The sequence below is a fragment of the Cupriavidus sp. 10L43_2 genome (assembly GCF_056395265.1).
In genome coordinates this window covers 1-54,802 of sequence record NZ_JBFTJE010000026.1, presented here as the reverse complement: position 1 = coordinate 54,802, position 54,802 = coordinate 1, and the positions used below count along the sequence as shown (strand labels likewise).

At 66.7% G+C, this 54,802-nt stretch carries 55 protein-coding genes and 1 tRNA gene; 20 read left to right on the top strand and 36 right to left on the bottom strand.

Going from position 1 to position 54,802, the window contains the following annotated elements; translation table 11 throughout:
- Positions 1-41 precede the first annotated feature (41 nt).
- Together AC1DEL_RS26130 and mutM are read right to left on the bottom strand one after the other, a co-directional pair.
- Positions 42-1,985, bottom strand: a complete 1,944-nt coding sequence (locus tag AC1DEL_RS26130; RefSeq protein WP_441644599.1) for a dynamin family protein — start codon at positions 1,983-1,985, stop codon at positions 42-44.
- A 318-nt stretch (positions 1,986-2,303) separates the two neighbouring features.
- A complete protein-coding gene (mutM, locus tag AC1DEL_RS26125) occupies positions 2,304-3,239 on the bottom strand; it encodes a bifunctional DNA-formamidopyrimidine glycosylase/DNA-(apurinic or apyrimidinic site) lyase (protein ID WP_477125886.1) in 936 nt (311 codons plus the stop codon).
- A gap of 215 nt (positions 3,240-3,454) precedes the next feature.
- Here mutM and AC1DEL_RS26120 point away from each other — a divergent pair, with 215 nt between their 5' ends.
- The 7 genes from AC1DEL_RS26120 to pth all read left to right on the top strand — a co-directional run bounded on the left by AC1DEL_RS26120 (position 3,455) and on the right by pth (position 9,709).
- Positions 3,455-5,368, top strand: a complete 1,914-nt coding sequence (locus AC1DEL_RS26120; protein WP_092291676.1) for a tetratricopeptide repeat protein — start codon at positions 3,455-3,457, stop codon at positions 5,366-5,368.
- A gap of 137 nt (positions 5,369-5,505) precedes the next feature.
- Positions 5,506-6,126, top strand: coding sequence for an outer membrane lipoprotein LolB (locus tag AC1DEL_RS26115; RefSeq protein WP_304441450.1), 621 nt, complete (start codon positions 5,506-5,508; stop codon positions 6,124-6,126).
- 8 nt (positions 6,127-6,134) lie between these two features.
- Positions 6,135-7,013 (top strand): 4-(cytidine 5'-diphospho)-2-C-methyl-D-erythritol kinase, encoded by an 879-nt coding sequence (gene ispE, locus AC1DEL_RS26110; RefSeq protein ID WP_477125891.1) that lies wholly within the window; start codon positions 6,135-6,137, stop codon positions 7,011-7,013.
- Positions 7,014-7,073: 60 nt separating this feature from the next.
- Positions 7,074-7,150: transfer RNA gene (locus AC1DEL_RS26105), tRNA-Gln, on the top strand.
- Between the two features lie 98 nt (positions 7,151-7,248).
- Entirely contained in the window at positions 7,249-8,202 is a 954-nt protein-coding gene (locus tag AC1DEL_RS26100; protein WP_092291674.1) for a ribose-phosphate pyrophosphokinase, read from the top strand.
- 170 nt (positions 8,203-8,372) lie between these two features.
- Positions 8,373-8,990, top strand: a complete 618-nt coding sequence (locus tag AC1DEL_RS26095; protein ID WP_092291672.1) for a 50S ribosomal protein L25/general stress protein Ctc — start codon at positions 8,373-8,375, stop codon at positions 8,988-8,990.
- Positions 8,991-9,112: 122 nt separating this feature from the next.
- Entirely contained in the window at positions 9,113-9,709 is a 597-nt protein-coding gene (pth, locus tag AC1DEL_RS26090; RefSeq protein WP_477125885.1) for an aminoacyl-tRNA hydrolase, read from the top strand.
- Positions 9,710-9,817: 108 nt separating this feature from the next.
- Here the strand turns inward: pth and AC1DEL_RS26085 are convergent, their stop codons facing one another.
- The 5 genes from AC1DEL_RS26085 to AC1DEL_RS26065 form a co-directional block, all read right to left on the bottom strand.
- Positions 9,818-10,078 carry a YfhL family 4Fe-4S dicluster ferredoxin gene (locus tag AC1DEL_RS26085; RefSeq protein WP_092291669.1) on the bottom strand — a complete coding sequence of 87 codons (261 nt, stop codon included), beginning with the start codon at positions 10,076-10,078 and terminating at the stop codon, positions 9,818-9,820.
- Between the two features lie 65 nt (positions 10,079-10,143).
- Positions 10,144-10,629 (bottom strand): pantetheine-phosphate adenylyltransferase, encoded by a 486-nt coding sequence (coaD, locus tag AC1DEL_RS26080; RefSeq protein ID WP_092291667.1) that lies wholly within the window; start codon positions 10,627-10,629, stop codon positions 10,144-10,146.
- 192 nt (positions 10,630-10,821) lie between these two features.
- Complete coding sequence (rsmD, locus tag AC1DEL_RS26075) at positions 10,822-11,466, bottom strand: 16S rRNA (guanine(966)-N(2))-methyltransferase RsmD (protein ID WP_177219859.1); 645 nt, start codon at positions 11,464-11,466, stop codon at positions 10,822-10,824.
- 117 nt (positions 11,467-11,583) lie between these two features.
- The gene (locus AC1DEL_RS26070) at positions 11,584-12,951 is read right to left on the bottom strand and encodes a M16 family metallopeptidase (protein ID WP_092291665.1); all 1,368 of its coding nucleotides are present in this window, start codon (positions 12,949-12,951) and stop codon (positions 11,584-11,586) included.
- Positions 12,952-12,960: 9 nt separating this feature from the next.
- Positions 12,961-14,511 (bottom strand): M16 family metallopeptidase, encoded by a 1,551-nt coding sequence (locus tag AC1DEL_RS26065; protein ID WP_092291663.1) that lies wholly within the window; start codon positions 14,509-14,511, stop codon positions 12,961-12,963.
- 265 nt (positions 14,512-14,776) lie between these two features.
- Between AC1DEL_RS26065 and ftsY the strand changes: the two genes are divergently transcribed.
- On the top strand, positions 14,777-15,910 hold the full coding sequence (gene ftsY, locus AC1DEL_RS26060) for a signal recognition particle-docking protein FtsY (RefSeq protein WP_477125890.1): 1,134 nt from the start codon (positions 14,777-14,779) through the stop codon (positions 15,908-15,910).
- Positions 15,911-16,146: 236 nt separating this feature from the next.
- Positions 16,147-18,483 (top strand): carboxypeptidase-like regulatory domain-containing protein, encoded by a 2,337-nt coding sequence (locus AC1DEL_RS26055; protein WP_477125884.1) that lies wholly within the window; start codon positions 16,147-16,149, stop codon positions 18,481-18,483.
- 102 nt (positions 18,484-18,585) lie between these two features.
- On the opposite strand, the gene maiA is transcribed toward AC1DEL_RS26055, so the two are convergent.
- Both maiA and AC1DEL_RS26045 read right to left on the bottom strand, forming a co-directional pair.
- A complete protein-coding gene (maiA, locus tag AC1DEL_RS26050; RefSeq protein ID WP_177219867.1) occupies positions 18,586-19,230 on the bottom strand; it encodes a maleylacetoacetate isomerase in 645 nt (214 codons plus the stop codon).
- Between the two features lie 7 nt (positions 19,231-19,237).
- On the bottom strand, positions 19,238-19,939 hold the full coding sequence (locus AC1DEL_RS26045) for a fumarylacetoacetate hydrolase family protein (RefSeq protein ID WP_441593640.1): 702 nt from the start codon (positions 19,937-19,939) through the stop codon (positions 19,238-19,240).
- 530 nt (positions 19,940-20,469) lie between these two features.
- On the opposite strand from AC1DEL_RS26045, the gene AC1DEL_RS26040 reads away from it, so the two are divergent.
- The 4 genes from AC1DEL_RS26040 to ybiB all read left to right on the top strand — a co-directional run bounded on the left by AC1DEL_RS26040 (position 20,470) and on the right by ybiB (position 24,654).
- The gene (locus AC1DEL_RS26040; protein WP_092291654.1) at positions 20,470-21,777 is read left to right on the top strand and encodes a CmpA/NrtA family ABC transporter substrate-binding protein; all 1,308 of its coding nucleotides are present in this window, start codon (positions 20,470-20,472) and stop codon (positions 21,775-21,777) included.
- Between the two features lie 48 nt (positions 21,778-21,825).
- A complete protein-coding gene (gene ntrB / locus AC1DEL_RS26035; RefSeq protein ID WP_092291652.1) occupies positions 21,826-22,737 on the top strand; it encodes a nitrate ABC transporter permease in 912 nt (303 codons plus the stop codon).
- 24 nt (positions 22,738-22,761) lie between these two features.
- Positions 22,762-23,565 (top strand): ABC transporter ATP-binding protein, encoded by an 804-nt coding sequence (locus AC1DEL_RS26030; protein ID WP_092291650.1) that lies wholly within the window; start codon positions 22,762-22,764, stop codon positions 23,563-23,565.
- Positions 23,566-23,658: 93 nt separating this feature from the next.
- Positions 23,659-24,654: a DNA-binding protein YbiB gene (ybiB, locus tag AC1DEL_RS26025; RefSeq protein ID WP_477125883.1), complete on the top strand. Its 996-nt coding sequence runs from the start codon at positions 23,659-23,661 to the stop codon at positions 24,652-24,654.
- Between the two features lie 23 nt (positions 24,655-24,677).
- On the opposite strand, the gene AC1DEL_RS26020 is transcribed toward ybiB, so the two are convergent.
- Positions 24,678-25,553 carry a pirin family protein gene (locus AC1DEL_RS26020; RefSeq protein ID WP_477125882.1) on the bottom strand — a complete coding sequence of 292 codons (876 nt, stop codon included), beginning with the start codon at positions 25,551-25,553 and terminating at the stop codon, positions 24,678-24,680.
- Between the two features lie 417 nt (positions 25,554-25,970).
- Between AC1DEL_RS26020 and rpoH the strand changes: the two genes are divergently transcribed.
- Positions 25,971-26,855: an RNA polymerase sigma factor RpoH gene (gene rpoH / locus AC1DEL_RS26015; RefSeq protein ID WP_255370730.1), complete on the top strand. Its 885-nt coding sequence runs from the start codon at positions 25,971-25,973 to the stop codon at positions 26,853-26,855.
- A gap of 67 nt (positions 26,856-26,922) precedes the next feature.
- On the opposite strand, the gene AC1DEL_RS26010 is transcribed toward rpoH, so the two are convergent.
- From AC1DEL_RS26010 to AC1DEL_RS25990, 5 genes are all read right to left on the bottom strand, one after another.
- Complete coding sequence (locus tag AC1DEL_RS26010) at positions 26,923-27,540, bottom strand: SCO family protein (RefSeq protein ID WP_092291642.1); 618 nt, start codon at positions 27,538-27,540, stop codon at positions 26,923-26,925.
- Between the two features lie 93 nt (positions 27,541-27,633).
- Complete coding sequence (gene cyoE / locus AC1DEL_RS26005; protein WP_177219866.1) at positions 27,634-28,560, bottom strand: heme o synthase; 927 nt, start codon at positions 28,558-28,560, stop codon at positions 27,634-27,636.
- 8 nt (positions 28,561-28,568) lie between these two features.
- Positions 28,569-29,681 carry a COX15/CtaA family protein gene (locus tag AC1DEL_RS26000; protein WP_454756766.1) on the bottom strand — a complete coding sequence of 371 codons (1,113 nt, stop codon included), beginning with the start codon at positions 29,679-29,681 and terminating at the stop codon, positions 28,569-28,571.
- A gap of 6 nt (positions 29,682-29,687) precedes the next feature.
- Entirely contained in the window at positions 29,688-30,344 is a 657-nt protein-coding gene (locus AC1DEL_RS25995; protein WP_092291638.1) for an SCO family protein, read from the bottom strand.
- Positions 30,345-30,351: 7 nt separating this feature from the next.
- Entirely contained in the window at positions 30,352-31,119 is a 768-nt protein-coding gene (locus AC1DEL_RS25990; protein ID WP_092291636.1) for an SURF1 family protein, read from the bottom strand.
- 69 nt (positions 31,120-31,188) lie between these two features.
- On the opposite strand from AC1DEL_RS25990, the gene AC1DEL_RS25985 reads away from it, so the two are divergent.
- The gene (locus AC1DEL_RS25985) at positions 31,189-31,398 is read left to right on the top strand and encodes a twin transmembrane helix small protein (RefSeq protein ID WP_092291634.1); all 210 of its coding nucleotides are present in this window, start codon (positions 31,189-31,191) and stop codon (positions 31,396-31,398) included.
- A gap of 100 nt (positions 31,399-31,498) precedes the next feature.
- Here AC1DEL_RS25985 and AC1DEL_RS25980 read toward each other — a convergent pair whose 3' ends face one another.
- The 8 genes from AC1DEL_RS25980 to AC1DEL_RS25945 all read right to left on the bottom strand — a co-directional run bounded on the left by AC1DEL_RS25980 (position 31,499) and on the right by AC1DEL_RS25945 (position 38,201).
- Positions 31,499-32,359 carry a cytochrome c oxidase subunit 3 gene (locus tag AC1DEL_RS25980; protein ID WP_092291632.1) on the bottom strand — a complete coding sequence of 287 codons (861 nt, stop codon included), beginning with the start codon at positions 32,357-32,359 and terminating at the stop codon, positions 31,499-31,501.
- A gap of 107 nt (positions 32,360-32,466) precedes the next feature.
- Positions 32,467-32,688, bottom strand: coding sequence for a DUF2970 domain-containing protein (locus AC1DEL_RS25975; RefSeq protein WP_477106933.1), 222 nt, complete (start codon positions 32,686-32,688; stop codon positions 32,467-32,469).
- Position 32,689: 1 nt separating this feature from the next.
- Entirely contained in the window at positions 32,690-33,286 is a 597-nt protein-coding gene (locus AC1DEL_RS25970) for a cytochrome c oxidase assembly protein (protein WP_477125881.1), read from the bottom strand.
- A 12-nt stretch (positions 33,287-33,298) separates the two neighbouring features.
- Positions 33,299-33,448, bottom strand: a complete 150-nt coding sequence (locus AC1DEL_RS25965; protein WP_218158021.1) for a cytochrome oxidase small assembly protein — start codon at positions 33,446-33,448, stop codon at positions 33,299-33,301.
- A gap of 12 nt (positions 33,449-33,460) precedes the next feature.
- Positions 33,461-35,092 carry a cytochrome c oxidase subunit I gene (ctaD, locus tag AC1DEL_RS25960; protein ID WP_092291626.1) on the bottom strand — a complete coding sequence of 544 codons (1,632 nt, stop codon included), beginning with the start codon at positions 35,090-35,092 and terminating at the stop codon, positions 33,461-33,463.
- A 41-nt stretch (positions 35,093-35,133) separates the two neighbouring features.
- Positions 35,134-36,414, bottom strand: a complete 1,281-nt coding sequence (gene coxB, locus AC1DEL_RS25955; protein ID WP_092291624.1) for a cytochrome c oxidase subunit II — start codon at positions 36,412-36,414, stop codon at positions 35,134-35,136.
- A gap of 61 nt (positions 36,415-36,475) precedes the next feature.
- Positions 36,476-36,991 (bottom strand): DUF2244 domain-containing protein, encoded by a 516-nt coding sequence (locus tag AC1DEL_RS25950; protein WP_092291622.1) that lies wholly within the window; start codon positions 36,989-36,991, stop codon positions 36,476-36,478.
- Between the two features lie 271 nt (positions 36,992-37,262).
- A complete protein-coding gene (locus AC1DEL_RS25945; protein WP_477125880.1) occupies positions 37,263-38,201 on the bottom strand; it encodes a methyltransferase domain-containing protein in 939 nt (312 codons plus the stop codon).
- Between AC1DEL_RS25945 and AC1DEL_RS25940 the strand changes: the two genes are divergently transcribed.
- Positions 38,190-38,978, top strand: coding sequence for a phosphoribosyltransferase family protein (locus AC1DEL_RS25940; protein ID WP_477125879.1), 789 nt, complete (start codon positions 38,190-38,192; stop codon positions 38,976-38,978). The genes AC1DEL_RS25945 and AC1DEL_RS25940 overlap by 12 nt on opposite strands.
- A 68-nt stretch (positions 38,979-39,046) precedes the next feature.
- On the top strand, positions 39,047-39,517 hold the full coding sequence (trmL, locus tag AC1DEL_RS25935) for a tRNA (uridine(34)/cytosine(34)/5-carboxymethylaminomethyluridine(34)-2'-O)-methyltransferase TrmL (RefSeq protein WP_477125878.1): 471 nt from the start codon (positions 39,047-39,049) through the stop codon (positions 39,515-39,517).
- A gap of 33 nt (positions 39,518-39,550) precedes the next feature.
- On the opposite strand, the gene AC1DEL_RS25930 is transcribed toward trmL, so the two are convergent.
- From AC1DEL_RS25930 to AC1DEL_RS25910, 5 genes are all read right to left on the bottom strand, one after another.
- Positions 39,551-40,537, bottom strand: coding sequence for a Bug family tripartite tricarboxylate transporter substrate binding protein (locus tag AC1DEL_RS25930; protein ID WP_092291618.1), 987 nt, complete (start codon positions 40,535-40,537; stop codon positions 39,551-39,553).
- Between the two features lie 41 nt (positions 40,538-40,578).
- Positions 40,579-41,607, bottom strand: coding sequence for an NAD(P)H-dependent glycerol-3-phosphate dehydrogenase (locus tag AC1DEL_RS25925; RefSeq protein ID WP_441593647.1), 1,029 nt, complete (start codon positions 41,605-41,607; stop codon positions 40,579-40,581).
- Between the two features lie 208 nt (positions 41,608-41,815).
- Positions 41,816-42,334 carry a protein-export chaperone SecB gene (secB, locus tag AC1DEL_RS25920; protein ID WP_092291614.1) on the bottom strand — a complete coding sequence of 173 codons (519 nt, stop codon included), beginning with the start codon at positions 42,332-42,334 and terminating at the stop codon, positions 41,816-41,818.
- A gap of 174 nt (positions 42,335-42,508) precedes the next feature.
- Positions 42,509-42,766 carry a glutaredoxin 3 gene (grxC, locus tag AC1DEL_RS25915; protein ID WP_092291613.1) on the bottom strand — a complete coding sequence of 86 codons (258 nt, stop codon included), beginning with the start codon at positions 42,764-42,766 and terminating at the stop codon, positions 42,509-42,511.
- Positions 42,767-42,855: 89 nt separating this feature from the next.
- Positions 42,856-43,269 carry a rhodanese-like domain-containing protein gene (locus AC1DEL_RS25910; protein ID WP_092291611.1) on the bottom strand — a complete coding sequence of 138 codons (414 nt, stop codon included), beginning with the start codon at positions 43,267-43,269 and terminating at the stop codon, positions 42,856-42,858.
- Positions 43,270-43,378: 109 nt separating this feature from the next.
- Between AC1DEL_RS25910 and gpmA the strand changes: the two genes are divergently transcribed.
- The 3 genes from gpmA to AC1DEL_RS25895 all read left to right on the top strand — a co-directional run bounded on the left by gpmA (position 43,379) and on the right by AC1DEL_RS25895 (position 46,814).
- Positions 43,379-44,125: a 2,3-diphosphoglycerate-dependent phosphoglycerate mutase gene (gpmA, locus tag AC1DEL_RS25905; protein WP_092291609.1), complete on the top strand. Its 747-nt coding sequence runs from the start codon at positions 43,379-43,381 to the stop codon at positions 44,123-44,125.
- Positions 44,126-44,343: 218 nt separating this feature from the next.
- Positions 44,344-45,960, top strand: coding sequence for a S41 family peptidase (locus AC1DEL_RS25900; RefSeq protein WP_092291607.1), 1,617 nt, complete (start codon positions 44,344-44,346; stop codon positions 45,958-45,960).
- A gap of 101 nt (positions 45,961-46,061) precedes the next feature.
- Complete coding sequence (locus AC1DEL_RS25895) at positions 46,062-46,814, top strand: HesA/MoeB/ThiF family protein (RefSeq protein ID WP_092291605.1); 753 nt, start codon at positions 46,062-46,064, stop codon at positions 46,812-46,814.
- A gap of 187 nt (positions 46,815-47,001) precedes the next feature.
- Here AC1DEL_RS25895 and bfr read toward each other — a convergent pair whose 3' ends face one another.
- The 8 genes from bfr to AC1DEL_RS25855 all read right to left on the bottom strand — a co-directional run.
- A complete protein-coding gene (gene bfr / locus AC1DEL_RS25890; RefSeq protein WP_092291603.1) occupies positions 47,002-47,481 on the bottom strand; it encodes a bacterioferritin in 480 nt (159 codons plus the stop codon).
- A gap of 99 nt (positions 47,482-47,580) precedes the next feature.
- Complete coding sequence (locus AC1DEL_RS25885; RefSeq protein WP_092291601.1) at positions 47,581-47,886, bottom strand: (2Fe-2S)-binding protein; 306 nt, start codon at positions 47,884-47,886, stop codon at positions 47,581-47,583.
- 238 nt (positions 47,887-48,124) lie between these two features.
- The gene (gene ptsP / locus AC1DEL_RS25880; RefSeq protein WP_092291599.1) at positions 48,125-49,882 is read right to left on the bottom strand and encodes a phosphoenolpyruvate--protein phosphotransferase; all 1,758 of its coding nucleotides are present in this window, start codon (positions 49,880-49,882) and stop codon (positions 48,125-48,127) included.
- A 49-nt stretch (positions 49,883-49,931) separates the two neighbouring features.
- Complete coding sequence (locus AC1DEL_RS25875) at positions 49,932-50,201, bottom strand: HPr family phosphocarrier protein (protein ID WP_092292115.1); 270 nt, start codon at positions 50,199-50,201, stop codon at positions 49,932-49,934.
- Entirely contained in the window at positions 50,170-50,625 is a 456-nt protein-coding gene (locus AC1DEL_RS25870) for a PTS sugar transporter subunit IIA (RefSeq protein ID WP_092291597.1), read from the bottom strand. The genes AC1DEL_RS25875 and AC1DEL_RS25870 overlap by 32 nt, the downstream gene beginning before the upstream one ends.
- Before the next feature lie 109 nt (positions 50,626-50,734).
- Positions 50,735-51,682, bottom strand: a complete 948-nt coding sequence (gene gshB, locus AC1DEL_RS25865) for a glutathione synthase (RefSeq protein ID WP_092291595.1) — start codon at positions 51,680-51,682, stop codon at positions 50,735-50,737.
- A 21-nt stretch (positions 51,683-51,703) separates the two neighbouring features.
- Entirely contained in the window at positions 51,704-52,999 is a 1,296-nt protein-coding gene (gene gshA / locus AC1DEL_RS25860) for a glutamate--cysteine ligase (RefSeq protein WP_092292113.1), read from the bottom strand.
- 423 nt (positions 53,000-53,422) lie between these two features.
- Positions 53,423-54,802 (bottom strand): ammonium transporter (locus AC1DEL_RS25855; RefSeq protein ID WP_477159218.1); only part of this gene is annotated, 1,380 nt, incomplete at its 5' end.

Sequence of the window (54,802 nt, the reverse complement as noted above, 5' to 3'; positions counted from 1 at the left end):
CTCTAAGGCGGCGCCACATGATACCGCGATGCGGTGCCCGGTCAGGCCGCGCGCGCGCCGTGCTCGACTGCCGGTTCGACGAGAACCTTGGCAAAGCCCTCGATCTTGGTGCTGCGCTCGTCCAGGCCGTTGAGCACCTGTTCGAGTTCGGCGATGCGGCTTTCCAGCGTGTCGGTGGCCTCGTGGATGCGTTCGATCGAATCCACCCGGCGGCGCAGTTGCTTCTGATGCTCGCGCACCTGCGCCTCGAGCGGCGTCATCACGGACTTCAGCCAGATCTCGATATCGCGGTTCAGGTCTCGGAAATTCTCCAGAACCCGGCTCGCCATCGTCGCGAACGCGTTCTGCACCAACTGCGGCCGCGAACGGGTCAGCATGTTCACCGTGCCGAAATGGTTGTTCACCAGTTGCAGCGTTTCCTGCAGCTCCACCGCGTAGCGCGAGGTGACGAACTGCATCGGCGCCGGCAGCGTGAAACCGTGCTCGGCGTTGAAGCGGCGATACATGCTGTCCACCAGTTGATGCAGGCCGGCGATCTTCTGGTCGGCATCGTGGATCAGGCCGGTCAACTGGCCGAACAGCGCCTCCATGTCCTCGCGCAGGCCGCGCGAGAAGAATCGCTCCTTCATCTGCTCGCGGGCGTCACGCATGGTGCGGCGCACGTCGCGCAACTGCAGGCTCTTGATGATGTCCGCGCTGTGGCGGCCGAAGACCAGGCGCAGCGCCTGGAACTTCGAGATGCTCTGCTCGAATTCCTCTTTCTCGCCCTGCACGCGCAGCAGCATGTGCTTGACCATCGCGTGGTTCTTGCCGCGCAGGCCGCGCAGCTCGAACAACTGCTCGACGATGTCCCGGCGGCGGCTTTGCAGTAGTTGCTGGGCGCCGCGCGACATGTCCTGCACCAGGCGCTGGACCTGATCGGACACGATCTCGCGCCGCTGCGGAATCAGCTGGTCGGACAGCACGTGCTCGAACTGCGGCAGGTTGCTGCGTACCAGCATCGGCTGGTCATGGGTGACCTTGGCGACCAGGCCCTTCTGCGCCGACACCGGGTAGACGCGGCGCTCCTCGATGCCGAGGATCTGGGCCGTCGAGCGAACCTGCCGCGAAATCTCCGAGGCAATCTCCGGCGACGACTTGAGCGGGTCCCACAGCCCGTCGATCTTGTTCAGCACGGCCAGGCAGCCCCGGCGATGGCCGGCGCCCACGTGGCTGCGCCACAGTTCGAGGTCGCTCTTGGTCACGCCGGCGTCGGCGGCCAGCACGAAGACCACCACGTGCGCATCGGGGATCAGCCGCAGCGTCAGTTCCGGCTCGGTACCGATCGCGTTCAGGCCCGGCGTGTCGAGGATGACCAAGCCCTGGCGCAGCAGCGGGTGCGGGAAGTTGATCACCGCATGGCGCCAGCGCGAGATCTCGACCATGCCATCGGCATCGACCGACCACGCGGCGTCCGGGTCGTTCTCGTTATAGAGGCCGAGCGATTCGGCCACGGCCGGCGTCACGCGCGTGGTTTCCACCACGTGCTGGAACGCGGCCAGCATGCCCTCGGGCGACGACGGATCCAGCGGCACCGTGGTCCAATGCGAATTGGACGAGCCGGGCTCCATGAAATCGGCCGTGGAGGCGTCGTGCAGGCGCGTCTCGATCGGCAGCAGGCGAATGCTCGGCTGCTCGTTCTCGTCGTAGCGCAGCTCGGTCGGACACATCGTGGTCCGGCCCGCCGACGACGGCAGGATGCGCCGGCCGTAGTCGGCAAAGAAAATCGCGTTGATCAGTTCGCTCTTGCCGCGCGAGAACTCGGCGATGAACGCCACCTTGAGGCGGTCGCTCTTGAGAACGTTCTGAATGCGCTGGACGCGGTCATCCGCGGTAGCGTCATAGAGGTCGTACTGTTGCAGCCACGACTGGAATTCGGCGAGAGACTGAAGGACCCCGGTTCTCCAGGCGCCATATTGTTCGAATTGATGGGCGAGGCTCGTCATGGAGTTGTGCGCGTTCGCTGTTTCGGCTCGGATTTATTGGTTCGAACTCGTACGACCCGCCTCGCGCAAGGCTACCCGTTGACCCTCGGACCCCGCCACGAGACGCGCACCGGATCAATGCCACATTAGTGGGAGATTCGGCGCTTTTTGTAACTTTTTATGTCTGCGCACACGATACATGGTTTGTGTCGGATTTTGTGGAATTCACGTCCCTTGCGCGCGCCGCCGTCACAGAGTGTTGCGCGGAGCCATCGGCAATGCCGGACGACAATGTATGGACATTGGATCGTCACGCGCACCAAGCCGCCGAGACCCCCGTCAATGCTGGCAATGCGGGCAATAGAAGGTGGAACGCTGGCCCTGCACGATCTGGCGGATCGGGGTGCCGCAAACGCGACACGGCTCGCCGGGCCGGTCATAAACGAAGCAATCCAGCTGGAAGTAGCCGCTGCTGCCATCGCTGCCGACGAAGTCGCGGAGCGTGCTGCCGCCCCGGGCGATGGCCTCGGCCAGCGTCTCGCGCACGGCCACGGCCAGCTTGTCGCAGCGCGCGAGGCTGAGCCGGCCCGCCGCCGTGGTCGGCCGGATGCCGGCCCGGAACAGGCTTTCCGAACAATAGATATTGCCCACGCCCACCACGATCTCGCCGGCCAGCAGCGCGGTCTTGATCGCCATGGACCGGCCCCGCGTATGGCGATGGAGCCAGGCGCCGTCGAAGCGCGGATCGAACGGCTCGAGGCCGAGCTTGCGCAGCAGCGGATGCTCGCCGAGGTCCGCCTCTGGCAAGGGGCTCCAGATAATCGCCCCGAAACGGCGCGGGTCGCGGAAGCGCAGGGTCACCGGACGGGAATCGGGGGAATTCGGGGCTTCAGGGACATTGGGGGCATCAGGGGGGGCGTCGGGCGCGGCCAGGACGAGGTCGAGGTGATCGTGGGTGCCCGGGGATGGTGCATCGGGATAGACCCGCAGCGTGCCGGTCATGCCGAGGTGAATCAGCAGCCAGCCGGTGTCGGTGTCACCTTCCAGGCCCTCCGCGCCACATCCGGTGCCGGCCGCCGGCAGGCATTCGATCAGCAGGTACTTGCCGCGCCGCTCGACGCGCCCGATCACGCGCCCGGCCAGCCGCGCCTCCAGTTCCGGCTCCACCGGCCAGCGCAGGCCGCGGTGACGCACCGTCACGTCGACAATACGCCGCCCCACCACGTGCGGCAGCAGTCCGCGCCGCGTGACTTCCACTTCCGGCAATTCCGGCATCGCCCCAGGACCTCCTTCTCGACTTCCGTCGGCCTTCCCATCAGAACCTCTTGCCCGGTTTGGCGCTCCAACCTCGCAGGAACCAGCGGCGCGCGCGGCGCGCTGTGCGGGTTCCCAAACGCATTGGCCCCTCGCGGCAAGCAGGGCATTGTAGCGGCAGGCTACAATGCCTCTCATCCATTCCTACGCCCCCGCGCGCCCGGAGCATCGATTTCATGCCGGACTTCCGTTCGTCCCTTCAGGCCATGCGCCCGGACCTCATTCCGATGACAGCATTTCCCGCCGCGCCCGCCGGCCCCGCCAGCGGCTTGCGCCGCCATGCGCGTGCGCTGGCCGTCTCCGCCTGCCTAGCATTCGGCGCGTTCGCCACGGTGGCGCACGCCGCGCCACCCCGGGTGGCGCAGGGCGACGAAGAAGCCATCGACGTGCCGCCGCCGGCCTCCGTGACCAAGCCCCGGGCGCCGCGCACGCCGCTGCCGAATGTGTCGCTGACGCCGGACATCCTCTATCGGGTGCTGGCCGCCGAGATCTCGCTCCAGCGTGGCCTGGTCGGCACCGCCTACCGCACCTACCTGGACCTCGCGCGCCAGACGCGTGACCCGCGCCTGGCCCAGCGCGCCACGGAAATCGCGTTCAACGCGCGGATTTCGCAGCAGGCGCTGGACGCCGCCCGGCTCTGGACCGAACTGGCGCCCACCTCGCCCGCCGCGCGGCAAGTGCTTTCCACCCTGCTGGTGCTGAACGGCCGCTGGGACGAGGCCGAGCCGCTGCTGGTGCAGCAGCTGGCCAGCTCGCCGCCGGGCCATCGCCCGGAAGCCATCCTGCAGATGCAGCAGCAGATCTCGCGCACCAGCGATCCGGCCGGCGCCGTGGCCGTGCTCCAGCGCGTGACCGCCAACGACACCAAGTTCGCCGAGACGCATCTGGCCATTGCCCGCGCCAAGGAAGCGGCCGGCGACAACGCCGGCGCGCTGGCCGAGCTGGACGAGGCGCTGCGCATCAAGCCTGACCTCGAGCCCGCCGCGCTGATGGCCGCCGAACTCCAGGCCGAGAGCGCGCCGGACAAGTCCATCGCCCTGCTCAAGCGCTTCCTGGCCAAGGCACCGGCCTCGGTCAACGGCCACATCACGCTGGCCCGCCTGTACCTGCAGAAGAACGACATGGAAGCCGCGCGCGCCGAGTTCGAGGCGCTGCGCAAGGTCGCCCCGAACGACCCGCGCGTGCCGCTGGCGCTGGGCCTGACCAGCCTCCAGGCGCGCAGCTACGACGACGCCGAGCGCTACCTGCAGGAATACCTGCGCATGGCCGAGAAATCCCCGGCCGCCAATCCGGACGTAGCCTTCCAGTACCTGGCGCAGATCGCCGAGGAAAAGAAGGATTACGCGCAGGCCATCCAGTGGCTCGACCGGATCGAAGACAGCCGCCTCGCACCGGCAGCCCAGGCCAAGCGCGCGCAGCTGCTGGCGCGCATGGGCAAGCTCGACGACGCCCAGGCCGTGTTCAGCGACATGCTGGCCGATGCCGAGGACATCGCCGACCCCGGCCAGCGCGGCCAGCGCATGGCGGCGATCCGCCAGGCAGAAGTGGCCACGCTGATCGACGCCAAGGCCTACGACCGCGCGCGCAAGTCACTGGAGGAACGCGTGCGCGTGGAGCCGGACAATGCCGACTGGGTCTACGAACTGGCGATGCTCGACGAGCGCGAGAAGCGCTACGACAGCATGGAACGCGGCCTGCGCAAGGTCATCGCCATGCAGCCGGAGCAGAAGCAGGGCTACAACGCGCTCGGCTACTCACTGGCCGACCGCAACGAGCGGCTGGCCGAAGCCCGCAAGCTGCTCGAACGCGCGTCCGAGCTTGGCCCGGACGATCCCTACATCATGGACAGCCTGGGCTGGGTGAAGTATCGCCAGGGCGAACTGCAACCGGCCGCCGAACTGCTGCGCAACGCCTACTCGAAGGCGCCCGAGGCTGAAATCGGCGCGCATCTGGGCGAGGTGCTCTGGCAACTGGGCCAGCATGACGAAGCACGCCGCACCTGGACCGAGGCCGCCAAGGCGGAGCCCGAGAACCAGACCCTGATCGACACGCTGCGCCGTTACAACCAGAACGTGCTGCTGTCCAAGTAAGCTGCCAACCGGCCCGGGCCGCCCGCCATCCGATGCAATACCGTGCGATGGAGGGCGCCGGGGCGCTGTTGTGCGATGGTCGCCCTGGCGGCCATCGCCACCTCGTCATACATCCCGATTTTTCCGACCGACGACTCATGACCATGCTCCGATCCCGTCGCCTGGCCCTGTTCTGCCTTGCCGCCCCGCTCTGGCTGGCCGGCTGCGCCAGCGTGGCGCCCTCGCGCGGCTTCGACGCCGGCGAGACCGCCCGCAGCGAGCACTACTCGGGCCGCTTCGCTGCCAACTACACCCGCTATGGCCGCAACGAAGGCGTGCAGGGCAGCTTCCGCTGGGAGGAACAGGGGCGTAACGTGCGACTGGACCTCGTTTCGCCGCTGGGCCAGACGCTGGCCGTGGTGACGTCCACGCCCTCGGGCGCCACGCTCGACCTGCCCAATGAGCCGCCGCGCAACGCGCCCGAGGTGGACGCGCTGATGGAACAGGCGCTGGGCTTCTCGCTGCCCGTCTCGGGCATGCGCGACTGGCTGCACGGCCGCCCCGCGCCGGGCGCGCCGGCCAACGCCACGCGCGACGTGCGCGGCCGCCTCGACACCCTCACGCAGGCCGGCTGGACCGTGCGCTATGTGGATTGGCAGGAGCCGCCGGAAGGTGCCACCGTGGCCACCGCCCGGCCGCGTCGCATCGACATGGCGCGCGACGGCGGCCCGTCGCCGATGACCGTGCGGCTCGTGATCGACCCGGAGGCCCGCCAATGACCGCCGCCATGACCACCGATACCTCCCTGCCGCCCCCGGACCTGCGCGACTGCCCGGCGCCGGCCAAGCTCAACCTGTTCCTGCACGTGACCGGGCGCCGCCCGGACGGCTACCACACGCTCCAGACCGTATTCCAGCTAGTCGACTGGTCGGACACCCTGCACTTTCACCGCCGCGACGATGGGGTGATCGCCCGCACCACCAACATCCCCGGTGTGCCGGCGGACACCGACCTCGTGGTGCGCGCGGCGCGTGCCCTGCAGCAGGCCAGCGGCACCCGCTTCGGCGCGGACATCGCCATCGAGAAGCGGCTGCCGATGGGCGGCGGCATCGGCGGCGGATCGTCCGATGCGGCCACCACGCTACTGGCGCTGAATCACCTCTGGGGCGTGCGGCTGCCGCGCGACGAACTGATGCGGATCGGCCTCTCGCTGGGCGCCGATGTGCCGGTGTTCGTCTTCGGCCAGAACGCCTTCGCGGAAGGGGTGGGCGAGGAACTGACGCCCGTGGATTTGCCGTCCAGTTGGTTCGTCGTCATCCACCCGCGCCAGCACGTGCCCACCGCTGCAATATTTTCGGACGAACGCTTGACAAGGGATACGCCCATCTCCATAATTACCGACTTCGCTGCTTGCACAAACAAATTCGCTTTCGGTCGCAACGACCTGCAAGCGATAGCAACAGCGAAATTCGGCGAAGTTGCCCGAGCCCTTGAATGGCTGAGACAATACAGTCCCCATGCAAGGATGACCGGTTCCGGAGCCTGCGTGTTTGCCCGTTTCGACGATCAGCAAACTGCGCAGCAGGTTGTGGAACAGGTGCCATCGGAATGGGATGGCAGGTGTGTGAGTAGTTTGTCGCATCACCCGCTCGCAACATTCGCATAGCAAGTTTTCGTCTGGCGAGGTGCTTCAGTTTGGCGCCGCGACAGTCGATAAAGGTTGTGTAGGGGAGTCGCCAAGTTGGTCAAGGCACCGGATTTTGATTCCGGCATGCGAGGGTTCGAATCCTTCCTCCCCTGCCATTACTTCCTATAGTGTTCTGACGAACACTCGCAGAATCGGCTGCCGGCAATGGCCGGCGGTCACAAAATCTCCCCCAGCAGCAAGACAGGTGCCCCGAATGAGCAGCGAAGGCTTGATGGTATTTACCGGCAACGCCAACCCCAAACTCGCGGAGGCTGTCGTACAGCACCTCGGCATTCCCCTGGGCAAGGCACTGGTAGGCCGTTTCTCCGACGGCGAAGTCCAGGTCGAAATCCAGGAAAACGTTCGCGGCAAGCACGTCATCGTGCTGCAGTCCACCTGCGCGCCGACCAACGACAACCTGATGGAACTGATGGTGATGGTCGATGCCCTCAAGCGCGCCTCGGCCCGCAGCATCACCGCCGCCATGCCCTACTTCGGCTATGCCCGCCAGGATCGCCGCCCGCGTTCGGCGCGCGTGGCCATCTCGGCCAAGATCGTGGCCAACATGCTCGAAGTGGCCGGTGTAGAGCGCGTCCTGACGATGGACCTGCACGCCGACCAGATCCAGGGCTTCTTCGATATTCCCGTCGACAACATCTATGCGTCGCCCGTGCTGCTCGGCGACCTGCGCGAGAAGAACTACGGCGACCTGCTCGTCGTCTCGCCCGATGTTGGCGGCGTGGTCCGCGCCCGTGCGCTGGCCAAGCAACTGAACTGCGACCTCGCGATCATCGACAAGCGTCGTCCCAAGGCCAATGTGGCCGAGGTGATGAACATCATCGGTGAAGTGGCAGGCCGCAACTGCGTGATCATGGATGACATGATCGACACCGGCGGCACGCTGTGCAAGGCCGCCCAGGTGCTCAAGGAGCGCGGCGCGCTGAAGGTTTTCGCCTACTGTACCCATCCGGTGCTGTCGGGCGGTGCCGCAGCCCGCATCGCGGCGTCCGAGCTGGACGAAGTGGTGGTGTGCGACACCATCCCGCTGTCCGACGAGGCCCGCCAGTCCGGCAAGATCCGCCAGGTCTCCACCGCCCCGCTGCTGGCTGAGACCTTCACCCGGATCGTGAAGGGCGACTCGATCATGTCGCTGTTTGCCGACCACTGATGCGCGCTGGGTAGCCGCTGCATAGCGATACCTGCTAGAATTTTGGGCTTTACCGCATTGGCTGCCAGGTTTGGCGGCCAATGTGCTTCAAGCGGCACTACATTCTCGTCGTGCCGCTTCAGTCGAGGCTGTCTGGTCGCGGACAGCCTTCTTACTATTTGGAGTACACCATGAAAGTCATCGCTTTCGAGCGTAGCGTACAGGGAACGGGTGCGAGCCGCCGCCTGCGCAATTCCGGCAAGACCCCCGGCATCATCTATGGCGGCGCCGCCGAGCCCAAGATGATCGAACTGGATCACAACGCGCTGTGGCACGCCCTGAAGAAGGAAGCGTTCCACTCGTCGATCCTGGACCTGGAAGTGGGTGGCGCGTCCGAGAAGGCGCTGCTGCGCGCGTTCCAGATGCACCCGTTCAAGCCGCTGGTGCTGCACGTTGATTTCCAACGCGTGTCGGCCACCGACAAGATCCACGTCAAGGTGCCCCTGCACTTCATGAACCAGGAATCCGCTCCTGGCGTGAAGCTGGGCCACGGCATCGTGAACCACATCCTGAACGACCTGGAAGTGTCGTGCCTGCCGGCCGACCTGCCCGAGTTCATCGAAGTGGATCTGGGCCAGGCCGAACTGGGCCAGACCCTGCACCTGTCGGACGTGAAGCTGCCGAAGGGCGTGACCGCCATCACCCACGGTGACGACAACCCCGCCGTTGCCAGCATCTCGCTGCCGGCCGGTGGTGTGTCCGAAGCTGCTGAAGGTGGCGAAGCCGCTGGCGAAACGCCGGCTGCCTAAGCCTTCTCGCGCATCGAAGAAACCGCCGGTTCGCCGGCGGTTTTTTTTCGCGCGGGATTTTCGCCAGCGTTTTGACGTATGCTGTCTCGCGCCAGACTCTCCCGACCTTCCCGATTCATCGCATGATCAAGCTCATCGTCGGCCTCGGCAATCCCGGGGCGGAATACGAGGCCACGCGGCATAACGCCGGCTTCTGGCTCGTCGACCAACTCGCCCGCATGGGCAGCACAACGCTGCGCGTGGAGGGCCGCTTCCACGGCCTGGCCGGCCGCGCCCGGCTCTGGGACCAGGACATCTGGCTGCTCAAGCCGTCCACGTTCATGAACCGCTCCGGGCTCGCCGTGGTGTCGCTGGCGCGCTTCTACAAGATCCTGCCGGACGAGATCCTGGTCGCGCACGACGAGATGGACCTGCCTGCGGGCGCGGTCAAGCTCAAGCGCGGCGGCGGCGCAGGCGGGCACAACGGGCTCAAGGACATTGCCGCGCACCTGACCACCCAGGACTACTGGCGCCTGCGGCTCGGCGTGGGCCATCCGCGCAATGCGCCGGGCGGCGCCGGGGCGGGCCGCGAGGATGTGGTCAACTATGTGCTCAAGCCGCCACGCAAGGAAGAGCAGGAAGCCATCGACACGGCGATCGACCGCAGCATCGGCCCGCTGGGGCTGCTGGCGCGTGGCGAGAACGAGCGCGCGATGATGGAGCTGCACACGGGCAAGTGAAGGGTATCTTCCGGCCCAGTGTCAGCAGGCAATAAAAAACCCCGCGATGCGGGGTTTTTTATATGCCGGACAACCCGGAACGGGTACGGCCAGAGTGCTGAATAATGCTCAAGCCGCATGCCGCGCGGCGGTCAGCAGCCGGTAGCGCTGCATCAGCACCTCCTGGGACTCCACGCGGTTCGGGTCCTTCGGGATGCAAGCCACCGGGCATACCTGCTGGCATTGCGGTTCGTCGAAGTGGCCGACGCACTCGGTGCACTTGTTGGGGTCGATCTCGTAGATCTCGGGCCCCATCGAAATTGCTTCGTTCGGGCACTCGGGCTCACAAACGTCGCAGTTGATGCAGTCGTCAGTGATCAATAGCGCCATGATATTTCCTTCCTGCGACCCGCCCGCGCCCGACTGGCCGCGTCGGCGGGTTCGAAGGCTCCATTCTATTCCGCTTTGCCAATCTTCTCTTGCAGCCAGCGCTCCACCGAGGGGAATACGAACTTGCTGACATCGCCGCCCAGCACGGCAATCTCGCGCACAAAGGTGCCCGAGATGAACTGGTACTGGTCCGAGGGGGTCAGGAACATCGTTTCCACGTCCGGCAGCAGGTAGCGGTTCATGCCGGCCATTTGGAACTCGTACTCGAAATCCGACACCGCGCGCAGGCCGCGCACGATCACGCGCGCATTGTTCTTGCGCACGAAGTCCTTGAGCAGGCCCGAGAAGCCTTCCACGCGCACGTTGGGATAGTGCCCGAGCACTTCCTTCGCGATACCGATGCGCTCCTCCAGCGAGAAGAACGGGCGCTTGTTGGGGCTGTGCGCCACGCCGACCACCAGCTCGTCGAAGATATTCGACGCGCGACGGACGAGATCCTCGTGTCCCCGGGTCATGGGATCGAATGTACCGGGATAGACCGCGACGACCATATTTCCTCCTTTGGGGTGCCCGCTGCCGGCCTTGTGGCCGATCGATGGATTCTGGCTGCGTGACGAGCGTTGAACAAACAACAGCGGCGTAGTGTAACGCCAAATGCGGCATTTGGAAGTCCATCCACAGGCTTTCTGCGGCGTTGCAGCACGCCCGCAAACGCTTGCCCGGCGCGGCAACTCGTCGTACGACTACCCTGCTTCGCCCTGCCCCGGCACCTTGTGCTGGAGCAGGTGGAAGTGCACCGCGCCCGCGCGGGCCTGCCGCACGATCTCGAGCGAGGCCGGCACCGGCGCATCGGGCCCGATCAGCGCGTGGTCGGTCTCCACATAGACCGCCCCACCCGGCCGCGACAGCCGTGCTGCATGCTCGAGCGCCGGCCCGAGCCAGTCCTCGGCGAACGGCGGGTCCAGGAAGATCACGTCGAAGCTGGCGCCCGGCATCTGCGCGGCCACGGCGAAGGCGTCGCCCTGGATCACCTTGACCTGCTCGGCGTCGAACCGGTACTGATTGTCGCGCAACTGGCGCGCCACACGCGGGTTGGCCTCCACCAGCGTGACGGCCGCCGCGCCACGGGACGCCGCCTCGAAGCCAAGTGCGCCGGAGCCGGCAAACAGGTCGAGGCAGGTCATCCCGGACATGTCCTGGCCGAGCCAGTTGAACAGGGTTTCCCGAACGCGGTCAGGCGTGGGCCGCAGCCCTTCGGCCTCGAGGACCGGCAGCAGCGAGCGCTTCCAGCGCCCGCCAATGATGCGGACCTGCGCCGGCGCCTGGCGAGGGGAGGGAGAAGCAGATCGCCCGCGCGGTGCGGGCGATGGTTTGGTGCGCGAATTCATGCCGTGATTGTAGAGCCTGCCGCGCCCCGCCACACCCTCTGGCGGCTGCGCGGCTTCACAATCAGAATCGTCTCAACGATCGATGCTGCGCCAACCCGGCGCCAAGTTAGCGCCAACTCAGGGTTGCACCGGGCCGCCCACGATGACCGTGGCCATGGCATCCGGATGCACGTGCTTCTGGAAAGCCGCCCGCACCTGCTCGCGCGTGACCTTGCCGATCTGCGCCGTCCAGGTGTCGAGATAGTCGAGCGGCAGGCCGTACCAGCCGATGTTCGCCACGTTGGTCAGCAGCTTGCGGTTGCTGTCGATGCGCAGCGGGAAGCCATTGACGAGGTTGTCCTTGGCGGCGCGCAGTTCGGCGTCGGTCGGGCCGGTCTGCACGTACTGCTTCAGGATCTCGCGCACCAGCCGCAGCGCCTCGTCGGTGTTCTCCTTCTTGGTCTGGAGCGTGATGCCGAACGGCCCGGGCTGCTTCGCCGGCGCGAAATAGCTGTCCACGCCGTAGGTCAGCCCGCGCTTCTCGCGCACCTGGTCAGTCAACCGCGAACTGAACCCGCCGCCGCCGAGCACGTAGTTGCCCACCAGCAGGGCGAAGTAGTCGGGGTCGCCGCGCGCGATGGCCGGCTGGCCCATCGCCACGCTGGCCTGCTGCGCCGGATGGGGGATGCGCTTCTCGCTGCCCGGAATCGTCATCTGCACGTCCGGCACCTTGGGCGCGGCCACGCCGTCGGGGAGGCCGCGCGTCAGGTCTTCGGCGATCTGCTCGGCCTGCTTGCGGTCGATGGCGCCGATCAGCGTGACCACGGCGCGCTTGGCGGTGTAGTTGTCGCGCCAGAACTTCAGCAGGTCATCACGCGAGATGGCGGCCACCGATTCCGGCGTGGCCGACACTCCGTACGGATGGTTCGGATACACGGCCTTCGACAGCGTCTTGTCGGCGATCACGCCGGGACGCGAGTCGCCCTCGCGGATCGCGGTAATCAGGCGCTGCTTCTCGCGCTCGACCACGGCCGCCGGATAGGTCGGCGCCTTGATCAGCTGCCCGGCCAGCCGTAGTGACTGCTCACGTTCGGGCGAGGCGGTCAGCGTGCGCAGGCCGATGCCGCCACGGTCGCCGCCAGCCGCGCCGCCAAAATCGGCACCCGTGTCGGCGAAGGCATCGGCCACCTGGGCTTCATTGCGCGCGGGCTGGCCGTCCTGGGCGGCCGCGCCCTTGTCGAGCAGCGCGGCGGTCAGCGTGGCCAATCCGGCCTTGCCGGGCGGGTCGTAGCGGCCGCCGGCGTCGAAATCGATATTGACATCGAGCATCGGAATCGACGGACTCGGCACGAAGAACACCTTCGCGCCGGTGGAGGCCGTCCAGTTCTCGATGGGCAGCGCGGCCTGGGCCACGGAGCCGGCCAGGAGGGCAATCGCCCCGCAGGCCACCCCGGCCAGCCGGCGCACCATCCGTGGCGAGGCAATCGTCATGACGGACAAGGACATCGTGGCTCCTCAGTGACGCAGCCCTTCCGGGGCGGCAGTCTTGGGCTTGTTGGGGTCGATCGGCTGCGGCACCAGCGTGGCCACGGTCAGGTTGTCATCGTTGAAATACTTTGCCGCCACGGCTTGCACCTGGGCTGGCGTGACTTCCTTGATCTTGTCGAGCATGCGGTCGATCTGGCGCCACGAGATGCCGGAGATCTCAGCCGTGCCGATCTCCATGCCCTGGCCGAATACCGAGTCGCGCTTGTAGATCTGGCCCGCCACCACCTGCGCCTTGACGCGCTTCAGCTCTTCCTCGGACACGCCGTTCTTCGCGATGCGCTGGATTTCCTCGCGCAGGGCTTTTTCGATCTCGTCCGTGGTGTGGCCGTTGGCCGGAGTGCCGTCGAGCACGAACAGCGATTCGCCGCGATTGATGCTGTCGTAGCCCACGTTCACGTCGTCGGCCAGGCGCTGCTCGCGCACCAGTTCGCGGGTCAGGCGGGCGTTGTCGTAGCCGTTCAGCACGGCGGACAGCACCTCCAGCGCGTACGGATCGACATCCTTCTCCACGTCATGCAGGCGCGGCACCTTGTAGGCCATGACCATGTACGGGTTCTCGGCCGGCGCCTTGACCCAGATGCGCTTGATGCCCTTCTGGGTAGCCTCGAGCTGGGTCTTGCGCAGCGGCAGCGCGCGCGGCTTGAGCTTGCCGTAGTAGCGTTCGGCCAGCGCGCGCACCTCGTCCGGCTTGACGTCGCCGGTCACCACCAGCAGCGCGTTGTTCGGCACGTACCAGGCCTTGTACCAGGCCTGCACGTCCTCCACGCGCATGTTGACGAGGTCATCCATCCAGCCGATCACCGGATGCCGGTAGGCGGCGGCGGTGTAGACCGTGGCCAGTAGCTGCTCGTAGACGGTGCCGCGCGGGGAGTCGTCGGTGCGCAGGCGGCGCTCCTCCATCACGACTTTCATCTCGCGGTCGAATTCGTCCTTCTTGATGATGAGGTTGGCCATGCGGTCGGCCTCCAGCTCCATCATCCTCGGCAGGTACTGCTTGGCGATCTGCTGGTAGTAGAGCGTGAAATCGCGGTTGGTCATGGCGTTCTCGCGACCGCCGAGCATGGCGATCTGGCGCGAGAACTCGCCCACCGGCACCTTCGGCGTGCCCTTGAACATCATGTGTTCGAGCATGTGGGCCACGCCCGTGGTGCCGCTCACCTCGTCGATGCCGCCCGTGCGGTACCAGATCTGGTGCGCCACGGTGGGCGCGCGATGGTCTTCCTTGACGATCACGCGCATGCCGTTGGAGAGCTGGAATTCGGTGGTGCCCGCCTGGGGCTGGCCCACCGCGGAAGCGGTCCGCGCTCCGGAAGGCGGGCCCTGCGGCGTGGGCGCGGTGGTCTGGGCCATCGCCGCGCCACTAAATCCGGCGAATCCGCCAAATCCGGGCAATCCTGACAGGCCGGAGAAGGCGAAAGCAGCAACCAGTGTGGGAAGGACGCGCCGCGAGAGGCGGGCGGTGGGCATTGATCGGATTCGGGCGGCGCCCGCTCCGGACAAGACAGCGCAATGGTTCATGCGACCCCGTCTGCTAGAATTTTGGCGATTGATTCTACCGGGGTATTGACCCCTTTCCCTAATGTTTAGTTTCTGGAAGAAGCGCAAGGCCGAGCCGGCCCCTGCGCCCGCCGAGCCGCCGGCTGCCGAGCCGGCGCCGGCCATCACGCCGGCACCGGTGGCCTCGCCCACCGCTGCCCCCCAACCCCAGCCGTCGCCCAGCCCGGCGCCGGCGCCCTTGCCTGTCCCCGCTCCAGCTCCAACGCCTGCCCCGGTTCCGGTCCCCGTGCCGGTGCCTGTTCCTGTTCCGGTGCCTGTCCCCGTCCCGGTTCCGGCCCCCGCACCTGCCCCGGCTCCCGCTCCGGCTCCCGCTCCGGTGCCTGCCCCGGTGCCTGCCCCGGTGCCCGTGCCGGTCCCGGTTCCCGCCCAAGTGCCGCCTCCGCCGCCGGCGCCGGTCGCCTATGAGCCGCCGGTTGTCGAGGAACTCGAACTAACGCCGCCGCCAACCCAGACCGCCGAGGCCAAGCGTGGCTGGATGACGCGCCTGCGTGCCGGGCTGTCGAAGACGAGCCGAAACCTCGGCACGCTGTTCGTCGGCGTGAAGGTGGACGAGGCCCTGTTCGAGGAACTCGAAACCGCGCTGCTGATGGCCGACGCCGGCGTCGAAGCCACCGAGTTCCTGCTCGGCGAACTGCGCCGCCGCGTGAAGAACGAGCGCCTCGAGACCGCCGAAGCCGTGAAGATCGCCCTGCGCGAGCTGCTGACCGACCTGCTGCGCCCGCTCGAGAAGACCATGGAACTGGGCCGCGAGCAGCCGCTGGTGATGATGATCGCGGGCGTGAACGGCGCCGGCAAGACCACCAGCATCGGCAAGCTGTGCAAGCACTTCCAGGCCTACCACCAGTCGGTGCTGCTGGCGGCCGGCGACACCTTCCGCGCCGCCGCGCGCGAGCAACTGACGATCTGGGGCGAGCGCAACAACGTCACCGTGGTCGCCCAGGAAGGCGGCGACCCGGCGGCAGTGATCTTCGATGCCGTGAACGCGGCGCGCGCGCGCAAGATCGACATCGTGATGGCGGACACCGCGGGGCGCCTGCCCACGCAGCTGCATCTGATGGAAGAACTGAAGAAGGTGAAGCGCGTGATCGGCAAGTCGATGCCGACGGCCCCGCACGAGGTGCTGCTGGTGATCGACGCCAACACCGGGCAGAACGCCCTGTCCCAAACCCGCGCCTTCGACGACGCGCTGGGCCTGACCGGCCTGATCGTGACCAAGCTGGATGGCACGGCCAAGGGCGGCATCCTCGCCGCCATCGCCCGGCAGCGCCCGGTGCCGGTGTACTTCATCGGCGTGGGCGAGAAGGTGGAAGATCTTCAGCCATTCAAGGCTGACGAATTCGCTGAAGCACTACTCGGTTGAGCACGGCTGGCTTTGGCCAGCTTCCCCTGCAAAACCAGCATGGCGAGCCCCCGGGCTCGCCATTTTCGTTTTATCGCTAGCGCCTCGCTGCGACTTGCCCCTCCGGCAGGCCCGTTTGGCTGCCGGAAGGGGCCGGACTAGCTGCGTGGCCAACGTTGACTGACATCAACCGTCGTCCCAGGGATGGCTGCTGCAATGGCTCGCCCCCCGGCATTCTTCACCTGAGGACGAGAACCATGAATGGAACGTTGAAGCCACGCAGGATGCGCGCCTGGCTCGGATCGCTTTGCGTCGCCACGCTGATGGCGGCGTGCGGCGGCGATGACAATGGCGGCGGAGGCGGAGGCACCGGCAAGGTCGATCCGCCGCCCGTGCCGCGCCAGACCATCGCCCTGTCGGGCCAGGTCTACCAGGCCGCCGGCGGGGGCAATCCCCACGGCCATGCCGCCGATGTCACCGTCAAGGTGTCCGGCGCCGATGGCAAGGCCGTGGTCGCGCAGGGCGCCACTTCGGCCAGCGGCGACTTTGCCGCGCTCGCGGTGCCAGCCGGCAATGCCGTGGTGCGGCTGTCGAAGACCGGCTACGTCGAGCAGGTGGTGCCGGTGACCGCCACGCGCGACGCACGCATCGAGGCCACGCTGCTGCCCGTCGGCACGACCCTCTCCGCGCCGGGCTTCCAGTCCGGCGGCACCTTTGCCGGCGGCGATGGCGCCAGCGTCACGGTGGCCCCCGGGTCGTTCGTGACCCCTGACGGCAAGCCGGTCAGTGGCACTGTGCAGATTGACATCACGCCCTACAGCGCGGCCGGCAATCCGGAAGGCTTCCCGGGCACGCCGTACCTGCGCCAGGACGGCGTGGACGGCATCATGGTCAGCATGGGCATGGCCGATTTCTCGTTCTCGCAGAACGGCCAGCCGCTGAAACTGGCGCCCGGCAAGACCGCGCGGATCTCCATCCCGCTCTATGCCGCCACCACGCCTGACGGCAAGCTGCTCCAGCCCGGCGATACCGTGCCGGTCTGGAGCATGGACGACAGCACCGGCCAGTGGCGGCAGGCCACCGGCATCTCGGGCGTTGTCGTGGCATCGCCCGACAGTCCCACCGGGCTGGCGATGCAGGCCGATGTCGATCACTTCAGCTGGTGGAACTGCGACTACTTCCGGACCACCCGCGCCATGCGCATCAAGGTGCTCGATCCAGCCGGCGTGCCCTACTCTGGCCAGGCGTACCTGACCGCCACGTTCACCGAGGCGCCCGGGGGCTATGCCACCATCGGCCACGCCGCGATCAAGCTGGACGCCGGTATCACGTCCGTGTCCGTGCCGGACGATGCGGTCGACGGCAGGTTCTCGGTGCGCATCGGCAACCTCGGCGGCGGCGCAACCGTGAACAAGCTGCAATGGCGCGCGACCGACGAAGTGGTAGTGCGCCTGTCCGGGCTGCCCCAGATTGACTTGACACCCGGTACCGGATCGCTGGTGTTCTTCGATGCCGACAAGGCCGGCGGCAAGACCATCCAGTTCGCGCTCGCCACGCGCAACCTTGGTACGACGCCCCTGGAATGGCTGGTCGATGGTGTGCCCGGCGGCAACCCGGCAGTCGGCACGATTTCGGCCAGCGGGCGCTACCGCTCTCCGCGCGGCGCCGATCTGGACGCTGTACTGAACACCGGCGGCCGGCAGGTCTCGATCACCGTGCGCAGCACGGCCGACCATCTGGTCATGCGCCAGGCATCGGTGACGCTGGAGGCGCCGACGATCGTCATCGTCGGGCGACGCTATGGCGCAGGCGGCCGCACCACCGACGACATGACCACCTACACCGATGACAGCGGCTTGCACAGCCTGCCGACCTACCCGGTCCACAACCTGCACGACGACACCTTCCAGGCCTACTTCGGCAATGCAGGCCATCCGTTGCGGTCGGTGCAGTGGGAGCTCTCGTGCGGCATGGACATCAACTACGGCGTGAGCGACTGCGCCCCGTGGGCGCCGGGCGCTGCCATGGCCGCCGATGGCACGCTGACCATGCCCGATGTGTCGCCCATCATCCCGCCCGATCACACGATGGACCTCGTCGTCGGGGCGAGCTACGGCGTGCCGTCGCTCTGGCTGCGCGCCACCTCGGCCGACAAACCCGGTCTGCGCGGCGTCATGCAGCTCAAGGTGGTGCCGGTGGAAGACCCGGTGGGCGACAAGGTGGAGATCGTCTTGCCACTGGGCCTATCCACGCCCGGCGCGGCGGCGTCCGGGGCCGATGTGCCTAACGGCCAATACGTGGTCACCGACGGCCAGCTTGCGGTCCGCAGCACCGCCCCCGCGCTCGATGTCACGGCCCCCGTCACCTGGAGCCTCGTGTGCCTGACGAGAAGTGGCGCATCCTGCGCCTCTACCGCCTGGCGGCCGACGCTCACGCCGGACGGACGCCTGTCCGGCATGGCGGGTCAGCCGGGTCCGTGGAGCGGTGCCTATCTCTACGTGATGGCCGAATGGACGGCTGGCGGCGTCAGCAATCGCCTGACGCGCTGCATCGTCGGGCACGGTGATACGGCCTGCAAGCCGTTGGCCCCATAACCGCCAATTCGGCCAATCGGCCAATCGGCCGATCGGCAACAAAAAAGCCCGGCATCGCTGCCGGGCTTCCTGCAAACGTCGGAACCATCCGATAAAAGCGGACTACTCGCTATCCGGCTGCGCTGCCGGCGCGGCCTTCTGGAAGGCTTCCAGCTCCATGCAGGCCGCGTGAATGCGCGCGATCTGTGGGAATCGGTCCAGATCGACGTTGAACCGGTGCGCGTTGAATACCTGCGGCACCAGGCACAGGTCGATCAGCGTCGGCGTGTCGCCAAACGCGTACCGACCCACGCGGCCGATCTGCTGGAGGTTGCCTTCGAGCGAGGCAAAGCCCTGCTCGATCCAGTGCCGGTACCACGCGTCCTTCGCCTCCTCCGCCACGCCTAGCGTGTGCTTGAGGTACTTCAGCACGCGCAGGTTGTTCAGCGGATGGATCTCGCAGGCGATTTCCTGCGCCAGTCCGCGCACAATGGCGCGGTCCAGCGGGTTGGCCGGCAGCAGCGGCGGCTCGGGGTGCGTTTCATCCAGGTATTCGATGATCGCCATCGACTGGATCAGCGGCTTGCCGTCGGCCACGAGCGTCGGCACCACGCCATCGGCGTTGAGCGCGCGATACTCGGGCTTGAGCTGCATGCCGCCTTCCTTGAGCAGGTGCACTCCCGCGTACTCGTACGGCAGGCCCTTCAGTTCCAGCGCGATACGCACGCGGAACGAAGCCGAGCTGCGGAAGTAGCTGTAGAGCTTCAGCATCGGCTCAGGCCACCTTGACGGTCAACTCGCCCACACCCTCGATGCGGCACAGCATGACGTCGCCCTTCACCACCGGGCCCACGCCTTCGGGCGTGCCGCTGTAGATCAGGTCGCCGGGCTGCAATTCGAACAATTTCGAGAGGTACGACACCATCTCGGGCACCGACCAGATCAGGTCCGACAGATCGCCGCGCTGCTTCTCCACGCCGTTCACCGCCAGCGTGACCGCGCCCTTCTGCGGATGGCCGATCTCGGACACCGGCAGGATCGGGCCGATCGGCGCCGATTTGTCGAATGCCTTGCCGGTCTCCCAGGGGCGGCCGGTCTTCTTCGATTCGTTCTGGAGGTCGCGGCGCGTCATGTCCAGGCCGAGGGCGTAGCCGTAGACGTGGCTGGCGGCCTGCTCGACCGGGATATCCTTGCCACCCTTGCCGATGGCCACCACCAGTTCCACTTCATAGTGGCAATTGCTGGTGCCCGGCGGGTACGGGAAGGTGCCTTCGGTGCCGTCGGCCACGTAGCTCACCGCGTCGGACGGCTTGCAGAAGAAGAACGGCGGTTCACGATCCGGGTCCGAGCCCATTTCGCGCGCATGGGCGGCATAGTTGCGGCCCACGCAATAAACCCGGCGCACGGGAAAGCTTGCGCGGCTACCGCGCACGGGGACGCCAACGGGGGCTTGCGGCTCGAAAACGAACTCGGTCATCCAAACTCTCCAGACTGTTTTTCTGATGGAATCCGCGCCGGCGCGGCGCGGTAGGCCAAAAGCATACACCCATGCGTACGGCCGCATACAGTGGCGAATGAGCACCCTCCCCGCCCGCACGCGGCTGGTGCATTGCACAACTGTGGCGCTGCGGGCCGGCCCGGCCCGCACTAGTTCGCGCAGTCCATTACCCGCCCATCCATCCGCCGTGCCCCGCCACGGCCCACCGTCCGCACCGACCCCGGGCGGACCCGCCCCGCGCTGCCTCCAGATCGGGATTTCCGGCAGGTTTTCCGCGCGCTTGTGCGCCGCAACGACGCTGGCACGTGGCTTGCGTTATCGCCTGCACGGCCAACGACGGCCGCGTGGTACCGAAGCACGAAGCTCTAAGCACCCGAACTCACAACCTGAACAACGCGTCCGCGCTGTCCACCATGGCACGCGCGGCGGGACAACGGCGTCCTGAACTGCAAGCTGGCGAAGGCGGGCTGCGGGTCGGGACGCCTTTTTCTTTTTTCGGAGCCATCGCCATGCCCTCTCGCCTCAAAGACGCCAAGCCCCTGCCCGCAGCCGTGGTCCCTGCCACTCCCGACGCAGCCCCAGCCAGCCAGAGCCGGCGCCGCGTGCTGGCCACCATCGCCGGGGCCGGCGTGATGACGCTGGTGGATCCGCTGGTGCGCAGCGGCGCCTGGGCGGCCGGCTCCGACGCCCCGGAAAAATCCGAAGTCCGCATCGGCTTCATCCCGCTGACGGACTGCGCCTCGGTGGTCATGGCGTCCACGCTCGGCCTGGACAAGAAGTACGGCATCAAGATCACGCCGAGCAAGGAAGCCAACTGGGCCAGCGTGCGCGACAAGCTCGTCAACGGCGAACTCGACGCCGCCCACGTGCTCTATGGCCTGATCTACGGCGTGCAGCTCGGCATCGGCGGCCCGAAGAAGGACATGGCCGTGCTGATGAACCTGAACCACAACGGCCAGGCCATCACGCTGTCATCGAAACTCGCCGAAAAAGGCGCGAAGGACGGCGCCAGCCTGAAGGCACTGATGATGAAGGAGCGGCGCGACTACGTGTTCGCCCAGACCTTCCCCACCGGCACCCACGCGATGTGGCTCTACTACTGGCTGGCCGCCAACGGCATCAATCCGATGCAGGATGCCAAGGCCATCACCGTCCCGCCGCCGCAGATGGTGGCCAACATGCGCGTGGGCAATATGGACGGCTTCTGCGTGGGCGAGCCGTGGGGCGCGCGCGCCATCGCCGACAAGATCGGATTTACCGTGGAAACCACCCAGGCGATCTGGAAGGACCACCCCGAGAAGACGCTCGGCACCACGGCGGAATTCGTCCAGAAGAACCCCAACACCGCACGGGCGATGGTCGCCGCCATCCTCGAAGCCTCGAAGTTTATCGACGCCTCGACCTCGAACCGCCGCAAGACCGCCGAGACCATCGCCGCCAAGTCCTATGTGAATACCGACATGGACATCATCCTGGACCGCATGTTGGGCCGCTACAGCAACGGCCTGGGCAAGACCTGGGACGACCCCGATTCGATGAAGTTCTACCAGGACGGCGCGGCCAACTACCCGTTCCTGTCCGACGGCATGTGGTTCCTCACGCAGCACAAGCGCTGGGGCCTGCTCAAGGAGCACCCGGACTACCTGGCCGTGGCCAAGCAGGTGAACCGGATCGATATTTTCAAGCAGGCCGCCGCCGCCGCGCAGGTGGCCGTGCCCAAGAGCGATTTCCGCACCGCCAAGCTGATCGACGGCGTGACCTGGGATGCCACCAAGGACCCCAAGGCCTATGCCGATGGATTCAAGATCAAAGCCTGACCTCGTCGTTTCCTTGATGTCCCGCTGCCCTCACCTCAGGAGCCAGACGTGAATGCCATTGCCCACCCCGCGCCGGAAGGCACACCCGCCATGACTTCGGACCTTGTCGACACCGACACCAAGGAGCAAACCCGCCGCCGGGCGGCGCAACTGGCCGCGCAAGAGCGGATGGCCGCCCGCCGCGAGGCGCTTGGCGCCGTCGTACGCAAGACGGTGCCGCCGCTGGTCGGCTTCGTCCTGTTCCTGCTGGTCTGGCACGGCATTGCCACGATGATTCCGGCGATTCCCACGCCGGGCGCCACCTGGAACGCCGCCGTGCCGCTGTTCTCCGATCCGTTCTATCGCAACGGGCCGAACGACCAGGGCATCGGCTGGAACATCCTGGCCTCGCTGGCGCGCGTGGCGGCGGGCTTCGGGCTGGCGGCGGTGGTCGGCATTCCGGCCGGCTTCCTGCTGGGCCGCTTCGCCTTCCTGAATGCAATGGCGGCGCCGGTGATCAGCCTGCTGCGCCCGGTTTCGCCGCTGGCGTGGCTGCCGATCGGGCTGCTGCTGTTCAAGGCGGCCAACCCGGCCGCCATCTGGGCCATCTTCATCTGCTCGATCTGGCCGATGATCATCAACACGGCCGTCGGCGTGACGCGCGTGCCGCAGGACTACCTGAACGTGGCGCGCGTGCTCGATCTATCCGAATGGAAGGTGTTCCGCAAGGTGCTGTTCCCGGCCGTGCTGCCCTACATGCTGACCGGCGTGCGGCTCTCGATCGGCACCGCGTGGCTGGTGATCGTGGCGGCCGAGATGCTCACGGGCGGCACCGGCATCGGCTTCTGGCTCTGGGACGAGTGGAACAACCTCAAGGTGGAGCACATCGTCATCGCCATCTTCATCATCGGCGTGGTGGGCCTGATCCTCGAGCACCTGCTGCTCGCGCTGGCCCGCCGCTTCAGCTACGGCAACAACTGACCGCCCCCCGAAGGAGCCATCGCCATGGAAAAGTTTGTCAGCATCGAGAACGTGGGCCAGACCTTCAAGACGCGCAAGGGGCCGTTCGTGGCCCTGCGCGACATCAACCTGGGCATTGCCGAGGGCGAGTTCATCACGCTGATCGGGCATTCGGGCTGCGGCAAGTCCACGCTGCTGAACCTGATTGCGGGCCTGACCACGCCCACCACGGGCGCGCTGATCTGCGCCGGGCGCGAGATTGCCGGACCGGGGCCGGAGCGCGCCGTGGTGTTCCAGAATCACTCGCTGCTGCCGTGGATGACGTGCTTCGAGAACGTCTACCTGGGCGTGGAGCGCGTGTTCGCCGCCACGGAGAGCCGCGCCCAGCTCAAGGCGCGCACCCAGGACACCCTGGCGCTGGTCGGCCTCACGCACGCCGAGAGCAAGTATCCGCACGAGATTTCGGGCGGGATGAAGCAGCGCGTGGGCATCGCCCGGGCACTGGCCATGTCGCCCAAGGTGCTGCTGATGGACGAGCCGTTCGGCGCGCTGGATGCGCTGACCCGCGCCCACCTGCAGGACGAACTCATCAAGATCGTCGCCCGCACCCAAAGCACCGTGGTCATGGTCACGCACGATGTGGACGAAGCGGTGCTGCTGGCGGACCGCATCGTCATGATGACGAACGGTCCGGCGGCCACGGTGGGCGAGATCCTGAAGGTGGACCTCCCCCGCCCGCGCGACCGCGTGGCGCTGGCCGACGACAAGGGCTACCACGCCTGCCGCACCGCCGTGCTGGACTTCCTCTACCGCAAGCAGCGCAACCCGGCGCTGCGCGAGGCAGCCTGACCCCGGCGGGGATGCGTGGGATGGCGGGCGTGGGCGAAGCCGCCCTGCTCCGCTATCATGAACGGCAGAACGATCCACATATCCCCTCCCGCCATGACATCTGCCGCCCCGACCCTTCCGCCGTTTTCGGCCAGCAAGTACATCAAGGAGATTGGCCGCGGGGTCAATGGCGCCCGGGCGCTGCCCCGCGAGGACGCCCAGGTGCTGTTCGATGCGATGCTGGCCGGCCGCGTCTCCGACATCGAACTGGGCGCCGTGCTGATGGCCTACCGGATCAAGGGCGAGGCGCCGCACGAGCTGGCCGGCATGCTCGAGGCCGCCCACGGACACTGCGCCGCGCTGGCGCCGCCGCCGGACAAGCCCGTGGTCGTCATCCCCAGCTACAACGGCGCGCGCAAGCAGCCGAATCTGGTGCCGCTGCTGGCGCTGCTGCTGGCGCGCGAAGGCGTGCCGACGCTGGTGCACGGCTCGCGCGAGTTCAACGGCCGGGTGACGAGCATGCAGCTGTTCGAGGCGCTCGGCGTGCCGCTCTGCGCCACCACGCAGGCCGCGCAGGACCAGTTGCGCGACGCCGCCAATCCGCTGGCCGTACTGCCGATCGATGTGCTGTCTCCAGCGCTTTCGCGCCTGCTGGACAAGCGTCCGATCATCGGCCTGCGCAATTCCTCGCACACCATCGTCAAGATGCTGCAGCCGGTGGGCAGCCACACGCCGGCCGAGGCGCTGCGGCTCTATAGCTACACCCATCCGGAATACCGCGAGACGCTGACCGATTACTTCTCCCACGAGCCTGCCAACGTGCTGCTGGCGCGCGGTACCGAAGGGGAAGTGGTGGCGGATGCCCGCCGCAGCGGCCGCATCGACTGGCTGCACGACGGCCATCAGCGGACGCTGGTCGATCCGATAGGCGGGTCGATTGGCGACGTGCCCGAACTGCCGCCGGGCACCGACGTCGGCCTGACCGCCGCCTGGATTCGCAAGGTGCTCGATGGCGACGCGCCGGTGCCGGCGCCCATCGCCACGCAGGTAGCGACCATCCAGGACTGCCTGAAGCAGGCCACGCGCGTGGCCTGGACGAGCCCGGTCTGACGATTACGGACGATTAGAGCCGATTAAGGCCGGCGCGGAGGCAGCGGAATCCGCTCGGTCTCGCCCGGCACGTGCGGGAACTCGTCGTTCTCCCAGCGGCGCGCGGCGTCGTCGATGTCTTCCTTGGTGCTCGCCACGAAGTTCCAGTAGATGAAGCGATGGCCGTCGGTCGGATCGCCGCCCAGCAGCATCACGCGCGCGGCGGTGGTCGCGGTCAGCGTGGCCGGCTCGCCCGGCACCAGCACGGCGAGGTGTTCCCCCGCCAGCGCCTCGCCATCGATCGTCACATCGCCTTCCACCGGATAGAGCCCGCGCTGCACGTGCTCGGGCGGAATCACCAGCGTCGCGCCGGCTTCCATGTCGATGGCCACGTAAAGCGTGCGGCTGTACACGCGGACCGGGGATTCCGCGCCGAAGGCGTCGCCGGCAATCACGATCATCCGCACGCCGGGAAGCTCCAGCTTGGGCAACGTGGCGCCCGGGTGGTGGTGGAACGACGGCGGATCCTTCTCATGCGTCTTCGGCAGCGCCACCCAGGTCTGGATGCCATGCAGCAGCGGACCGGCCTGGCGCGCGGCGTCTGGCGAACGCTCCGAGTGCGTGATGCCGGTGCCGGCGGTCATCCAGTTCACGTCGCCAGGGCGAATCACCTGCTCGCTGCCGAGGCTGTCACGGTGCGTGATCTCGCCTTCGAACAGATACGTCACGGTCGCGAGGCCGATATGTGGATGGGGCCGCACATCCATGCCATTACCCGGCGGCATCGACACAGGACCGAGGTGATCGAAGAAGATGAAGGGGCCCACGGTCTGCGTGGCGGCGGCGGGCAGCAGGCGGCGGACCGTGAACTCGCCGATGTCCCGCACATGGGGCTTGAGCAAGTGTTCGATGGCAGACATGACAGGACTCCTGGCAATGGGATAACAACGGGAAAACAGCGGAAAGCTGGCCGCCAGTGTAGCGAAATGCGCAATACAGCATCCCGAAATCACGATGAAACCGATCGGGGCGAGTTCCCTCTAATCATGGTACGCGACGCTGGCGGCCCGCCAGCCCTTGCCAGACAAGGCGCGGACGCCGCACCGAGGCCCATTAGACTATCCCAACAACGATATTCATTGTCCGGAACTATCAACCCTATAGAAGCTCTAACTTAGCACTCGCCGAACCTGAGTGCTAATATGCGTTGCAGTGCAGTGACTCTTCCGATTCTGGAATCGAGGCACGCCGGCAACCTACCGCCGGATGCGAAAGGAGCAATAAGCGTGACCGCAGTTCTGTCTGCCGACCCAACCAAGATTTCTGGCCGTCTGCCGATGGCCCCCAAGAATGCCGCCGCTGGCAGCCTCGCGCTCGCCTTCCCGGCCGCAGTGGGCAATCTGGATAGCTACATCCAGGCTATCCACCGGATTCCGCTGCTGACCGCCGAGGAAGAGCAGCGCCTCGCGCGCGACCTGCGCGACCATGAATCCGTCGATGCCGCCCGCCGGCTGGTGATGTCCCACCTGCGTCTGGTGGTGTCCATCGCCCGCCAGTACCTGGGCTACGGCCTGCCGCATGCGGATCTGATCCAGGAAGGCAACATCGGGCTGATGAAGGCCGTGAAGCGCTTCGACCCGGATCAGGGCGTGCGTCTGGTGTCGTACGCGATGCACTGGATCAAGGCCGAAATCCACGAATACGTGCTGAAGAACTGGCGCATGGTCAAGGTGGCGACCACCAAGGCCCAGCGCAAGCTGTTCTTCAACCTGCGCAGCCACAAGACCGGCGCACACACGTTCACGCCCGAGCAGGTGGAAGCCGTGGCGCGCGAACTGAACGTGAAGCCCGAAGAAGTGATGGAGATGGAGACCCGCCTGTCGGGCGGCGACCTGGCGCTGGAAGGCCAGATCGACGACGGCGAGGAGGAATTCGCCCCCATCGCGTATCTGGCGGACAACCACAACGAGCCGACCCGCGTGCTCGAGGCCAAGCGCCAGGACCGCATGCAGGTCGAAGGGCTGGTCGAGGCGCTGGAGCGTCTGGATGCCCGCAGCCGCCGCATTATCGAGGCACGCTGGCTGGACGTGAACGACGACGGCTCGGGCGGCGCCACGCTGCATGAGCTGGCCGACGAGTTTGGCGTCTCCGCCGAGCGCATCCGCCAGATCGAGGCGGCCGCGATGAAGAAGATGAAGGGTGCGCTGGCGGCTTTCGCCTGATCCTCCGCTCCCCGCAATGCAGAAGGGCCGGTCTTGCGACCGGCCCTTTTTTTGTCTTGCCTTCGCCTTACGACAGCAGCTGCTTCAAATCATGCGCGATCGGGTCCGGCCCCTGGCCGTGGCGCAGGAACAGGCGCAGCTGGCCGTTGGTATCGAACACATAGCTGCCGGCCGAGTGATCCACGGTGTAGTTGTTCGGCGAGGTGCCCGGCACCTTGGCGTAGAAGACCTTGAAGTCCTTGGTCACCTTCTTCAGCGCCGCCTCGTCGGCCGGGCGCAGGCCCAGGAAGCGGGCGTCGAAGGCGGGCACGTACTGGCCGAGCAGCGCGCCCGTGTCGCGTTCCGGGTCCACGGTCACGAACAGCACCTGGACCTTGTCGGCGTCCGGGCCGAGCTTGTCCATCACCGCCTTCAGCTCGGCCATCGTGGTCGGGCAGACGTCCGGGCAGTGCGTGTAGCCGAAGAACATCACCACGGCCTTGCCCTTGAAGTCAGCCAGCGTGCGGGTCTTGCCGCTCGGGTCCAGCAGCGAGAAGTCCTTGCCGAACTCGGTGGCGCCCGAGATATCCACGTTCTTGAACGAGGGCTTGGGCTGCCCGCAGGCGGCCAGCAGAGCCGTGCAGAGTGCCAGCAGGCAGAGGCGGCGGAACTGGGCAAGGAGGGACGGAGAGCCGGGGAGAGTCATCGGGATACGCGGTGGTCGGGAGAGGTGCCCGGAAGTATCGCCGATCACATCGGCGCTGGCCTCCGGGCGCGGCAAGATGCCGCAGGCGGGCCATCAGACCTGCGGCACGAACTTGAAGTAGTGATCCACCAGCAACGCCGCGAACAGCAGCGAGAGGTACAGGATCGAATAGCGGAAGGTGCGTTGCGCTAGCGCGTCCGAGTAGTTGCGGAACAGCTTCCAGGCGTAGCCGAGGAACACCAGCCCCAGGCCCAGCGCGGCGGCGAGGTAGATATAGCCGCTCATGCCGTAGACGAACGGCAGCAGCGTGGCGGCGATCATCACCAGCGTGTACAGCAAAATGTGAAGCAGCGTGTACTTTTCGCCATGGGTGATCGGCAGCATCGGCAGGCCGGACTTGGCGTAGTCGGCGCGGCGATACAGGGCCAGCGCCCAGAAGTGCGGCGGGGTCCAGGTGAAGATGATCAGCACCAGGAACCACGCCTCGGCCGGCACCGTGCCGGCCACGGCGGCCCAGCCCAGCGCAGGCGGCATGGCGCCCGACAGCCCGCCGATGACGATGTTCTGCGGCGTGGCCGGCTTGAGCAGGATCGTGTAGACCACGGCGTAGCCGAGGAAGGTGGCGAAGGTCAGCCACATCGTCAGGTCATTGGCGAACACGTGCAGCAGCCACATGCCGGCGCCGCCGAGGATGGCCGAGAACACCAGCGTCTGCGCGCTGGAGATCTCACCGGTGGCGGAAGGCCGCCACGCGGTGCGGCGCATCAGCGCATCGACTTTCTGCTCGACCAGGCAGTTGATGGCGAACGCGGCACCGGCCAGCAGCCAGATGCCAGCGGCACCGCCGAGCAGCACCGACCAGGGCACCATGCCCGGCGTCGACAGGAACATGCCGATGACGGCACAGAACACGGCCAGTTGCGTGACGCGCGGCTTGGTCAGCGCGGCATATTGGCGAGCCAGGTGCCGAATTCGGCCCACGGAGGAATGAGGTTGGGTAGCGGAGACCACGGGGGGCATCTTGTCCTTCATGTGGCGCGCGCGGCTGAGGCGGATTGAGCAGCGGCGCCGGCATAACGTGTCGCGAGGGTCGCGAGGCCGATATTGTAGTGGAGACGGAGCAACAGCATCAGCAACAGGGCCGCGCCGCCGTTGTGCGCCACCGCCGCGCCGAGCGGCCAGTCGAACACGATATTGGACATGCCGGTGGCCAGTTGCAGCGCCAGCACGGCCAGCAGCCATGTGGCGTGGCGCGTCAGGCCCTCCATCCGGCGCGCGCGCAGGCCGAACCAGGCCAGGAAGCCGAGCACCACGAAGGCAAAGCCGCGATGCACCCAGTGGATGGCCACCAGCGCCGCGTGCGGGATGTAATCGCCATCGGCCGTCATGCCGAGCTGGCGCCAGAGCGTGAAGCCGTGGCGGAAGTCCATCTCGGGCACCAGCTGGCCGTTGCAGAGCGGGAAATCGGTGCAGGCCAGCACCGCGTAGTTGGTGCTGACCCAGCCGCCGAGGAAGATCTGGATCACCAGCAAGCCCAGCGCCACCCACGCCGCCCAGCGCAGCGAGGCCGCCTGCGGCGCCACCGCGTGCGGCGGGTCATTGCGGGAGCCGAGCACGATCAGCGACGACAGCAGCGCCATCGCCAGCAGCAGGTGGGTCACCACGATGATCGGCTGGAGCTTCATCGTCACGGTGAGCGCGCCGAACAAGCCCTGCACGCAGACCAGCACGAACACCCCCGTGGCGAACCACGGCGACTGCTTCAGCTCGCGCCGCTTGACCCACGCCAGCACCATCAACGAGATGATCAGCACACCCACCGCCATGGCGAAATAGCGATGGATCATCTCGATCCACGCCTTGGCCAGCGTGACCGGGCCGCTCGGCAGCGCGGTCTCGGCGGCGCGGATCGGCTCCATGGCCGCGTGCGGGTTCGAGTGGCCGTAGCAGCCGGGCCAGTCCGGGCAGCCGAGGCCGGAATCGGTCAGTCGGGTGAAGCTGCCGAACATGATCAGGTCCAGCGTGAGGAAGGCGGTGACCCAGACCAGCTTGCGATACTTGTCGCGGCTGCCCCGCACCAGCACGTACGAGAGCGGCAGCAGGGCAATCAGGATGCCAATGATGGCGAGTTGGAGCAGCATCGCAAATCAGCCAATTCGGGAAAATTTGAGCAGCTTCTTCAGGTCGCTGCTGATCTGTTTCGGGTCGGGTTCCTTCGGCCAGCGCAGCATCAGGTTGCCGAGCGGGTCGATCAGGTACACGGTGTCTTCAGCCCTGGCGCCCGGTTCGGCCGGCAGCCACTGGCGCAGCGCGGCGCCGTCCATGCGCAGGAAGCGCACGCCCGCATAGGGTTCGTTGTAGGCGCTGGACAGCCGTTCGTCCACGGTGCCCGTATCGGAAATCAGCCAGACCGGGGTAATGCGCTCGCGGTCCTGGCCCTGCCCCGCGCGGATCTGGCGCATCGTGAACAGCCGCTTGGCACACGCTTCGTCGCAGGCGGACGCGGCGGTCATCACCATCAGCCACTTGCCCCGGAAGGACGACAGCGGCACGGCCTCGCCGCGCTCGTCGGTCACGTTGAGCGGCGGCATCGGGCGCAGCGGGTCGACCAGCGTGCCGTAGTTGGTGCTGGCGCCGCTCGGCTTGACCACGTAATAGGTGAAATACGAGAAGATGACCGGCGACGCGCAGACCAGCAGCAGCATCAGCATCTGCAGGCGGCCACGGCGCGTGCGCGCATCGATGCGGGAGTCCGGCGTGGCCGTGGGGTCTTGCGATGGCATGGAGTTCGTCTGTACGTTCATCGTTCGGTTATCGGTTCGGCAGGGCGGTGTCCCGGCGCGCACGGCGCCAGCCCAGCACGGCCACCAGCACCACGGTCAGCGCGGCCAGGCCGAACCACTGGGCGGCGTAGCCATAGTGGCGGTCCGCGCCGAGGTCGGCGGCCGCCCAGTCGCGCGCGAGGCCATCGCCGGTATCGGTGGCCTGCTGCATCACCAACGGCAGTAGCGGCGCCCCGGTTTCCCGGGCGAACGCCGCCAAGTCTACATTCTGGCGGATCTTCTGCCCTGCTTCGGCCGACGCGTCTTGCCCGAGGCCGTAGACGCGCGGCGCCGTGGCCACCGCCGTGCCGTCCAGCGTGACGTCGCCATCGGGCGTGGGGAACGGGGCGATCCGCGTGCGGTCCTGGGCGTCGCGCGGCAGCCATCCGCGCAGCACCAGCACGCTGGCGCCGCCATCGGCCAGCTTCAGCGGCGTCAGCACCAGGAAGCCGGCGCGGCCGTCCGAGCCGTTGCCGTGCGGGCGGTTGTCCAGCAACACGGTGCGGGCGGCGTCGAAGCGGCCCCGGGCGCGTACGCGGCGGTCGACCACCTGCGTGGCGTCGATGCGGGCCGTGTTCAGGTCCACCGGCGCCTGCGCCGCCAGCGCGGCCAGCCGCGCGGCGCGGTCCACCTTCTCGTGGGCCCGGCGCAATTGCCAGTTGCCGAGCGCGCACGTCACGACGACCACGGTCAGTGCCGCCACCAGCGGCACCGCCCCCGGCGAGCGCCACAGGCTCCCCCGATTGCGGGTCGTCACGAATGGCCTCGCGAGGCCACGGTGCCATAATGGCCACTTTCGTGACCCGCGGCCTCCCTTCGCTCCAGCATGCGCTTCGTCATCATCGTCGCCTTCATTCTGATCATCGGCAGCCTGGCCTCCGCGCTGTTCTTCATGATGCGCGACCGTGGCCGCACCCCCAACATGATGCGCTCGTTGATGCTGCGCGTCGGCTTCTCGGTGGCGCTGTTCCTGTTCATCCTGTTCGCCAACTGGATGGGATGGATCCACAGCACCGGCATCCATATGTCGCCCTGAGCGGCTGCCAGTCCCCAAAACAAAAAGCGCCGCGCGAGGATCGTCCTCCGCGGCGCTTCGTCTTGTACCGCAGGACCGCCGCAGCGGCCCGTTCCTGCCCTTACAGCCAGTACACCACCACGTAGAGGCCGAGCCAGACCACGTCAACGAAGTGCCAATACCAGGCGGCGCCTTCGAACGCGAAGTGGTGCTGCGGCGTAAAGTGTCCGCGCAGCACGCGGCCCAGCACCACCGCCAGCATGATCGCGCCCATGGTCACGTGGAAGCCGTGGAAGCCGGTCAGCAGGAAGAACGTCGAACCATAGACCCCGGAGGTCAGCTTCAGGTTCAGTTCCGAGTAGGCGTGCATGTACTCGTAGACCTGCAGGCACATGAAGAGCGCGCCGAGCAGGATGGTCAGCACCAGGCCCTGGATCAGCTGGCTGCGCTTGCCGGCCAGCAGCGCGTGGTGCGCCCAGGTCAGCGTGACGCCGGAGGTCAGCAGCAGCGCCGTGTTGATCGTGGGGATCGGCCACGGACCCATGGTCTGGAAGCTCTCCACCGTGCCCGCCGGGCCGAGGTTGGGCCACACGGCCGCGAAGTCCGGCCAGATGATCTTGTTGTTCAGGTCGCCCAGCCACGGCATGGCGATGGTGCGGGCGTAGAACAACGCGCCGAAGAAGGCCGCGAAGAACATCACCTCGGAGAAGATGAACCAGCCCATCGACCAGCGGAACGAGACGTCGATGTTCTTGCCGTACAGGCCGCCTTCCGACTCGCGGATGGCGTCGCCGAACCAGCTCTTGAGCACGAACAGGAACCACAGCAGGCCGAAGCCGCACAGGAACGGGGCCCACGACTGGCCGTTGACCCAACCCGCGGCGCCGGCGCCGGTCATCAGCAGGCCGAAGGCCGCCGTGATGGGGTGGCGCGACGGGCCCGGTACGAAGTAGTACGGAGCATTTGCGCGATTCGCACTCATTCTTCTATCTCCAGCTCAGTGTCTCTGATTCGTTGTAGTTCCGCACCGCCGGCCGACCTCCCTGCCGGTGGTGTGCTCGTACTTCTCTTATTTTTTCGGGGACAGCTTCATCCCACCACGGTCTTCACGATGCCGATCAAAATCGCCACGAACAGCGCCGCGGCAATCAGGCCGGCGATGATCACGTGCACCGGGTTCAGCCGCGCCATGTCGGTCTCGTGCTCCGACCCCTTGCGCAGGCCGATGAACGACCACAGCACCGCGCGCACCGTCTGCGCGAACGACGCCTTGCGCTGAAGCGGATCCTGCGGGTCTGGCGTCACACCCATCTCAGCTTCCCTGCCCCGCCGGCGCCACCGTCTGCGCCACCGGCGTGCCGATCTCGAAGAAGGTGTACGACAGCGTGATCGTCTTCACATCCTTGGGCAGGTTCGGATCGATCACGAACACCACCGGCATCTCGCGCGCCTCGCTGGCCTTGAGCGTCTGCTGCTTGAAGCAGAAGCACTCCACCTTCTTGAAGTACTCGGTGGCCTGCTTGGGCGCGTAGCTCGGGATGGCCTGCGCGGAAATATCGCGCGACTGCCCGTTGGCCACTTCGTAGACGATGGTCGTCAGCTCGCCCGGATGCACTTCCATCGAGGACTTCACCGGGCGGAACGCGAACGGCCCGCGCGCGTTGGAGTCGAACTCCACCGTGATCGTGCGGCTCTTGTCCACCTGGGTGTTCTTCTTCAGCGATCCGCCGTACAGATCGCGCGTGGTCACCACGTTGATGCCGGTGACCTCGCAGATCTTCTTGTACAGCGGCACCAGCGCATAGCCGAAGCTGAACATCAGGCCCACCACCACCAGCAGCCGCAGCAGCATGCCGCGGTTGAAGCGTCGCTCGATTGCCCGGTCTTCCGCCTTCTGCTGCGCGTCCACGTCTATCTCCGCTCAACCGCCAAGGAACACCATCTTGGCGAAGAATCCCAGGAAGAACACCACCACGATGGACAGCAGGATCAGGCCCAGCCGCCGGTTGGCGGCTCGTTGGGTGGCCTGGCGGCCCTGGCTGTCCGTGCGCGACGGTGTTTCCGGCTTCATGGCGTCAATCACTCAGCGCACCTGTGGCGGCTCTTCGAAGGTGTGGAACGGCGCCGGCGACGGCACGGTCCATTCCAGGCCCTCGGCGCCATCCCACGGCTTGTCGCCGGCAGCCTGGCCGCCCCGGTAGGACGGCAGCACCACGAAGAAGAAGAAATACACCTGCATCAGGCCGAAGCCCAGCGCGCCGATCGACGCAACCGCGTTGAAGTCCGTGAACTGGACCGCGTAGTCCGCGTAGCGACGCGGCATGCCGGCCAGGCCCAGGAAGTGCATCGGGAAGAAGGTCACATTGAAGAAGATCAGCGAGCCCCAGAAGTGGATCTGGCCGCGCGTCTCGTTGTACATGAACCCGCTCCACTTCGGCCCCCAGTAGTAGAAGCCGGCGAACAGCGCGAACAGCGAACCGGCCACCAGCACATAGTGGAAGTGCGCCACGATGAAGTAGGTGTCCTGGATCTGGATGTCGATCGGGGCCACGGCCGGGATCAGGCCGGTGAAGCCGCCGATCGTGAACACGAAGATGAAGCCGATGGCGAACAGCATCGGCGTCTCGAAGGTCATCGAGCCGCGCCACATCGTGGCGATCCAGTTGAAGATCTTCACGGCCGTCGGCACCGCGATCAGCATCGTCGCGTACATGAAGAACAGCTGGCCGGTCACCGGCATGCCGGTGGTGAACATGTGGTGCGCCCAGACGATGAACGACAGGATGGCGATGGACGCCGTGGCGTACACCATCGAGCTGTAGCCGAACAGGCGCTTGCGCGCGAACGCCGGCACCACGTGCGAGATGATCCCGAACGCGGGCAGGATCATGATGTACACCTCGGGGTGGCCGAAGAACCAGAAGATGTGCTGGTACATCACTGGGTCACCACCGCCGGCGGCCGAGAAGAAGCTCGTGCCGAAGTGGCGGTCGGTCAGCACCATGGTGATGGCGCCAGCCAGCACCGGCATCACGGCGATCAGCAGGTAGGCGGTGATCAGCCAGGTCCAGCAGAACATCGGCATCTTCATCAGCGTCATGCCGGGCGCGCGCATGTTGAGGATGGTGACGATGATGTTGATCGAGCCCATGATCGACGAGGCGCCCATGATGTGCATGGCGAAGATGGCCATGTCCATGCCGGGGCCCATCTGCACCGAGAGCGGCGCGTAGAGCGTCCAGCCGGCGGCGGTGGCGCCGCCCGGGGCGAAGAACGAGCCGGCCAGCAGCAGCGCCGCCGGGGGCATCAGCCAGAAGCTGAAGTTGTTCATCCGCGCGAAGGCCATGTCCGAGGCGCCGATCTGGAGCGGAATCATCCAGTTCGCGAAGCCGACGAACGCCGGCATGATCGCGCCGAACACCATGATCAGGCCGTGCATCGTGGTGAACTGGTTGAACAGCTCGGGGCGGAAGAACTGCAGGCCCGGCTCGAACAGCTCCAGGCGGATCAGCAGTGCCAGCACGCCGCCGGACAGCAGCATCGTGAACGAGAACAGCAGGTACAGCGTACCGATGTCCTTGTGGTTGGTGGCGAACAGCCAGCGGCGCCAGCCATGGGGGTGATCGTGCGCATGATCGTCATGGCCGTGGCCATGTCCATGATCATGGGCGTGGTCGTGCGGATGACCCAGCGTCTCCGGGGTAGCGGTACTCATCGCGTTGACTCCTGAATTCCTGTATGCGGTGCGGCTGCGGGTCAGCCTGCGACGCGGTTGCCCGCGAGGCTGGCCTGCTTGTCGGGGGAGGTTGCCGGGGCCGGATCGGCCTTGGCCTTCGGCGCCGCCTCGGCGGTACCCGCCGTCGGTGCGCCACCGCCTTCGGGGAACTTGCCCGCGCGGGCGTTCACGAAGTCGGCCGGCTGGATTACCTCGCCAGTCCGGTTGCCCCACGCATTCCGGGTGTAGGTCATGGCCGCGGCCAGTTCCGTGTCGGACAGCTGCTTCCAGGACGGCATGCCGCCGCGTCCTTCCAGCAGGATGTGCATCTGGCCGGCCTTCGGACCGTTCACCACCTTGGAGCCGTCCAGCGCCGGGAACGCGCCGGCGCCCTTGCCGTTCGGCTGGTGGCAGACCGCGCAGTTCGACGCGTAGACCTTCTCCCCACGCACCTTCATCTCATCGAGCGTCCAGGTCTTGTTGGGATCGTCCGCCGCTGCGGCCAGCGCCTTCTTCTTCTCGTCGACCCACTTGGTGTAGTCGGCGTCCGAGACCACGCGCACGACGATCGGCATGAACGCGTGTTCCTTGCCGCACAGCTCGGCGCACTGGCCACGGTAGACGCCGATCTTCTCGGCGCGGAACCAGGTGTCGCGCACGAAGCCGGGAATCGCATCCTGCTTCACGCCGAAGGCCGGGATCATCCACGCGTGGATCACGTCGTTGGCCGTCGTGACGATGCGGATCTTCTTGTTGACCGGCACCACCAGCTCGTTGTCCACCTCCATCAGGTAGGTGTTCGACTTCGGCTGCTCGTTGTTGATCTGCTCGCGCGGCGTGGTCAGGGTGGAGACGAACGAGATGCCTTCGCCCTGGCCCTTCAGGTAGTCGTAACCCCACTTCCACTGGTAGCCGGTGGCCTTGATGGTGATGTCGGAGTTGGTGGTGTCCTTCATCGCGACCACGGTCTTGGTGGCGGGAAGCGCCATTGCGATCACGATCAGGAACGGGACGATGGTCCACACCACTTCCACGGTAATGCTTTCGTGGAACGCGGCCGACTTGGCACCACGGCTCTTGCGGTGCGTGAAGATGGAATAGAACATCACGCCGAACACGGCGATGAAAATCACCGTGCAGATGATGAGCATCATCCAGTTCAGCCAGTGAATCTGTTCGGCGATCTTTGTAACGGGTTCGGTCAGGTTCAGCTGTCGGACGGCCGGGCCGCCTGGCATATCACTGACCGCGGAGGCCGCCTGGCTGGCAAGCAGGGACGCACCTGCCAGACATGCTGCGGATGCCTTCTTCCACATTTTCATTGTTTATCTACCCAATTTACAGATTCAAATCTGTCCCCGCCGTGCCCTGCCTCCCTTCCTCTCAGAAGCAATGCAGGACTGCCGCGAGTTCCTGCGCGAACTTGCGCCGCCGTATCGGGTCCAGATGACACCCCACCCGCACGACGCGCTTGTCCGACCGCAGAACCACGAGCGCCCGGAACGATTCACCCAGTTCCACCCGCACCCATCGCGGGTTGAATACCTCACGCGTGACCCGACTGGCGCTGGCTGTCTCCACGACCAGCATACCGTCGGTCACACTCACGCGTTCATAATCCGTCGCATGGCGTGCGTACGCCAGCAGGGCAATCCCCAGCCCGAGCAGCTCGAGCCCCGCGAAAGGCAGCACGAGCCAGGCCCCATGCCACGCGGCAAGGAACACCGCGATGGCAGTGGAAATACATACGATGGAGAAGTAGAACCAGCCGACCTGGCGTGGGGAGAGCGAGCAATTCCGCTTCATCAGCCAGTCGTTGCTCGGCAAGGGGGGACGTCCGTCGTGATTACCGCCGGAGTCAACTCCTGCCGTCTGGAATGCGATACCCAAGTCTTGCATCGCCCAACCACTTTGCATCGGATGCACACCCGGGACGAATGGCGCGCCCGGGCACGTGCGGAGTGCATTCCGGGGGCGTTCTTGTGCCAGGGGACCACTGCGACAAACTGGCGCATTATATGGCGCTTCGCATACTCGAACAAGGGAGGATTTGACCGGAGGGCTTGCCTAGTTCAAGTTTTTGTGCATGGCTGCAACAGCCCCGATAGTCAACACAATCGGTGTGTGCGCAATGTTGCGCGACGGTCCGGGCGACCGTCCGCACGGTGTGTCAGCGGCGTGGCGAAGCCCGTCCGATCTTGTCGATCGGCACCACCGCGCGGCCCTGATCGTCGGTGGCCTGCCGGCCACGCGGCGCCAGTTTCCACGCATGGCCGTAGACAATCTCGAAGGTCAGCGGGATCACCCCATCGCTGTTGCGCTGGCGCTCCAGCGCGTCCAGCACGGCGCGATGCCAGCGGCGCCCGCGCAGCCCGGCCGGGCCGGGGCGCCGGAAGCCGCCGAAGGACTGCACCTCGCGCAGCAGCGTCTCGGGGGACTCGTAGGTGATGGTCAGCGTCTCCATGTCCATCACGGGCGTGGACCAGCCGCTGTGGACCAGCATGTCGCCAATGTCATGCATGTCGACGAAACGGAGCGTGTGCGCATCGAGGTCGACCTCGCCGAACGCCGTGCGCAGCTCGCGCAGCGTGTCCGGGCCGAACAGCGAGAACAGCACCAGCCCCTCGTCGGCCGTCACACGATGCCACTCGGGGAACACGCGGTGCGGCTCGGGATGCCAGTGGAGCGCGAGGTTGGACCAGAGCAGATCAAAGCTGGCGCCATCAAACGGCAGTGTGGCAAGATCGCCCTGCACCAGGTCGAACATCGGACGCTTGCCGAGCATGCGGCCGATCCACCCCGGGCGGCGCTGCGGATCGCGCTGGCCGGCTTCGTGCAGCATCGCGCCGGAAATATCGAGGCCGGCGATCTGCGCATCGGGAAACCGCGCGCGCAAACCCGCCAGGCCCTGGCCATGGCCGCAGCCGATATCGAGCACGCGCCGTGGCGCGAGCCGGATCACCTCCATGCGCTCCTGCATGCGCCGGCCGATCTCGCCGAGCAGGAAATCCAGCTTGCCGAAGGCGGCGCTGCGGCGGTCGAAGGCAAGCCGGGTCAGCCGCGCGGGCGGCAACCAGGCATCGGGAGAATCAGCGGCATGCAAGGACACGGACAATCGGAACCAGTGGGGAGCGGTCGGACGGGACCGCGAGGATCGCAAGTATACGCGCGCGCCGCCGGGGCTGCCGGGCGCTGCGTCGCTGGGCTGCTGCCGTCCCTGCTCCCGTCCTTGCTCCCCTCCGCCTGTGCGATTTGCGGCGATGTGCAGCGCGATGTGGTCTGCGCCGCCTGCGCCGGATCCCTGTTGGCGGCGCGGCCCCGCTGCCCGCGCTGTGCCAGTCCGGGCGGGGGCCATTGTCAGTCCTGCGTGCCCGAGGACCCAATCGACGCCACCGTGACGCTGGCCGACTACGCCGAGCCACTCGATCGCCTGATCCTGCGGCTCAAGTTCGGCGCCGCGCTGCCCGTCGCCGGCTGGATCGCCGCGGAGCTTGCCGAAAGCCTGCGCGCCCTGCCCGATCTTCCCGATCTTCCCGATCTCATCGTCCCCGTGCCGCTTGCGCCGCAACGGCTGGCCGCGCGCGGTTTCAACCAGGCGTGGGAGATTGCCCGCCCGCTGGCCCGGCGGCTCGGCGTGCGCGCCGATGCGACCCTGCTCACCCGCCGGCGCGACACCGCCACCCAGCTCACGCTGGACCTGCCCGCCCGCCAGGCCAATCTGCGCGATGCCTTCGCACTGGCCCGCCCCATGTGCCTCGACGGCCGCCACATCGCCGTGGTCGATGATGTGATGACCACCGGCGCCACGCTGCGCGCCGCTGCCGCCGTCCTCAAGGCCCATGGCGCCCGGCGCGTCACCGCCCTGCCCGCGCTGCGCACCCCGTAAAAATGCGACGGGATGACAGCCACCCCCTGCCGCGGTAAGCTCGGGGCCGATTTTCCAGCCATCGCACCATGTTCAACGTCGTCCTCGTCGAGCCCGAAATTCCGCCGAATACCGGCAATGTGATCCGCCTGTGCGCCAACACGGGGGCGCAGCTGCACCTCGTCAAGCCGCTCGGATTTCCGCTCGAGGACGCCCGCATGCGCCGCGCGGGCCTGGACTATCACGAATTCGCGACGATGCGCGTGCACGAGAGCTGGAACGCCCTGATGGCGGCCGAGCAGCCTGATCCGGCCCGTATGTTCGCCCTGACCACGCACGGCTCCACGCCGTTCGGGCAAGTCAGTTTCCGTCCCGGGGACTGGTTGGTGTTCGGATCGGAGACCCGCGGCCTGGCGCCCGAGCGGCGCGAGTGGTTCCCGGCCACGCAGCGCATCCGGCTGCCGATGCGGCCGGACAACCGCAGCCTGAATCTCTCCAATACCGTGGCCGTGGTGGTGTTCGAGGCCTGGCGCCAGAACGGCTTCGCCGGCGGCGCCTGACAGGAGAGGAGCGCCTGACGGCCTGGGCGACGCCTAGCCCTCGGGCTGCACGCCCGCCGCGCGGATCACCTTGGCCCAGCGGGCCGTCTCGGTGGCCATGGTCTGGCGCAGCGAGGCCGGCGCGGTACCAGCCGGCACGAAATACTGGGCGCGCATCTTCTCGCGCACGTCGGCGCTGCCGATGATCGTCACGAGTTCCCGGTACAGGCGGTCGATCACCGGCGCCGGCGTCCCGGCTGGCGCCAGCACGGCCTGCCACGAGATGGCCTCGAAGCCCGGATAGCCCGATTCCGCCACGGTCGGCACCTGCGGCAGCAGCCCGGTACGCCCCGTGGAGGTCACGGCGAGCAGGCGCAGCTTGCCAGCCGTCACCATCGGCATGGCAATCGCGGGCACCATGAAACCGGCCTGCACCTGCCCGCCGACGATCGCGGTGGTGATCTGCGGAAACCCCTGATACGGCACGTGCTGGAGATCGATGCCAGCCATGGCCTTGAGCTGCTCCATGGCCAGGTGCGCCGCACTCCCGTTGCCCACCGACCCATAGTTCAGCGCGCCCGGCCGGGCCTTGGCCAGCGCGACGAAGTCGGCCAGCGTGTGCACCGGCAGCCGCGCATCGACCACCAGCACATTCGGCGAGGTGGCCACCAGCGTCACCGGCGCCAGTTGGCGCACCGGGTCATAACCAAGATGGCGGTAGAGCGCCGGCGCCGTGACAAGCGGGCCGTTGATCGTAAACAGCAGCGTATTGCCGTCCGGCACGGCCTTGGCGACCATGCCGGTGCCGATATTGCCGCCTGCACCGGGCCGGTTCTCCACCACCACCGGCTGGCCCAGCGCCACGGCCAGCTTCTCGGTGACGATCCGGGCGATCAGGTCTGGCGAGGAGCCCGCCGGGAACGGCACGATCATACGGATGGGGCGCGACGGCCACGTCTCCGCCAGCGCCGGCGCGGCGCCCAGGCACAGCGTGGAAAGCGTGGCGATCATCGCCCCGAGGGCTTGGCGGCGGCTAGGCATCTAATCTTGGGGGATTTGCGGTTGTTTGCGGTGATTTGCGGTTATTCGTCCCGCGCGTCGCGCTGGAGCAGTTGCGCCACGGCGTCGGCGGCAGACAGGCCCTCGAACAGCACCGCGCAGACCGCGCGCGTGATCGGCATCTCCACGCCATGCCGGGCGGCCAGCGCCGCCACCGCCTGGGCGCAGCGCACCCCCTCGGCCACGTGGCCGAGGTCGGCGAGCACCTGTTCGAGCGTCTTGCCGCCCGCCAATTGCTGGCCGACCTTGCGGTTGCGCGAGAGGTCGCCGGTGGCGGTCAGGATCAGGTCGCCCATCCCGGCGAGGCCCATGAAGGTCTCCACGCGGCCGCCGAGCGCCAGCCCGAACCGGGTCATCTCGGCCAGCCCGCGCGTGACCAGCGCCGCGCGCGCGTTGAGGCCCAGGCCCAGACCATCGCTGGCGCCGGTGGCAATCGCCAGCACGTTCTTGACCGCGCCGCCCACCTCCACGCCGATCAGGTCATCGCTGCCATAGATCCGCATGGCATGGTGATGGAACGCCACCTGCGCGCGGTCCGCCAGCGCATGGGACGTGCCCGCCACGGTCAGCGCGCACGGCAGCCCCTGAGCCACTTCCTTGGCGAAGCTGGGCCCGGTCAGCACGCCATATTCGATCTGGCCCGGCGTCACGCCGAGCGCATCGAGTTCCTCGCGCACCATCTGGTGCGGCATGGCGTGGGTGTCGGCCTCGAAGCCCTTGCAGAGCCAGAGCATGGCCAGCGGCGCAGGCCGTCCGGCATGGCGCGCGGCCAGCCGGCGCGTCATCTCGCGCAGGCCGGAAACCGGCGTGGCCACCACCAGGAGCCCGTCCGGGTCAGCCAGCGCATGATCCACGGCGGCATCGAAATCGGCTTCGCAGGCCAGTCGGGGGGATAACGCCACCCCGGGCAGGTAGGCCGCGTTCATGCCGGTTTGCGCGATATCGGCCAGTTGCGCGGCATCGCGGCCCCAGAGCACCACATCGTGCACGGTGGCCGCGTGGCTGGCCAGGGCAGTGCCCCAGGCCCCGGCGCCGAGGAAGGTCAGTTTCATGGCGATTCTGGCGGAATGGCGGATAACGTCAGTATGGCGGGGGAAATCAAAACGGGGCCGAAGCCCCGTTTTAAGTCGCCCGTTCTGCCTGGCACCCTGAGGCGCCGGCAAAACGAAGCGAAGCGGTTCTGGCTAGGCGCGCGGCCGCAGACAGTACAAGTGGTACGGCAAGGCCGCGCAACGACGCCAGAATCGTTTTGCCGGTGCCTCAGTGGCGCGCCTGGCTGCCGTCGGGCATCACGATGCCCGACTCGCCGCCCTGCTGGCCAGCTTCTTCCATGGCCTGCTGCAGGCGTTGCTCGTACAGTGCCTGGAAGTTGATTTCCGACAGGTGAATCGCCTGGAAGCCGGCGCGCGTGATCACGTCGGCCACGTTGCCGCGCAGGTACGGGTACAGGATGGTCGGGCAGGCGATGCCCAGCAGCGGGTCCAGCTGCTCCACCGGCACGTTGCGGATGTCGAAGATGCCGGCCTGATGGGCTTCCACCAGGAACGCTACCTTGTCCTGCACCTTGGTGGTCACCGTGCCGGTCACCACGACTTCGAAAATGCCTTCCTGCAGTTGCGCGGCGGCCACGTTGACCTGCACTTCCACGGCCGGCGCTTCCGACTCGAGGAAGATGGCCGGCGAGTTCGGCTGCTCCAGCGACATGTCCTTCAGGTACACGCGCTGGATGTTGAAGAAGGGCTGATCGTCCTGCTGGGTGGCTTGTTGCTCGTCGCTCATGAAAGGCTTCCCGGTTGAATCGGATTGGAATCGATTTTTGGTCTCTGCCGGGCGCGGGGCCCGGCTGGAAAGCGCATATGGTACATGACGCCGATGGCGATTTCACCCGCTCGCCGCCGAATCAGAATCGTCTCAGATATCCGATGGGCGGCGGGCTACCGGAGACCCGGCAGGTCAGGCGGCCAGCAGCGGCACCAGGCCGCCCTGGCGGTCCAGCGCGGAGAGGTCGTCGAAGCCACCCACATGGGTCTCGTCGATATAGATCTGTGGCACGGTGCGGCGGCCGGTGCGCGACATCATTTCCTCGCGCTTTCCCGGTTCGCGGTCGATCAGGATCTTTTCGACCGCTTCGACGCCCCGTTGCTTCAGCAGCCGTTCGGCCATCTGGCAATAGGGGCACACCACCGTGCTGTACATGACGACGCGGGCCATGCGGAATCTCCTTGTCTTCAAAATGCGGCGGCGCGGTCCGCCCCGGGCGGAACCGCGCCGCTTCGCTGCTGTAAATGGGGCTGTCGCGCTTACTTGACGACCGGCAGGCCGGCCTGTTGCCAGGCTGTCATGCCGCCTTCGAGCGCGTAGACCTCACTGTACCCGGCTTCCTTCAACGCTGCTTGGGCCTTGCCCGAGCGCTGGCCGGTCTGGCAGATCACGATGATGGGGACGGATTTGTCGCGGGCCAGGCCGCTGGCGCGCGACGGCAGGTCGGCAAGTGGCGCACTCTTCGCTTGCGGCATGTGGCCCTTGGCGAATTCGGCGGCGTCGCGGATGTCCACGACCACCGCGTTGCGCCGGTTGATCATCTGCGTGGCGGCCGCCGTATTGAGGCGCTTGCCGCCCGTACCGCTCTTGATCTGGGGCCACGCCAGCAGGCCGCCGGAGACCACGGCGATGGCGATCAGGGCCAGGTTGTTGTAATCGGCGAAGAAATTCACAATGGCATTCCGTTGGGTTGGGTCGGCGGCATTATAAAATACGCGGTTTCGCGCCCCCGTCATTATTTGCGGGCGAGCGCCGCAGGTCACTTACTACCCTGGAAGCAGCATGTACAAGCTCGTTCTCATCCGCCACGGCGAATCCACGTGGAATCTCGAAAACCGCTTCACCGGCTGGGTCGATGTCGACCTCACCGACACCGGCGCCGCCCAGGCCAAGCAGGCCGGCAAGCTGCTCAAGGAAGCGGGCTATGGCTTCGACATCGCCTACACCTCGGTCCTCAAGCGCGCCATCCGCACGCTCTGGTACGTGCAGGACGAAATGGACGAAATGTGGATTCCGGTGCGCAACGAATGGCGCCTGAACGAACGCCACTACGGCGCGCTGTCGGGCCTGAACAAGGCCGAGACTGCCGCCAAGTACGGCGACGATCAGGTGCTGGTCTGGCGCCGCAGCTACGACACCCCGCCGCCCGCGCTGCAGCCGGACGATGAACGCGCCGCGTTCAACGACCCGCGTTACGCCAACGTGCCGCGCGACCAGGTGCCGCTGACCGAGTGCCTCAAGGACACGGTGGCCCGCGTGATGCCGCTGTGGAACGAATCGATCGCTCCGGACATCCAATCGGGCAAGCGCGTGGTGATTGCCGCCCATGGCAACAGCATCCGCGCGCTGGTGAAGTACCTCGATCAGATTTCGGATGACGACATCGTCGGCCTCAACATTCCCAATGGCATCCCGCTCGTCTATGAACTGGACGCCAACCTGCGCCCGCTGCGCCATTACTACCTGGGCGATCAGGAAGCCCTGGCTGCCTCGCTGGCGGCCGTGGCCAACCAGGGCAAGGCCCGCTGACGACAGGCCGCAACCCGCGCCCGCCCCGGTCTGGACCGGGTAGGCGCGGGCAGCTTGCCCGCGGCCATGTGTGACCGCGCCCACCCGGCGCGCAAGCCCCCGCAGGCCTTTTTCTGCGCACCCTCTTATACTGTCGGACAAATCCGGCGCCGCCGGCCTTAAGGCCGGGCACCCGGATCGCCCCCTAGCCAATCCTCATACTGTTCAGGCTGCCCCACATGCGTAAGACGCTCAAGAACATTAGCCTAGTCTCGGTCGGCGTCGTTGCCGGCGTGCTCGCGACGCTGCAGATCTCGGCGACGGCCCAGAACTCGTCCGGGCCCCTGCCGCTCGACCAGCTCCGGCTGATGTCCGACATCTTCGGCCAGATCAAGCGTGAGTACGTGGAGCCGGTGGATGACAAGAAGCTGCTGACCGAAGCCATCAAGGGCATGGTCGCCAGCCTCGACCCGCACTCGGCCTACCTGGACGAGAAGGACTTCAAGGAACTGCAGGAAGGCACGCGCGGCCGCTTCGCCGGCCTGGGCATCGAGATCTCGCAGGAAGAAGGCCTGGTCAAGGTCATCAACCCGATCGAGGACACCCCCGCCTTCCGCGCCGGCATCCAGCCGGGCGACCTGATCACCCGCATCGACGACAAGCCCGTGCGCGGCCTCCCGCTGGAGCAGGCGGTCAAGCGCATGCGCGGCGAGCCCGGCACCAAGGTCACGCTGACGATCTACCGCAAGAGCGAGGAACGCACGTTCCCGGTCTCGATCACGCGCGCGGAGATCCGCGTGCAGTCGGTCAAGACCAAGATGCTGGACAACAACACCATCGGCTGGATCCGCCTGACGAGCTTCCAGGAGCGCACGGTGTCCGACCTGGGCCGCCGCCTGCGCGAGATGGCCGAGAAGAACCCGGGCCTCAAGGGCGTGATCCTGGACCTGCGCAACAACGGCGGCGGCGTGCTGCAGGGCGCGGTCGGCGTGGCCGCGGCGTTCCTGCCCGACGATGCCACCGTGGTCTCCACCAACGGCCAGGTGCCGGACGCCAAGCGCGTCTACAAGGCTACCTTCAACAACTACCGCCTCTCGTCGCTCGAGGACGATCCACTCAAGGACCTGCCGCCGCTGTTCAAGAAGATTCCGATGATCGTGCTGACGAACGCCTACTCGGCCTCGGCATCGGAAATCGTGGCCGGCGCGCTCCAGGATCACCATCGCGCCACGCTGATGGGCAAGACCACGTTCGGCAAGGGTTCGGTGCAGACCGTGCGGCCGCTGACCAATGACACCGGCATCAAGCTGACCATCGCGTACTACTACACGCCGACGGGCAAGTCGATCCAGGCCAAGGGCATCCGCCCGGACATCCCGGTCGACCAGAACCCCGAGGGCGATCCGGACGACGCGCTGATCACGCGCGAAATCGACACCGAACGCCACCTGCACAACAAGCAGGAGTCGGAAGAGCCGGAAATGAATGCGCGCGAGCAGCGCCGGGTGGACGAACTGCGCCGCCTCGAGGAAGAAAACGCCAAGAAGACGCCGGAAGAGCGCGAGAAGGATCGCCGCAAGAAGCCGGTGGAATTCGGCACGGCCGACGACTTCATGCTCCAGCAGGCTATCGCGCAGCTCAACGGCAAGCCGGTGCAGCGTTCGAAGTCGCGGCTCGAGGCCTCGCAGGCCGCTGGCAAGCCGGACACCGATGCGGACAAGGGCAAGGCCAAGCCGGCCGCCGACAAGGCCCCGGCGAAGCCCGCCTCCAAGCCGGCAGCGAAGCCAGCCAGCCAGCCGCCCGCCAGCGCGCCGATGGGCGACCCGCTGGGCACGCCGACCGGCAAGAATCGCTGACGGCGCGCGCTCGGGCTTGGCTCCGGGCGCATCCTGAGGATTGCGACGGCCCGCGGTGTTCACCGGCGGGCCGTTCTTGTTTCTAGCGGATGCTTTCGCACATGAACGACGACCAACTGCTGCGCTACTCGCGCCATATCCTGCTGGACGAACTCGGCATCGAGGGCCAGGAACGGCTGCTGGCGGGCCATGCGCTGGTGATCGGCGCGGGCGGGCTCGGGGCGGCCGCGCTGCCCTACCTGGCCTCGGCCGGCGTGGGGCGCATCACCATCGTCGACGATGACGACGTGGACCTGACCAACCTCCAGCGCCAGATCCTTCACACCACGGCCAACGTGGGCCGGCCCAAGGTGGAGTCGGCGCGGGAAGGGCTGCTGCGGATCAATCCTGATGTCGATGTGCGGCTCGTGGCCCAGCGCGTGGGCGATGCCGAGCTGGATGCGCTGGTGGCTGCTGCCGATGTCGTGCTCGATTGTTGTGACAATTTCGCCACACGGCACGCGGTGAACCGCGCCTGCCTCGCCCATCGCAAGCCGCTGGTGTCGGGTGCCGCGCTGCGCTTCGACGGCCAGGTCAGCGTGTTCGACCTGCGCGATGCCGATGCCCCGTGCTACGGCTGCCTGTTCCCGCCCTCGGAACCCGCCCCCGAAGCCGCCTGCGCGACGATGGGCGTGTTCGCCCCGCTGGTCGGCATGGTCGGCACGGTGCAGGCGGCGGAGGCGCTCAAGCTGCTGACGGGCGTCGGCCAGACGCTGGCCGGCCGGCTGCTGATGGTCAATGCAATGTCGATGGAGTGGACCACGATGCGGCTGGCGCGCACGCCGGCCTGCGAGGTCTGCGGCGGGCACCACTAACGAAAGCGCTAGCGGGCCATCGACCCGGCGATCCCGGCGGTGGAGCCCCCTCCCCGCCGGTTCGCCTGATTGGCGCGATGTGCTGCCGGAAATGCTGGATGAAGAAAAGAATCCGAATGAGAACGGTTAATAACCCGTCCCGCACGGATGCGCGATGCCGCCAGGCACCGCGCGGTGGGCCGGCGGCTTACTGCTCGCCCGGCTCCATCTGCGACTGCAGATAGTTCTGCAGGCCAACCTTGTCGATCAGGTCGAGCTGCGTCTCCAGGTATTCGATGTGTTCCTCGGTGTCCGTGAGGATGTCCACGAGGATCTCGCGGCTCACGTAATCGCCCACCGACTCGCAGTACGCAACGCCTTCCTTGACGGTGGCGTGCGCGGTCTGCTCGAGCTTCAGGTCGCACTTGAGCATTTCGGGCGTGTCTTCGCCGAGCAGCAGCTTGTGCAGGTCCTGGAGGTTCGGCAGGCCGTCAAGCATCAGGATGCGGTCGATCAGGCGGTCGGCGTGCTTCATTTCGCCGATCGATTCCTTGTACTCGACATCACCGAGCTTCTTCAGGCCCCAGTGCCGATACATGCGGGCGTGGAGGAAATACTGGTTGATCGCGGTCAGCTCGTTCTTGAGCTGGGCGTTCAAATGCTGGATGACCTTCTTGTCACCTTTCATAGGGGGGCTCCTGTCATGACAACCGGACCCGCGCAAAAGCACGAAGGGGCGCCAAGTGGCGCCCCATTGCAGTCGGAACCGCGGTAAAGCCTGAATCGATCAGGCCACCAGCGCGGTACGCTGATCGTTCGCGACTGCCGGGTCACGAGCGTCCATTATCGCACGTGACGTAGTCGTGGAACAGGAAGAAATCTCGACGACCTGAATGGTCGATAGCGAGGAGGCACGCATCGTCTGCACGGCGGCCACGCCTTCGCACAGCACTTGCTTCGCGCAGTCGCGGCAACGGCCGCAGCAGGTGCCCACGCCGAGGGTCTCGGCGAGTTCGTCCATGGTCGAGACGCCAAGGTGAACGGCGCCATGAATCTCGTGGTCGGTAACCTGGTTGCAGATGCAAACGTACACAAATACCTCCTGGGGGCGGTGTCGGCACCGGCATGCCGAACAGCGATGGAGGCCAGAATATCAGAGAAGCAGAATGATAACAATTCCCATTAATCGCTTTGGGGGTATGGCGTCACACAGGCGATAAGCATGGATTTTCGGGGTCACTTTTCCGACAGGAAAGTGACCCCGGCTTCGCCAACATTGCAGACAGAAACCCTAAGAATCAGAGGGTGTATGAGACTTGGGAGGATGTGCCTCAGGGCGCGATCTGCTTCAGCGCCGCCGCCAGTTCCTCGGGCTCGTAGCAGTTAAGCACGCGGTCCACCAGCGGCCCCAGGCTCTCGCAGTCAGCATGGATCACTTCCTGCTTCACGCGCAGCAACTGCGCCGGGTGCATGGAGAACTCGCGCAGGCCCATGCCCAGCAGGAGCCGCGTCATGGCCGGGTCCCCCGCCATCTCGCCGCACACGGCCACGGGCACGCCGGCCCGGTTGGCTTCCTGGATGGTGCGGGCAATCAGTTGCAGCACGGCCGGGTGGAGCGGGTCATAGAGGTGGGCCACGGCGTTGTCGGCGCGGTCGATGGCCAGCGTGTACTGGATCAGGTCGTTCGTGCCGATCGACAGGAAGTCCATCCGCTTGAGGAACAGCGGCAACAGCAGGACGGCAGCCGGGATCTCGATCATCGCCCCGACCTTCATGCTCGGGTCGTATGGCTGGCCGCGCTCGTCGAGTTGGCGCCGCGCCTGGGCGATCAGGTCCAGCGTCTGGTCGATCTCGCTCGCGTGGGCCAGCATCGGAATCAGCAGCCGCACCGGGCCGAACGCCGAGGCGCGCAGCAGCGCGCGGAGCTGGGTCAGGAACATCCCCGGCTCGGACAGCGACCAGCGAATCGCGCGCAGCCCGAGCGCCGGGTTCAGCGCGGTCTCGAAGTCGTCGCCACGCAGGTCCAGCGGCTTGTCGGCGCCGACGTCGATGGTGCGGATGGTCACGGGGAGGCCGTGCATCGCCTCCACCGCGCGACGGTAGGCGGCAAACTGCTCCTCCTCGTCGGGCATGGCGTCGCGCCGGTTCATGAACAGGAATTCGGAGCGGAACAGCCCCACGCCGACTGCGCCGGCGGCCAGCGCGGCGGTGGCGTCCTCGGCCAGTTCGATATTGGCCAGCAACTCGATCTCGAGCCCGTCCAGCGTCACGGACGGCGTGTGGCGCAGCCGTTGCAGGCGCTTCTTCTCCAGCGCGCGCTCGCTCTGGCGGTGGCGGTATTCCTCGAGGATGATTGCCGACGGATCGACGATGACCAGCCCCGCGTCGCCATCGATGATGATCCAGTCGTCCTGGCGGATCAGCTCGCTGGCGCTTTTCACGCCCACGGCGGCCGGGATGTCCAGGCTGCGCGCGACGATGGCCGTGTGCGAGGTGCGCCCGCCCAGGTCGGTCACGAAGCCATGGAACACGGTCTGGCGGAACTGGAGCATGTCCGCCGGGCCGATATCGTGCGCCACGACGATCACGCCCGGCGCGGGCTCGCCGTCCGGGGCCAGGGCCGGCACGGGCGCCGGCGCCAGCACCGGCGCGCCGGCCAGCACCTTCAGGATCCGCTCCACCACCTGCTGGATGTCGGCCTTGCGCTCACGCAGGTACTCGTCCTCGATCTCGTCAAACTGACGCATCAGTTCCTCGAGGCGGGTGGTGAGCGCCCACTCGGCGTTGTAGCGCCGCTGGCGGATCAGGGCCTCGGGCTCGCGCGAGAGCGCCTCGTCGTCGAGGATCATCGCGTGCACGTCCAGGAACGCGCCCATTTCCTCGGGCGCGTCGCGCGGCAGGTCACGCTTGAGCGTCACCAGTTCCGCGCGCACGGCGGCGCGCGCCGAACGTAATCGCTCCACCTCCGCATCGAGCCGGTCTTCATCGACCAGATAGTGCGAAACGTCGAGCGCAGCCGGTGCGAGGATGTGGGCCCGCCCGATGGCGACCCCACGCGAAACCGGAATGCCGTGCAAGGCAAAAGGCATGAACCGCTCCGTCAGGAACGTTTAGGAATTCGGTATTGTGCGTCGATACTCACTCGCCCTCGCCGAACCGGTTGGCGATCAGCGCCAGCAGCGCGTCCATCGCCTCGTTCTCGTCGGGGCCATCGGTCTCGATCGTGACCGTCGAACCAATGCCCGCCGCAAGCATCATGACGCCCATGATGCTTTTGGCATCGACCTGGCGACCGTTGCGGGACATTTTGACCTGGCTGGCGAAACTCCCCGCCAGTTGCGTCAGTTTGGCGGAGGCGCGGGCGTGGAGCCCGAGCTTATTGATGATGGTTGTGTCCCTCAGCAGCATATTTGTCGGGATGATTGGCGGTTTGGTTCTGGACAGTGGTGTTGCCGACCTGCAGCACGCCCTGCGCGCCGCCGGCCAGCGCCTTGGTGGCAAGCTGGTCGAGCACCTCGGTGCGGTAGCAGATCGCGCGCACGAGCATGGGAAGATTGACGCCGGCAAGCACCTTGACCTTGCCGGGATCGGCCAGGCGCGCGGCGATATTGGCCGGCGTGGCCCCGAAAATATCGGTGAGCACCAGGGCGCCGTTGACCTCGGAGACCGCGGCCAGGCGGCGCCGGGCTTCGGCGAGCACCACGGCAGGGTCGGCGTCGGGAAGGACGTCGATGGCCTCCACGCGCGGCGGTTGGCCGCAATAGACGTGGGCAGCGCAATCCCGCAGCGCCGAAGCCAGCGGCGCGTGCGCGATGATCAGAATTCCGGCCATGATGTGAATCCGTTGGACTGCCCGAATTGTAGCAGGCGGCCTCGCGGCCAAATCCCGCGATACCGCCCGGCGTCCCCGGAGTGTGGTGCCTTAGCGTCGCCCGGTTGTCTTATTTGTTGTTGACGGCAGCTTCCAGCGCATCGACAAACATCGCGGCCACGTTGAAGCCGGTCTGCTGCGTGATTTCCTGGAAACAGGTCGGGCTCGTCACATTGACTTCAGTCAGGCAGTCGCCGATCACGTCGAGGCCCACCAGCAGCAGGCCCTGCTTGAACAGGCCCGGCGCCAGCGTCTCGGCGATCTCGCGGTCGCGCGCGCTCAGTTCCTGGGCGCGCCCCAGCCCGCCGGCCGCCAGGTTGCCCCGGATCTCGGTGCCCTGCGGAATCCGCGCCAGCGAGTACGGCACCGCCTTGCCGCCGATCAGCAGGATGCGCTTGTCGCCTTCCTTGATGGCCGGGATGTAGCGCTGGATCATCAGCGTGCGGGCGCCGTTGTCGCCCAGCGTCTCGACGATCGCGCCAAGATTCATCGCATCGGGCCCCACGCGGAAGATGCCCATGCCACCCATGCCGTCGAGCGGCTTGACGATGATGTCCTGGTGCTCGGCATGGAAGGCGCGGATGCGGTCCGCATCGCGCGTGACCAGCGTCGGCGTGACGAACTGCGGGTAGCGGGCGATGGCCAGCTTCTCCGAGTGGTCGCGAATCGCCTGCGGCTTGTTGAAGATGCGGGCACCCTGCGCCTCGGCCAACTCCAAAAGCCACGTACTCGTCACATATTCCATGTCGAACGGCGGATCCTTGCGCATCAGCACCGCGTCGAACGTGGCCAGCGGGGTCAGCACCGGCTCGCCGAGGCGGAACCAGTCGGTGGCATCGTCCGTGACGCGCAGCGGCTGCGTCACCGCCTCCACCACGTTATTGGCCAGCGACAGCCGCGACTGGAGGCAGAACGACAGCTCGTGCCCCCGCGCCGCCGCTTCCTTCATCATGGCGTAGGTGGAGTCCTTGTACGTCTTGAAGGTCTCCAGCGGGTCGGTAATGAACAGGATGCGCATGGTGGGATCTGGGTTCCTGGCTCAGATGATCGGGTTCGGATCGGTCTTCTCGAGTTCCAGCGAGGCCGCCAGCAGCGCCAGCCGCGCCACCACGCCATACATATAGAAGCGGTTCGGCACGGCCGCGCCCGGCTTGGCGTGGCTGTCCGGAATGCCGTTCGGGGCAAACGCCAGCGGCACGAAGTGCATGCCCGGCGCGTTCAGGTTCTCGTCGTTGCCGCGGCCCGTGTGGACGCGGTAGAAGCCGCCCACCACGTAGCGGTCGATCATATAGACCACCGGCTCGGCCACCGCCTCGTTCACCTTCTCGAAGGTGTGCACGCCTTCCTGGATGATGACGTCGGAGACTTCCAGCCCCTCCTTCACCACGCTCATCTTGTTGCGTTCCTTGCGGTTCAGGCCCTTGACCTCGGACGGGTCCCGCACGGTCATGATACCCATGCCATAGGTACCGGCATCGGCCTTCACCACCACGTAAGGCGTTTCCTTGATGCCGTACTCGCGGTATTTCTTGGCGATCTTCTTCAGCACGCCTTCCACGGCATCGGCCAACTCTTCCTCGCCCACGCGCTCGTGGAAGTCCACGCCGGTGGTCCGGGCGAAGTAGGGATTGACCATCCACGGGTCGATATCGATCAGCTTGGCGAACTTCTTGGCCACCTCGTCGTAGGCGGCGAAGTGGCTGCTCTTGCGGCGCGTGGACCAGCCCGCGTGCAGCGGCGGCAGCAGATATTGTTCGTTGATGTTCTCGAGCACGGGCGGAATGCCGGCCGAGAGGTCATTGTTGAGCAGGATCGAACAGGGGTCGAAGTCCTTCAGCCCCAGCCGGCGGCCCTTGGTGCCCAGCCGCGCGAGCGGCTCCACCACCAGCGTCTGGCCGTCGGGCAGCTCGATCGGGGTGGGTTCGGTGATGTCCTCGGACAGCGACCCCAGGCGCACATTCAGGCCCGCCTGGCGCATGATCAGCGACAGCCGCGCCACGTTCTGCAGATAGAACATGTTGCGGGTGTGCCGCTCGGGGATCAGCAGCAGGTTCTTGGCGTCCGGGCAGATCTTCTCGATCGCGGCCATGGCGGCCTGGACGGCCAGCGGCAGCATTTCCGGGGCGAGGTTGTTGAACCCGCCCGGGAACAGGTTGGTATCCACCGGCGCCAGCTTGAACCCGGCATTGCGCAGGTCCACGGAACAGTAGAACGGCGGCGTATGCTCCTGCCATTCCAGCCTGAACCAGCGCTCGATGGACGGCGTCGCGTCCAGGATCTTCTTTTCGAGTTCGAGCAGCGGACCGTTCAGCGCGGTGATGAGATGCGGGACCATATCCATCCTAATTGATCGTCTTTATTGTCCGCCCCGATTGTAGAGGAACGGCCAATAGGCTGCTGACGCCCGCCGTATAACCATATGCGGCGGTCAGCATAATAATCCGGGATGTGGGGGCGGTCGGGCAAAAAAAAAGCGCGGCGTGTGCCGCGCTTTCAAATGGCCTGACAGATACGGGGAGCGTTCTGCAGGTGGAGGAAACTGCCTCACTCGCACTGTATGTGCGGCTCCCCTTAAAGACAATTGAGACTTTTTAAGATCCGATTTAAGCACTCTGCGAATACCCCGCGAGGCCTTGTCGGGGCTGGCCCTGCGCCCGTTCGGGCGGCTTTCGGGCAGAAAAAAGCCCGGCACGAGGCCGGGCGAAACTCCTGAGAGAAGATTCCCAATCAGCTCTCCAGCACAACTCTGTCGTGGATATCAGACCTCGTAGGCGGTTTCGCCGTGGGAGGTGATGTCCAGGCCTTCGCGCTCTTCCTCTTCCGGAACGCGCAGGCCAATCAGCATGTCGACCAGCTTGTAGGCCACCAGGGCCACCACGCCCGACCACACGATGGTGGTCAGCACGCCTTCGAACTGGATCCAGACCTGGCCGGCGATCGAATAATCGTCCGCCACCTTGTTGGCCACGTAGTCATAGATGCCCGTGCCGCCCAGGCTCGGTGCGGCGAACACGCCCGTCAGCAGCGCACCCAGGATGCCGCCCACGCCGTGCACGCCGAAGACGTCCAGCGAGTCGTCCATGCCGAGCAAGCGCTTCAGGCCGGTCACACCCCACAGGCACAGCAGGCCAGCCAGCAGGCCGATCACGATGGCGCCCATCGGGCCGACGAAGCCGGCTGCCGGGGTGATCGCCACGAGGCCGGCGACGGCGCCCGAGGCACCACCCAGCATCGACGGCTTGCCCTTGCCGATCCACTCGCCGAAGGTCCACGACAACACGGCGGCGGCGGTAGCCAGCAGCGTGTTGACGAAGGCCAGGGCGGCGCCGCCGTTGGCTTCCAGGCCCGAGCCGGCGTTGAAGCCGAACCAGCCGAACCACAGCAGCGAGGCACCGACCATGGTGAAGGTCAGGCTGTGCGGACGGATCGCTTCGCGGCCGAAGCCGATGCGCTTGCCGTACATGAAGGCACCCACCAGGCCCGCGACAGCGGCGTTGATGTGCACCACGGTACCGCCGGCGTAGTCCAGCGCGCCCTTCTGGAACAGCCAGCCCGACTTGGCCGTGGCGGCCGTGCCGGCAGCGGCGTCGGTGTAGGCGTCCGGACCCGGCCAGAACCAGACCATGTGGGCCATCGGGATGTAGGCGAAGGTGAACCAGAGCACCACGAACACCAGCACGGCCGAGAACTTGGCGCGCTCGGCGAAGGCGCCGATGATCAGGCTGCAGGTGATGGCGGCGAAGGCGCACTGGAAGGCGAAGAACACCAGTTCCGGCACGACCACGCCCTTGCTGAACGTGGCGGCCACGGCGTCCACCGTCAGGCCCTTCATGAACAGCCGGTCCGTGCCGCCGAAGAACGCGTTGCCTTCGGTGAAGGCGAAGCTGTAGCCGTAGACGGCCCACAGGATCGACACCACCGAGAAGATCACCAGGCACTGCATCAGCACCGAGAGCATGTTCTTGGAGCGGACCAGGCCGCCGTAGAACAGGGCCAGGCCGGGCAGCGTCATCAGGATGACGAAGGCCGTGCAGACCAGCAGCCAGGCGGTATCGCCCTTGTTCGGCACGGGCGCGGCGGCGGGGGCAGCCTCGGCCGGCGCAGCAGCGGCGGCGGCAGGGGCCGCGGCAGCCGGGGC

What these genes read in the sequence shown, in the direction of transcription:
- AC1DEL_RS26130 (WP_441644599.1), bottom strand. Translation starts at nt 1,985, where the DNA reads ATGACGAGCCTCGCCCATCAATTCGAACAATATGGCGCCTGGAGAACC.
- mutM (WP_477125886.1), bottom strand. Translation starts at nt 3,239, where the DNA reads ATGCCGGAATTGCCGGAAGTGGAAGTCACGCGGCGCGGACTGCTGCCG.
- AC1DEL_RS26120 (WP_092291676.1), top strand. Translation starts at nt 3,455, where the DNA reads ATGCCGGACTTCCGTTCGTCCCTTCAGGCCATGCGCCCGGACCTCATT.
- AC1DEL_RS26115 (WP_304441450.1), top strand. Translation starts at nt 5,506, where the DNA reads ATGACCATGCTCCGATCCCGTCGCCTGGCCCTGTTCTGCCTTGCCGCC.
- ispE (WP_477125891.1), top strand. Translation starts at nt 6,135, where the DNA reads ATGACCACCGATACCTCCCTGCCGCCCCCGGACCTGCGCGACTGCCCG.
- AC1DEL_RS26100 (WP_092291674.1), top strand. Translation starts at nt 7,249, where the DNA reads ATGAGCAGCGAAGGCTTGATGGTATTTACCGGCAACGCCAACCCCAAA.
- AC1DEL_RS26095 (WP_092291672.1), top strand. Translation starts at nt 8,373, where the DNA reads ATGAAAGTCATCGCTTTCGAGCGTAGCGTACAGGGAACGGGTGCGAGC.
- pth (WP_477125885.1), top strand. Translation starts at nt 9,113, where the DNA reads ATGATCAAGCTCATCGTCGGCCTCGGCAATCCCGGGGCGGAATACGAG.
- AC1DEL_RS26085 (WP_092291669.1), bottom strand. Translation starts at nt 10,078, where the DNA reads ATGGCGCTATTGATCACTGACGACTGCATCAACTGCGACGTTTGTGAG.
- coaD (WP_092291667.1), bottom strand. Translation starts at nt 10,629, where the DNA reads ATGGTCGTCGCGGTCTATCCCGGTACATTCGATCCCATGACCCGGGGA.
- rsmD (WP_177219859.1), bottom strand. Translation starts at nt 11,466, where the DNA reads ATGAATTCGCGCACCAAACCATCGCCCGCACCGCGCGGGCGATCTGCT.
- AC1DEL_RS26070 (WP_092291665.1), bottom strand. Translation starts at nt 12,951, where the DNA reads ATGTCCTTGTCCGTCATGACGATTGCCTCGCCACGGATGGTGCGCCGG.
- AC1DEL_RS26065 (WP_092291663.1), bottom strand. Translation starts at nt 14,511, where the DNA reads ATGAACCATTGCGCTGTCTTGTCCGGAGCGGGCGCCGCCCGAATCCGA.
- AC1DEL_RS26055 (WP_477125884.1), top strand. Translation starts at nt 16,147, where the DNA reads ATGAATGGAACGTTGAAGCCACGCAGGATGCGCGCCTGGCTCGGATCG.
- AC1DEL_RS26045 (WP_441593640.1), bottom strand. Translation starts at nt 19,939, where the DNA reads ATGACCGAGTTCGTTTTCGAGCCGCAAGCCCCCGTTGGCGTCCCCGTG.
- AC1DEL_RS26040 (WP_092291654.1), top strand. Translation starts at nt 20,470, where the DNA reads ATGCCCTCTCGCCTCAAAGACGCCAAGCCCCTGCCCGCAGCCGTGGTC.
- AC1DEL_RS26030 (WP_092291650.1), top strand. Translation starts at nt 22,762, where the DNA reads ATGGAAAAGTTTGTCAGCATCGAGAACGTGGGCCAGACCTTCAAGACG.
- ybiB (WP_477125883.1), top strand. Translation starts at nt 23,659, where the DNA reads ATGACATCTGCCGCCCCGACCCTTCCGCCGTTTTCGGCCAGCAAGTAC.
- AC1DEL_RS26020 (WP_477125882.1), bottom strand. Translation starts at nt 25,553, where the DNA reads ATGTCTGCCATCGAACACTTGCTCAAGCCCCATGTGCGGGACATCGGC.
- rpoH (WP_255370730.1), top strand. Translation starts at nt 25,971, where the DNA reads ATGGCCCCCAAGAATGCCGCCGCTGGCAGCCTCGCGCTCGCCTTCCCG.
- AC1DEL_RS26010 (WP_092291642.1), bottom strand. Translation starts at nt 27,540, where the DNA reads ATGACTCTCCCCGGCTCTCCGTCCCTCCTTGCCCAGTTCCGCCGCCTC.
- cyoE (WP_177219866.1), bottom strand. Translation starts at nt 28,560, where the DNA reads ATGCCCCCCGTGGTCTCCGCTACCCAACCTCATTCCTCCGTGGGCCGA.
- AC1DEL_RS26000 (WP_454756766.1), bottom strand. Translation starts at nt 29,681, where the DNA reads ATGCTGCTCCAACTCGCCATCATTGGCATCCTGATTGCCCTGCTGCCG.
- AC1DEL_RS25995 (WP_092291638.1), bottom strand. Translation starts at nt 30,344, where the DNA reads ATGAACGTACAGACGAACTCCATGCCATCGCAAGACCCCACGGCCACG.
- AC1DEL_RS25985 (WP_092291634.1), top strand. Translation starts at nt 31,189, where the DNA reads ATGCGCTTCGTCATCATCGTCGCCTTCATTCTGATCATCGGCAGCCTG.
- AC1DEL_RS25980 (WP_092291632.1), bottom strand. Translation starts at nt 32,359, where the DNA reads ATGAGTGCGAATCGCGCAAATGCTCCGTACTACTTCGTACCGGGCCCG.
- AC1DEL_RS25975 (WP_477106933.1), bottom strand. Translation starts at nt 32,688, where the DNA reads ATGGGTGTGACGCCAGACCCGCAGGATCCGCTTCAGCGCAAGGCGTCG.
- AC1DEL_RS25965 (WP_218158021.1), bottom strand. Translation starts at nt 33,448, where the DNA reads ATGAAGCCGGAAACACCGTCGCGCACGGACAGCCAGGGCCGCCAGGCC.
- ctaD (WP_092291626.1), bottom strand. Translation starts at nt 35,092, where the DNA reads ATGAGTACCGCTACCCCGGAGACGCTGGGTCATCCGCACGACCACGCC.
- coxB (WP_092291624.1), bottom strand. Translation starts at nt 36,414, where the DNA reads ATGAAAATGTGGAAGAAGGCATCCGCAGCATGTCTGGCAGGTGCGTCC.
- AC1DEL_RS25950 (WP_092291622.1), bottom strand. Translation starts at nt 36,991, where the DNA reads ATGCAAGACTTGGGTATCGCATTCCAGACGGCAGGAGTTGACTCCGGC.
- AC1DEL_RS25940 (WP_477125879.1), top strand. Translation starts at nt 38,190, where the DNA reads ATGCAAGGACACGGACAATCGGAACCAGTGGGGAGCGGTCGGACGGGA.
- trmL (WP_477125878.1), top strand. Translation starts at nt 39,047, where the DNA reads ATGTTCAACGTCGTCCTCGTCGAGCCCGAAATTCCGCCGAATACCGGC.
- AC1DEL_RS25930 (WP_092291618.1), bottom strand. Translation starts at nt 40,537, where the DNA reads ATGCCTAGCCGCCGCCAAGCCCTCGGGGCGATGATCGCCACGCTTTCC.
- AC1DEL_RS25925 (WP_441593647.1), bottom strand. Translation starts at nt 41,607, where the DNA reads ATGAAACTGACCTTCCTCGGCGCCGGGGCCTGGGGCACTGCCCTGGCC.
- secB (WP_092291614.1), bottom strand. Translation starts at nt 42,334, where the DNA reads ATGAGCGACGAGCAACAAGCCACCCAGCAGGACGATCAGCCCTTCTTC.
- grxC (WP_092291613.1), bottom strand. Translation starts at nt 42,766, where the DNA reads ATGGCCCGCGTCGTCATGTACAGCACGGTGGTGTGCCCCTATTGCCAG.
- gpmA (WP_092291609.1), top strand. Translation starts at nt 43,379, where the DNA reads ATGTACAAGCTCGTTCTCATCCGCCACGGCGAATCCACGTGGAATCTC.
- AC1DEL_RS25900 (WP_092291607.1), top strand. Translation starts at nt 44,344, where the DNA reads ATGCGTAAGACGCTCAAGAACATTAGCCTAGTCTCGGTCGGCGTCGTT.
- AC1DEL_RS25895 (WP_092291605.1), top strand. Translation starts at nt 46,062, where the DNA reads ATGAACGACGACCAACTGCTGCGCTACTCGCGCCATATCCTGCTGGAC.
- bfr (WP_092291603.1), bottom strand. Translation starts at nt 47,481, where the DNA reads ATGAAAGGTGACAAGAAGGTCATCCAGCATTTGAACGCCCAGCTCAAG.
- ptsP (WP_092291599.1), bottom strand. Translation starts at nt 49,882, where the DNA reads ATGCCTTTTGCCTTGCACGGCATTCCGGTTTCGCGTGGGGTCGCCATC.
- AC1DEL_RS25875 (WP_092292115.1), bottom strand. Translation starts at nt 50,201, where the DNA reads ATGCTGCTGAGGGACACAACCATCATCAATAAGCTCGGGCTCCACGCC.
- AC1DEL_RS25870 (WP_092291597.1), bottom strand. Translation starts at nt 50,625, where the DNA reads ATGGCCGGAATTCTGATCATCGCGCACGCGCCGCTGGCTTCGGCGCTG.
- gshB (WP_092291595.1), bottom strand. Translation starts at nt 51,682, where the DNA reads ATGCGCATCCTGTTCATTACCGACCCGCTGGAGACCTTCAAGACGTAC.
- gshA (WP_092292113.1), bottom strand. Translation starts at nt 52,999, where the DNA reads ATGGTCCCGCATCTCATCACCGCGCTGAACGGTCCGCTGCTCGAACTC.